The sequence below is a fragment of the Pseudomonas sp. 3A(2025) genome (assembly GCF_054589175.1).
Map to the genome: position 1 here is coordinate 1 of NZ_BAAILM010000002.1, position 57,167 is coordinate 57,167.

Here is a 57,167-nt window from a genome sequence, read left to right on the forward strand (position 1 = left end):
GCCTGGCCCACGGTGACGGACGCTTCGCCAAACTGATGGCCGGTTACGCCAAGACCGACCTGCTGATCCTGGACGACTGGGGCCTGTCACCGTTTACCGCCGCCCAACGCCGCGACATGCTGGAACTGCTGGACGACCGCTACGGCCATCGCTCGACACTGGTGACCAGCCAGATGCCGGTGGATAAATGGCATGCACTGATCGGCGACCCGACCTTGGGCGATGCGATCCTCGACCGGTTGGTGCACAACGCTTACCGCATCGAACTGAAGGGTGAGTCGATGCGCAAGCGCGCAACGAAATTGACGGTGAGCGGTACTTCAGACTAACAATGCAGACCTGCGTCGCTGCGCTCCGACTGCCTGTCCAAATGGACGTGGATCAGGTGTCCAAATGAGCATGGAACGAGTGTCCAAATGGTAGCGGTCTGAGTGTCCAAGTGGCGTGGAATGCGCATTTCAAGCAGAGGGTCAAGACAGCAAGCGCGTTGCAATGCTATTTGAAATACCCATTGCAGTAGTGGATGCAGCAGTCACTTATGAGCATGGAATCGCTGCTTGAAATTTCTGATCGATAACAATCTTCCACCCGCCATCGCCCGAGCTCTGCATGAACTCTGCAAGGCCGGTGGGCATTCGGTTGTTGCGCTGAAAGACAAGTTTGCGGCCAATACGCCAGATGTTGACTGGATTATGGATCTCCCTCAGGAAAGCGGCTGGACAGTCGTCTCGCAAGACCGCTTCACAAAGGGCGATGCAGAGAAACTGGCGTTTCGTGAATCGGGACTGCCCATTTTTTGTTTGGCCAAACAATGGGGACAAATGAACTACTGGCAAAAAGCTGAAAATCTGGTGTGTTGGTGGCCTGCGATCATCCAACAGTCCGAACTGATACGCGGGGGTGCCGCATTTCGAGTGTCCTGGAGATTTTCGGCTCCTGGCAAGTTTGATCAAATAAAGATCTGAGTTTGATGCCCTTATAAAGCCAACGACAACCTGACCCCCTCATAAATCGCCGCATGAATATCCCGGCTCGCCACCGCATCGCCGATCCGAAACAACTGAAAGCGCCCCTCAGGATACGTAGCCAACGTCTGCCCCCGCACCTGAACAAACGCCTCCTGATCCAGCTCCCCGCGATTGCTCGACCTCTCCTTCAACGCAAAATACAGCTCATCCATCGGCAACGTCCCATGCTCGACCACCACATGATCCACCACCCGCTCAAAACAACTGCGCGTCGCCTCACACCACAGCCTGGCCACCCGCTTCAAACCTTCAGCCCGTACCCCGATCAGCCGCTGTGAAAACGTCTGCTGCACGCCCTTCTCGACAAACACCTTCAAATACGCCGGCATATTCAACCCGCCGACATCCGGCCCGAGCATGTTCTCCCCTGTCACCAACTGCACCGTTACCCCCGACATCTGCGCCAGCACTTCGGTGCAGCTCATCGCCTGATGCCCGCCGTTACCATCGAACACCAGCACATCACCGCTCGGTTTGAAGTCGCCGCTCAGCACGTCCCAACTGCTGTGTACCAGTTCGCTGCCCTCTTGCAGAAACTCGCAGTCGGGTATCCCGCCGGTGGCGACGATCACCACGTCCGGTTCCAGCGCCAGTACGTCCTCAGCCTCGGCATAGCAGTTGTAACGGATGTTGACGCCCAGCCGTTCGCACTCGCTCACGCGCCAGTCGATGATGCCGATCAGTTCGCGGCGTCTGAACGGCATGGCGGCGATGCGTACCTGGCCGCCGGCTTTGTCGGCGGCTTCCAGCACGGTGACGCGGTGCCCGCGTTCGGCGGATACGCGGGCAGCTTCGAGGCCTGCGGGGCCGGCGCCAATGATGACAATGTGCCGACCGGGCGCCTCACTTGGCGGGGTGATGTGCGGGATGCTCGCTTCGCGGCCGGTGGCTGGGTTGTGGATGCAGTGCGCTTCGCCGGAGATGTAGATGCGGTCGATGCAGTAGCTGGCGCCGACGCAGGGGCGAATACGTTCTTCCTGGCCGGCGGCGACTTTGGTCAGCAGGTGCGGGTCGGCCATTTGCGGGCGGGTCAGGCCGACCAGGTCGACCAGGCCTTCGCGCAGGGCGTGACGGGCGGTGGCGACATCGCTGATGCGCGCGGCGTGCATCACCGGCACTGGCACTGTGCGGCGCACGGCGCCGGCCAGTTCCAGGTGTGGGCCGGCGGGCGTGCCCATGCCGGGAATGACGCGGGACAAGCCTTCGCTGCTGTCGATGCGGCCTTTGGTGACGCTGATGAAGTCAATACTGTGATCGACCAGCGTGCGGGCGATGGTCAGGCCTTGTGCCTGATCGATGCCGCCGGGCAAGTCTTCGTCGACGGCCATGCGCACGCCGATGATGAAGTCTGGCCCGACCGCCTTGCGCATGGCGTTCAGCACTTCGAGCGGGAAACGCAGACGGCCTTCGAGGTCGCCGCCGTAGCCGTCCTGGCGCTGGTTCGACGGACTCCAGAAGGCGTCGAACAAATGCCCGTAGGCTTCGATTTCAACCCCGTCCAGGCCACCGGCCTTGCAGCGTTCGGCAGCTTCGGCGTACTGGCGCACGATGCGGGTGATGTCGAAGTCTTCCATCTGTTTGGTGAAGCTGCGGTGCGAGTGTTCGCGGCCGCGCTGTGGCCACATCAGCGGCAGCCAGTCGTCGGTGAAGTTGCTGGCGCGCCAGCCCAGGTGCGAGATCTGGCACATGACGGCGCTGCCGTGCCGGTGCACGCCGTCGGCGAGTTCGGCCAGCCATGGCACCACTTCGTCCTTGTACAGATGCAGGTTGCCGAAGGCCGGCGGGCTGTCGGCGGCGATGATCGACGAGCCGCCGATCATGGTCAGGGCCACGCCGCCCCTGGCTTTTTCTTCGTGATACAGCCGGTAGCGCTGGCGCGGCATGCCGCCTTCGGAATACGCCGGCTCATGGGAAGTGCTCACCACGCGATTGCGCAGGTGCAGGTTTTTCAGGACAAAGGGTTGCAACAGCGGGTCATTGGCGCTGGCCATAAGTACATCCTCATCAGCGGCGACAGCAAGTCAGGGCTGGGTGACAGCTGCGGTCTTCGCCGCTTCGAACATCGCCTGGAAGCGCGGTTTGTTGGCGGCGTAATAGCTCGCCACCACGGCATCGACGCTGCTTTCGCGAGCCTTCATCATCAGGTCTTCAAGCTCGGCCAGCGGCATCGAGTAATGGGCGAAGAAGTACGCCACTTGCGGGTGTTGCTGACTGAAGCCCTTGCGCGCCACGGCATGGATCTGCTCGGCGCCGCCAAACAGGCCTTTGGGATCGTCGAGGTAGCGCAGCTTCCACTTGGAGAACATCCAGTGCGGGTTCCAGGCATTGATGACTGTCCACTGATTGCGGCGCAGGCTGCGGTCCATTTCGGTGAGCATGCCGGTTTCGGAGGAGGCAATCAGTTTGTAGCCGGTCAGTTTGTAATCGTCGATGGCCTGCAGCGACAGCTTGTACTGGCCGTTGCCGGCCTCGGAGGTGAGGATGCGGCTGCCGAGCTTTTCACGCACTTCGGGTTTGTTGAGGTCTTCGACCGTCGACACTTCGCTGGCCGGCACGATATCGGGCACTGCCCAACCGATACGGCCCTGATAGAGCACGCCAAGGTCTTCAAGCTGGTCCTTGTATTTATCCCAGTAGCCCTTGTGGGTGTTGGGCAGCCAGACCATGGGGATCAGGTCGATATTGCCGTTGGCCAAGGCCTGAAACAGAATGCCGATGTCGGCCTGGACCATTTTCACCGGCTGCTTGAGCTGATCCTGCAAGGCAGTTTGCGCCAGTTTGGCGGTGATCTCGGTGTCGGACCAGTTCACCCAGCCGATGCGCACCGGCTCCGTTTCGGCCGCATGGCCCAGCAGACTGCTGGTGGCGAGGGCCAGGCCTGCGAGCCAGACATAAGCTTTTGGTCTGATCAGGGGGTAGACGGTCATCGGCTTTTTCCTTCAACGTGGGTGGTGGGCGTTCCTGGCAGTCGAAGTCAGCGCTGTTGCTTTTTTTCAATGACAACAAAGCAAAGCCCGGGCCGCAACCGATTAAAACTGCCGGTTGAGATAAGGAAATGTTATGGAAAGGCTACGTCGACGCTTGCCGCCCCTGACCGCACTGGTGGTGTTTGAAGCCGCTGCTCGCCTGCAGAGTTTCACCCTGGCAGCCCAGGAAATGTGCATCACCCAGGCCGCCGTCAGCCGGCAAATGCGCCTGCTTGAAGAGCACCTGGGCAATCCGCTATTCATCCGCAATCATCGCAACGTGACGCTGACCAGCGCCGGGCAGCGGCTCTTTGAGGCCGTGGACGAAAGCCTGGAGCGCATCGCTCAGGCCAGCACCGAAATCCGCAGCGATGCCAGCGGCGCGATCACCATTGCCGCCACCGTGTGCATGGCCACGTATTGGCTAATGCCACGTCTGGATGCCTTTCAGCAGCAATGTCCCGAGGTGTCGTTGCGCTTGTTCGCACTGGACCGCGAGGTGGATCTACGCGCCGAGAACGTCGACATCGCCATCACCTGCGGCGTCGGCGGCCAGCGTCATGGCGTGCGCATGAGTTACCTCATGGATGAAGAACTGGTGCCGCTGTGCAGCCCGGCGTACCTGCAAGGCCGAACCCTGACCGAGCCGCAGCAATTGCTCGACGAACGCCTGCTCAACCTCGATCGCGAACACTGGCGCGGCTTCAACTGGGCCGTCGCCGACTGGGCCGCCTGGTTCGACCAGATGAACGTACGCGGCACGCTGCCACCGGCACGCATGGCCTTCAACAACCACGCCCAGCAGATCCAGGCAACCCTGGAGGGACGCGGTATTTCGCTGGGCAGCCCGCACATGCTGGTCGACCTGATCGCAGACGGCCGTTTGATCGAAGCCCTGCCCCATCGCTACGCCACACGGCGCGGGTACTACCTGGCCGTGAACGAGCACTCGACCCGACCGCGCGCAGTGGCGGCGTTGCAGGCGTGGTTGGGGAATGCGGGTCAGTCAGCGTCAGACCACGATAAAGATTCCCTGCTGTCCGCCGAAATAGTTCAGACAACCCCATCGCGCTAAACCCGCGTAACCGGGCTGCCTGGTGCCTCATCTCTTCGGACAGTGATCCTCACGATGAAAATAAAAAACAAGCTCGTCCTGGCCTTTGTCCTGGTCGCTTTCATTCCGGTCAGCCTGGTCGCAGTGATCTCGATACTGAACATACGCTCGCAAGCGGTCGATCAGTTTCTGGATGGCAGTACCCGGGAAATACGCCAGATCGACGGCAATATCCGGCAGTTCTTCGACGCCACCAACCAGAACGTCGATCAGATGGCCACCGATTCGCGCTACACCTCGATCGCCAGCCTGAAAAACTATCAGGCCGCCGATGCCGCCAGCCAGCCACTGCCACCGGCAGCCCGACAGGCCATCGATGCGTTTGCCCGTTACGGTGAAACCCACCCGGCAGCCGCCATTCTGTCCATCGGCCTGGAAGACGGCACCTACGCCAAATGGCCGGATGACCCGCAGTTGTCGAAGTACGACCCGCGTGCGCGGCCCTGGTACAAGGCGGCCATGGCCAGCCCCGGTAAAACCGTGCGCACCGCTGCTTACTACTACGACAAAGACGCTGTCGCGCTGGTCGGCAGCGCCCGCGCCATGCTCGATGAAGCCGGCAAGCCCAAGGGTGTGTTCGTCGTCAGCGTGTCGCTGAAAAACCTTACTGAACTGGTCAAAAGCATCAAGCTGGGCGACAGCGGCTACGTGATGCTGATCGAAGACGGCGTTGTATTGGTCGACCCACGCGACGCCGCGCATAACTTCAAGCCGCTCAAGGACCTCGGCGAGCCGTACGCCAAACTGGCGGCCACCCCCCAAGGCTCTACCGAGGTCGAGATCGATGGTGTGCGCTACATGGCCAATGTCTGGACATCGCCGGGCCTGGGCTGGCGTTACGTCGGCTTGATCGAGCACAAGGAGGTCATGGGCGCAGCCACACACATGACCTGGCTGATCGCCGGCATCGTGGCGGTTCTGGTGCTGTTCTTTGCACTGCTGGCTGCGGCGTTTTCCAAAGTCATCGTCAAGCCTATCGGCCAGGTCAGCACCGGTTTGCAGTCGATTGCCGAAGGCGAAGGCGACCTTCGCCACGACCTCAAGGTGCAGGGCAAGGATGAAACCGCCGAGCTGGCCGGCTGGTTCAACAAATTCCTCGCGGCCATACGCCAGTTGATCCAGCACATCGGCGCCGCCTCGACCAACTTGCAAGACGCCTCGCGGGTGAACAGCGAAGTCGCCAGCAATATGAATCAGGCAGCGGCCCGTCAGCGAGAAGCGGTAGAGATGGTGTCGACCGCCTTCAACGAAATGGTTGCGACCGCCAACGAAGTGGCCCGCTCGTGCAGCGCCGCCGCAGGCTCTGCCGAGAGCGGTCATCACCGCGTGGCAGAAGGTAAGCAGCAGATCGAGTTGACCACCCAGAACGTCAATCGCCTGGGCCGCCGCTTGTCCGAGTCGTCGCAGGCCATGGTCGAGCTGGAAGAAGGCAGCCGCAGCATCAACCAGATTCTGGGCACCATCCGCGCCATTGCCGAGCAGACCAACCTGCTGGCACTCAACGCGGCCATCGAAGCGGCACGCGCCGGGGATCAGGGCCGAGGCTTTGCGGTGGTCGCCGATGAAGTCCGGGCACTGGCCAAACGCACCTCCGATTCCACCGGTGAAATCGACCAGTTGCTCAACTCGCTCGGCAGCAAGACGCAGGAAGTCTCGCAGAAGATGGAGAGTTGCCTGGACCTGTCACGCGCCAGCGTGTCGTCGATCGAAAACGCCCGCGACAGCTTTGAAGGCATCCAGCTGTCGGTCAATGAAATCAGGGATCAAAACCTGCAAATCTCGGCGGCCGCCGAAGAGCAGCACAGCGTTGCCGAAGAAATCAACCGGCATATCCAGCAGATCTATGACGAATCGCGGCTGGTCGAAAGCCTGGCCAACTCGGCGCAGGAAGACTCGGGCCGGCTTTCGCATCTCTCCAGTGAGTTGAACGGGTTGGTGGGGCGCTTCAAGTCGTAACGGTCAAATCCACCAGCCGCAACCGGTCACGCCCGCCGCGCTTTGACTCATAAAGCGCGGCGTCGCCCTGCTCGATCAGCCCTGCCAAGGTCGCGGGTGCCTGATCGAACAGGCTGGCGCCAATGCTCAGGGTGACGGCCTTGGGCGTGACAAACGTCTCTGCCGCAACCTTGTGAAACTGTTCGCGCAACATGCTGCCCAGTGCCCCGATCTGTTCGCATGAGGTGTCGCGCAGCAGGATAACGAACTCGTCACCGCCAAGCCGGGCGGCGAGTGAGCCTTTGGGCAGTTCGGCGCGGATCAGTTCGCTGAGGGTGACCAGCAGCCGGTCGCCGGCAGTGTGGCCATGCAGGTCGTTGACCAGTTTGAAGTTGTCGATATCGATCAACAGCAAAGCGCCGGGCGTGTCGGGTGAGACATCTTCAAGCAAGCGCGTGGCGCGGCCCTCGAAGGCGCGGCGGTTGTACAGCGCGGTCAGCGGGTCGCGGGCCGCCAGCCGGGCGATACGCCGCTCGCGACGATGACGCTCGGTGCCGGTCATCGACAGCGCGATCAGCATCACCGCCATGACACCCTCGACCAGCGAAATCTGAATGATCTCGCCGCGCAACGACGCCAGATCGATCAAGGTGCCCGGCACCACCGCCGTCGCCGCCTTGATGATGTAGAACAGCCCATGCAACAGCATGACGTAGCGCAACTGCACCGCGCCGACGCTCAACGACTGGCCATGCGGGCGCAGCAAAAAGCTGGCGCGCAGCGACAGCAGCGCCACCAGCAGGGAGTTGGCCAGCAGCATGACCCTGGACCATGACGGGTCGGTCGGCAGTAATAACAAGGCAAACCAGACCACACCGATCAAATACCAGGCACGCGACAGGCGCACCTCGGTAAAGCGGGCAACGCCCAGTAGAAACAGCCAGTGCGCAACCACCAACAGACCATTGGCGAACCAGATGCCGATCAATAACAGGCCGCTGCTGCGCAGCAACGCCAACATGCAGCCCACGCTGATCGTGGCGAAACCTGCGCTCCAGAACAGCAGCGAAGACTCACGCACACTGCGCCACTCGATGGCCAGATACAGCGCAGCGGAGGCGGCCAGGGCAATGGTGAGCACCAACATGGTGAGAGGGTCGAGCGCCATAGACTGACGGGCCTGAGTGAGTTGCCTTGAAGAAAATGGATTGTAGGCGTTTGAGGGGATTTTTCAGAGTGTTCATCAGAGACATCCTGTGGCCATCACTTGTCTGCCCTGCATCGCCACGCTAGGCTGCGCGCCGTTCGCTGCAAAATCAGCGACCGGATTTAGCGATCCGCACTATCCAGACGTGACAGCGTCACCCTACCTGCGTCAGGCTCACGCTTGAGGTAGGTGTCATGGCGGCTGTGCGTCGGAGATCTTCGGGTCTGCCGGTTTTCTGGGTACCGGTTCGCTAACCTTCGCACAGCTGCCACCCTTAATTGAATGCAGTGGATCGTCATGCGATGAAAATCGTCCATGAACGACTGAAGACTTGAAGCGTGAGTTGGGCTTGGGGTAAAAGCCAACTCAAGCACTCACCGCTTTACTAATCACAATGCCCGCAGCACTGCCATCTGCTCCTGACGACGTAAAGCTGGAACGAAAACCCAGTTTATCGAGCATGTCGATCATCGCGTCGATGGTAAATTTCTCGATTTTTCCTTTAGCCAGATCAGAGATGCGCGACTGGGTCACGCTGAGCCTGTCGGCGACTTCGTTCTGCTTGAGGCTCAAGGTTTTCAGACATTGGGTAATGAAAATGGCAAGGTCCATTTTCAGCGCCATCTTGCTGGCCGCGCCCTCGTCGTAAGTCACGTGAAAAGGGCTATCGTGATACTGAAGAGCCATTGCCATACCCTCGCCAAAATATATCAAAACTGCGATAAAAAGCTTATAGCGTGTCAGCAATGGCTCAAGCGACTTACGAAAAAATCATCATATTCCTACCTGCTACTGTCAGTTTTCCAGGGTCAACTCTTTAGCAGCGAGCTCACCTCTCCGTTGCCGTAACGTCCTACACGATCTGCACTCAATTCCTCGGCCAAGCGCCTGTAGCCATCACCTGTTCCGATTGCCTCAAGGTGGTTAACGTAACCATCGCTCGCTGCAAAATCAGCGACCGGATTTGACGATCCGCTCTATCCAGGCATCATATGCCCCCTGTCACTGCCTCAAGCGTATGCTTGAAGCCTGTGTTATGGCGGCTGTGCGTCGGAGACCTCAGGGTCTGCCGGTTTCCTGGATACCGGTTCGTCAACCTTCGCACAGCTGCCACCCATTCGTTTGACGACGTTGTTTGGCAGCTCCATATCCAGGAGTTATACGAATGTACCCGCTCAACCCCCAAGCCCCCTGTACAAAGCAATTTCAAGCCACCCTCTTCATCCGCCACCACCGCATGCTGCGCGCCATTCTGTGCGATGGGCAGGCGTGGTTCTGCCTGGCAGATCTGGCCCGTCTGATGGGCACCCGACTCGATGAACGCGCCACCCTCAAGCTCGACCCGGACCAACGCCGCACCGCCTGGCTGGAAGCCCACGCAGAGTGGGAAAAATGCCTGCTGGTCAGCGAGTCCGGCATGTTTGCCTTGCTGGTACACCACTACGTGCCCGAAAACCGCACCCTGCGCCAGTGGATGACCCATCAGGTGCTGCCTGAACTCCATCAGCAACAACACGCAGCCCACGATGATCAGCCCAGCCTGAGCCGGTTGAACTGGATGGGCAATTCGCTGCATCTGCTGCACTGGCGAAATGAGTCATGGGTGCGCTGGCAGGACAATGCCGCAGGCGGTGCTGGAGCTTCCGGCCGCACCACAAGGATGGTGGCAGCGAATGGTGGGAAAGGTGCTGAACAAAGGTGAGGCGTTGCGGATCGGTTGATAGGGACATCATCCCCTCTACCAAATCTGACTATCTGATTTAAATAGATATAAAAATCACCACACTCGGAGTGGCTTTAGTCTGGGCGGCAATCCGACGAAGGCCTCAGCGCAATTTTTTGGCGCCTGCTTCCCGGCTAAAGCCAGTCCTACGAGCCTGTGTCTGCCGCGCGACAGCGCTGTATCAGCGACAAAGCGCGGCCTCCCTATCGAATTGTCCAGGTTCAACACGTCAGAAAAACAGGAAGCCAGACACTATGTCGAACACTGACTGGGCACACCTTGCGACACAGCAGGACTCGGACATTGATACGAGCGATATCCCCGAACTGGACGAGGCGTTTTTCAGCAATGCTGAGCGTCGCGCTCCAGTAGAGCCGGCGGTTAACGTACTTCTTGATGCTCACGTCCGAGAATGGTTAAAGCGCTTATTGAAAATCTGCCGTTTTCTGTTGTCTACCCTTCCCAAGCCCCAGCGCCCTGCTGAACACAAGGAGCCCTCTTCATGCACAGCAAACTGGACGACACCACCCGCGACGCCATCGCCTTCATCAACACACTTTACGATCAAGACCTTATCGGCTGGCCCATCGATTTCGAATCTGCGTCTTACAGCGATCAGGAGCTGGCCGAAACCTTTGGCCACTGGTTTGGCGGGCAGCGCTGGGCTGCGGCGGGTGACAGTTTTGTGCAGTTTGGCCAGGACGGCACCGGCTCGATGTTTTTGCTGTGGTATTACCCCGGCCTGAACGCGCAGCCGCCCGTGGTGTTTCTCGGTTCAGAAGGCGAGACGAGTCTGGTGGCGAGCACTATCGAGGATTACATTCGGCAACTGGCCAGCGGCAAGCAGTTCTTTGACGGTGCCTGGCTGGAGCCGGATGAGGATGACGAACGCAAACTGGACTGGCAGGCCCTGGCCCGGGCGGTCGATGCACGCTACGGCCTGGGCGATGCGACGCCTGAGCAACTGGCGGAAAAAGCCCGGCGCGAGCATCCGGACTTTGACCAGTGGGTTAATTCAAACGTTGAGTACGGATAGTCACGGCTTTATACCAACTGCACCGTCACTGCGGGCAGACCTTCGATAACGCCGTGCACCAAACCTGGCCCTTCAGGGGTAAACAGTCCGGTGTACGACCCCGTGGTGATCACCGTATCAGTCGTCAGGGTCAGGCCCTGGCGGCTGTAGTGGTTGACCAGCCACGGCAGCAGCAAACGCGGGTCGCCAGCAGGATTCGCGCCGGGGCCGTTGGTGATTTCCTTGCCGTCGAAGGTCAGTGACAGCGCTGGCTGGTTGAAGACGAAGTCTTCTCGGTATTCGACGAACTTACCGACGATCAACGCGCCGTGGTTAAGCAAGTCGGCGAGCATCGCCAGCGGCGTGACCTTCGGCCAGCCCTGATAACGGCTGGCCACCACCTCGATGGTCGCGGCCACCGAGCCGATGCCGGCGTAAACCTCGGCATCGCTCCACGGCTCGCTGCGTGGGGCAAAGCTGCGCTTGAAGCGAAAGGCGATTTCCAGCTCCAGTGCACCTGGCACATAGCCTGCGCGTGGCAGCGAGATGCCGCTTGGCAACAGGCCATCGGCCGGCAGTGCCGAGCCTTGCACCGGACCATTCGCAGCGGCCAGGCCAATCTTCCAGCCGCCCACGGTGGTGCCGCGCTGGCGCACGATGTGCTGTTGCACGGCGTAGGCCGTTGCCGTGTCCGGCACCTGTTCGGCGGACGGTGGTTCGACCAACCGACCGGTTTGAGTCAGGTGTTCGGCGATAAGGCGGAGTTGATCGGTCATGCAATGGCTCCTTCAAAAGACCCGAGAAGTATAAGCATCAGTTGCCTTCCAGCACGCCCAGTGCCCCGGCCAGCCGGTTGTCCCACAGCGAGCTGACATCAAGGGCCTGCCGCGCCACGCCCTTGGCGTGCAAAAAGTCGGCGGCCTGTTGTTGCTGGCGAATGAAACGCGGGCTGGCCGCGTACAACCGCCGCCCTCGCCCGCCTTCAAGCCCGGCCTGTTCGCGGTAGATGTCCAGGCTGATGCCTGTCAGTTCATGACTGCGCTGCGCCCAGGCCTCCGGGTTGGCGTCGAGCCAGCGCAGCGTGCGGTCGGCGCGTTGCAGGTAATCGGTGATGGCCGCCAGCCGGCGTGGGTCATCCAGTGCCTTCTGGTTGGCGCAGATCAGCGAGTTGCCGACATACCCCTCGGCGGCGCTGGCAAGCTCGCGGCCGCCGTTGGTGCGCTGGGCGATCAGCGTGTCGGAGCCCTGGGTGATCCAGGCGTCCAGTTGCCCGGACAAAAACGCCGGCCGGCCCATGTCCAGGGTCAGCGCAGCCGGCACGATGTCGTCGAACGTCAGGCCGTTCTGCTCCAGCAGCTTGAGCAAAAAGTAATGCTGATTGGAGGCCTTCAGGTAGCCGACACGCTTGCCCTTGAGCTGCGCCACGTTCTCGATCTTCGAACCCGGCGGCACCACCACCGCCAGCAGCTTGTTGACGATCACGTTGTTGGCCACCCCGACCAGGCGAATACCGTCCAGGCTCTGGCCCCAGATGGTCAGCGGAATATCGGTGAAGCTCATGCCGACATCGATGTCACCCGCCGCAATCGAACGCAGCGCCACATCGAACGGCACGAACACGTTATGAACCTTGTACGGCGTGTCGGCCTCGCCGGCCAGGTCCATGAACTGGGTGTAGTTGATCTTATAGGTGGCGACATTCAGGGTGATGTCACCCAGCGCCGAGGTGTCGGCCATGCCGCGCAACGGCCAACTGCCAAGGGCGGCGACCGCACCGGTCGCGCCCATCAGGCCAATGAATTGCCTGCGATTGAAGCTCATCAGAAAGCCACCTCAAGACGCCCGTAATAGAAGCCGCCGTACTGGCCGAACGGGCTGTTCGACGCATACAACTGCGCGCCGCTGCTGTCGGCCACGCTGCTCTTGTCGGGGTAGACGTTGAACAGGTTGTTGGCGCCCAGTGCCACGGTGACCGACTTGGTCAGTGCATAGGCCACGTCGAGGTCGGTGACCCAGTTGGCGCCATAATGCTGGTCGGTGGCCGAATTGGTGGCGCTGGTGATCAGGTCATAACGGCCGTAGCGGGTCAGGTGCAGATTGACGTTCCAGTCGTCGACCTTCCAGTTGCCGCCTAGCACCAACTTGGTCTTGGGGTTGTAGTCGGTGATGTAGCCCTGGGCTACGCGGTTGAACAGGGTCAGGTTGAGTGCCGCCAGTTGCGCCGGTGAGTCGGCGATGTCGGTGATCTTCGTCTCGTTCCAGTTGAACGCCGCATCCCAACGCACGTTGCCCAAGCGGCCGAAGTCCTGCTTGTACGAGCCGACCACATCGACGCCGCTGGTCTTGGTGTCGATGGCGTTGGCGAAATACGACAGCGACTGGCTGCCAGCAAAGCCGTTGGCGATCAGGATCGAATTGACACCGGCGCCGCCCAGAAAGCCGGTCTGGGCGATGCGGTCTTCAAGAATGATGTGATAGGCATCGACCGACACGTTGCTGTTTTCGGTCGGCGTGTAGTTCAGGCCAAGGCTGAAGTTGGTCGACTTCTCCGGGGTCAGGTCCTTGGCGCCCAGCGCCTGGCCCAGCGCCGAGTCCGGGCGCACCAGGCGGGTGGTGCTCAGGCCGGGGCCGAGGCTGGCGTTGTAGCCCATCGACGAGTTGGCATAGCCGGTCTGCGACAGCGACGGCGCGCGGAAGCCGTTGCTCACCGTGCCGCGCAGGTTGAGGTCGTCAGTGAGGATGTAACGGGTCGAGAGCTTGCCGTTGACGGTGTCGCCGGCCGCGTCGTCGTAATGCTCGCCGCGCGCTGCCACGCCGACGAACCAGCGGTCGGTCAGGTCGAAGCCCAGGTCCAGGTAGGTCGCATAGCTGTTGCGCGACAGGTCGGCGGCGTCTTCGGGCAGGATGGTGATCGCGCCCTGCGCACCGACGGCGGCGGCACTGCCGGCCAGTGGCCCGCTGGGGTAGACATAGCCGCCATTGGCGTAGGCCAGCGGGTCGTGAATGATCGTCTGGTAACGCTCGTGACGGTGCTCAAGGCCCCACGACACCTGCACTGGATTACGCAGGCCGACATCGAAAGCGCGGGTCAGGTCGAGGTTGTTGGTCCACTGCGAAAACTCCGACGAATAGGTGTCGAACCCGGTCGGCGTGGTCGGGCCCAGCGACGGGTTGACGGTGTTGACCTGCCGGTGATCGGCGCGGTTGCTGCCGTAGGTGCTCGACACATCCCAGTGCCAGCCGTGAAAGTCCTCGCCCTTGATGCCGCCGGCAAACTGATAGTCCTCCTCGGTCAGTTCCAGGCGCTGCTGCATCACCGAGCTGCCAAACACTTCCGGGATGTAGCTGGTCGAGTTGGGCAAACGAAAGCTCTGCCCGACCACGCCCTCGCGGTGGCTCCAGGTGCTGAACGAGTACAGCGTTACGTCTTCGCTGAGCGGCAGTTCGGCGTTATACGACAGGTTCAGTGCTTCGATCTTCGGCAGGCCGCCCTGGTTGACGCGCTTGTCGACGGTGTTTTCCCGTGCATCGCCCGGGAAGTAGAAATTGCCGCTGGCTTCGCCATTGCGCAACGTCCAGTTCTGTTTTTTCGCATCCAGCGCCAGGTTGAGAAAGCCATCGCCGGGCAAGGCAAAGCCGTGGTTCAGCGTCTGGGTGTAGGTGTCGCCGTCGCTGCGGTCCTTCCAGCGATAGCGCTCGCCCACAGTGGTCACCGCTTTGCCGCCGCTGTCGTTCTGCTTGAGGACAATGTTGATCACGCCGGCAATCGCGTCAGAGCCGTACTGCGCCGCCGCGCCGTCGCGCAGCACTTCGATGTGATCAATGGCGCTGACCGGGATCAGGTCCAGGTCGACCGGGTTGGCGCCGGACGCCTGGCCGCCAGCGGTCAGGTTGGCGGTCGAGGTGTTGTGGCGGCGCTTGCCGTTCACCAGCACCAGCACATGGGCCAGGCTCAGGCCGCGCAATTGCGCCTGGCGCTGAATGGCGTTGCCGCCCTGGTTGTTGGAGGTGTTGACCTGAAACGACGGCAGCAGTTTTGACAGCGCATCGCGCAGGTTGCTGTTGCCGCCGCTGATGGCATTGAGCTGCTCGGCGCCGATCACATCCACCGGCGCCGGGCTGTCGGCGGCGGCGCGCTGATCGCCCCGGTTGCCGATACTGACCACCGTGCCAAGCACCGATTCGCCCGTGCCGTCGACGTCTTGCGCACCGAGCGCCTGGGCTCCATAAACGCTGAGCAATGACAGCGTCAGCAATGAAAGCCGGTGCATCCGGCGCAGTGGAACGTGGCTCATCGTGCATCCCTAAGATAAATAAAACCCGACCTCCCGGCATTCAGCGGCGGGAATCAGGTGGATTGGAAAAGTCGAGGGCGATGCCGAGGGTTCGGTAATCGGGGGACAGGTCAGTCGCGGAAGGAATCTAGCAAGCAGCTAAAAATAAACGAAATACATTATTGAACTATTCTTATATGCATAACTGTAATCATATAAACATCAGACCGGCTCGACGCTGACCCAATAGCGGGTCAGGTAACGCACCTTGACCGGCAGGCTCTGGCTCAGGTTCTCCAGCGCCGTGTCAGTGTCGTCGAGACGGAAGGCGCCAGAAATGCTCAGGCTGCGGATCGACTCACTGCAACGCAGCACGCCTGGGCGATAGCGGCTCAGCTCATCGAGAAAGTCGCCCAGTTGCCAGTCATTGACACTCAAAAGGCCCTGCACCCAGGCCGTCGAACCTTCCGGCAGGCGCTCAGGCTGGCTGACCTGGTTGCGGTCGAAGGTCACCTGCCAGCCGGCAACCAGGCGGTTTACATGATGGATGCTTTGCAGCGGGCGCACCTGCACGGCGGCTTCCAGCACCCCGACGCGGGTCTTGCCGGCCAGTTGCCGCACACTGAATCGAGTGCCCAGCGCCAGAGTGCTGCCTTCTTCGCTCGACACGATAAACGGCCGCTGCGCCGGATCCCTGGCGGTTTGCACCAGAATCTCGCCTTGATGCAGCTGGATCAGCCGTTGCTCGGCATCGAAGCGGATATCCACGGCGGTGTCGGCATTGAGCACCAGCTGCGAACCGTCTTCGAGTTGCAAGGTGCGTCGCTCGTTACCCCGGGTGTGCTGCTGAGCGAGCAACGCCCGATACGGCACATACCCGGCCGCCAGCCAGCCGGCACCGCCGATAGCGAGCAAAATTGAAAGCACCTTGAGCACCTCACGGCGTTGCGCCTGCGCTGCACTCAGGCTGGACAATGCCGCCTGCTGCGGTATGCGCGCCCACTGGCTTTGCAGCAGTTCGACCCGCTCCCAGGCGGCGGCATTCTGCGGGGACTCCCTGAGCCATTGCTGCCAAGCCTGGATACGCACCTCATCGACAGCGCCATCGTTGAGTTGCGCATACCAGGCAGCAGCGGCTTCCAGAGTCTTGAGGTCCGGCACAGCACTCATCGGCTGCGCCCACTGTGGCGTGGGTATGAGGTCAATGGATCACGTCTCTTCATGAGATAGAATTTCAAGGGCTAATAATAATTGATCGCATTATTGACAGCATCATGCATTTACACAAACCCGCGACGAGCACTTGGCGAACGCTCTAGCGTGCGTATTTAAAGAAAATTCACATTTCCTAACATTAGTTCTAAAGCTGAACCGATCAGGGTCGATAGTCAGCTATCTATCACTCAATAAACGGCCTCCCCCATGAATTTGAGAAACCTCAACATCGCTCCGCGATCACTGCTCTGCTTCGGCTTTTTTGCCGCGTTGATCACCGCCCTCGGGCTGTTTTCGCTGTACCAGGCCTCAAAACTCAAAGACTCGCGTGAGATCCTGCAGAACCAGGTCATGCCGGCAGGCCAGGCCATCGCCAACATTGAAAGCGACCTGTTGACCATCCGCCTGGGCAATACCAATTTGCGCATCGCACAAAATCCTCAAGCCCTGGACCTGGCGCGCCAGCGCATCAATCAGGGGCGTACCGACCTGCAAACCGATGTGCGCAAGCTCAAGCCTTTGCTGACCGATGATGCCGGGCAAAAGGCCTATCAACAGATGGAAACCGACCTCAACGCTTACCTTGGCGTGCACACCCGCTATCTGGAAGCAGTAGAGCAAAAGCGCGAGGACCTTATCAGCGCCCTGTCCAGCCCGTCTGGCGAGCAGACCCAAGCGGCTAACCGTCTGACTCAGGATATCCAGACCATCAACCAACTGACCGACGCCATGCAGGCGCGCTCCGATGCCGTGGCCGACCAGACTTACACGCAGGCGCGTTACGTCACCATCGCCGCGATTCTGGTTGCGCTGGTTGCCACGTTGATTCTGGCGGCGCTGTTCACCCGTGGCCTGGTCGCCCCGATTGCCAAGGCGCTGGCGGTGGCCGAGCAGATTGCCGGCAATGACCTGAGCAAGCCGATCGACGTCGATGGCCGCGATGAGCCAGGCCGCCTGCTGGCCGCGTTGTCGGTGATGCAGCAGAACCTGCGGCGCACGCTGGGTGAACTGGGCGACTCGTCCAATCAACTGGCGTCTACATCAGAAGAAATGACCGCCGTGACCGAAGATGCCCTGCGCGGCATTCAGCGCCAGAACGACGAAATCAACCAGGCCGCAACCGCGATCAATCAGATGAGCGCTGCCGTAGAGGAAGTCGCACGCAACGCGGCACTGGCCTCAGACGCCGCGCAGGATTCGAGTGACTCGGCCAGAAATGGTCGCCAGCGCGTTGGCGAGACGGTCACGGTGATCAACGAACTGCACGAAGCGGTCGGCAATACGGCCACCGAAATCGATGGCCTGGCCGTGCAGGTGCAAAGCATCAGCGGCGTGCTGGATGTGATTCGCGGCATCGCTGACCAGACCAACCTGCTGGCCCTCAACGCCGCCATCGAAGCCGCACGGGCCGGTGAAGCAGGTCGCGGCTTTGCCGTGGTGGCCGATGAAGTCCGGGCGCTGGCGCACCGTACCCAACAGTCGACCGCCGAGATCGAAACCATGATCGCCTCGATCCAGAGCGGCGCCAGCAAGGCCGTCACCGCCATGGGCCTGAGCAGCGAACGCGCGCGCACCAGCTTGAGCGTCGCCGAAGCCGCTGGCCAGGCGCTGGCCGACATCACCGCCGCCATTGCGCAGATCAACGAGCGCAACATCAGCATTGCCTCGGCCACCGAAGAACAGGCGCAAGTGGCCCGCGAAGTGGACCGCAACCTGACCAGCATCCGCGACCTTTCGCTGCAAAACTCGGCCGGTGCCGATCAGACCGCCGCCGCCAGCGGCGAACTCTCGCAGTTGGCCGTGGGGCTCAATCAAGTGGTCCTGCGTTTTCGTACATAACCTGCGTTAAACAAGCACTGCGCAGGGAGGCGCAGCGGCTTATTCCATCTCAAGCCTGACCGGCTTGTCCTTGTGCAAGACTTCGAACTTCGCGGCCTTCTCGTTCCAGACCACCACGCCTTTGGTCTCGGTCATTTGCGGGCCTGAACCGACATAGCGGTAGTCACTCATGAAGATCAGATTGCTGGAAGGCTTGTACGCGCCCTCCTCGGTCGAAGCCTCATTCATCGGCGCCTTGTAGATCTTGCCGTTGTTCGTATCGATGAACAGCGTCGCGGTGCAGCCCGATCCACAGCCATAACGGGTCACCACAAAGTGCCCGGCAAAATCAGGCGCTTGCCCGACTACAGCCTCTGCCGCTTCCTTGGACTTCCAGTATTTGGCGGTGTCCGGGCTCGACTTCCAGTCGATCTGACCCAGTGCTTTGCTTGAGACAGTCGAAGCAGGATAAGCCTCGAAACGGTAGCGCGGGTCAGCGTGCACGGCGGCTGCGCTCAGCACACAACCTGACAACAGCAAACCACTCAGAAATCCTTTCATTGACTCGATCCGGCGTATTGAAGAGCTGAGCACGGTATCGCAGGGCGGGTGAGGCTGACAATCGAGGTGGCCACAATGACATCCATGTAGGAAAAACGCCCACTGACTATAGGTATTACGCCCTTACATAAGCAGAACCGTCTCGATTTTCTCTGAGTCAGACAAAGCCTGCTGTCCTGATGATTAATAAGGATATGAAAATTATCGAATTCGTAGGGGGAAGTCGGATCGCCGCCCGGTTGAGCTTGCGAATGCTGACTATATGCTGCCGAATATGTTGAATGTACCGGCCTCTTCGCGAGCTTTACGCTCGCTCCTACTGGTCCATTATTTGCTGCGCGACAGCGCTGTGTCAGCTGCAAGGCATGGGCTCTTACGAATGTGTTGAATCAGATCATGGCATTGTGTTTGCTGCGCTACAGTCTTGCTACTCGTCAGGACGTTGAAAAAGAGGTAATCCGGATGTACCACTATGTGGAATGCGGCCTGACCAATGTCTGGCTATGCAATGGCTTCCTGATGAAAAAAACGGTTCATGGCGAAGCCATCGCGATTACCGATGTCACAGGGCTGCACGATGCCATTGGCAAAGCCACCGCTGAAAAACCGGCGGTATTGAACGGAGCAGAGTTTCGGTTTCTTCGTAAGGAGTTGGGGCTGTCCCAGGAAAGTCTGGGAGAAATCATGGGTGTCTCCGGGCAGGCCGTCGCCATCTGGGAAAAAAGCGGCAAGGTTCCGCTGGTCAACGAGCGTTATCTACGCGGTCTGTATCTTGAAGCCAAGACCGGAGAGGCCGATCTATTGGCAGCTCTGAATACAATCAATCAACTCGATCATGAACGCTATCAACTGAATCTGGCGTTTGAAGGCCAGTGGAACAGTCAGCCCCAAGCGTGTGCATAGCTCTCCAGCATATGAAGCCTGCCTGCTTCAGTTTTTGCCCTCTCCAACCTCCAGCAACGAGTCGTTCTTCAATGAATATCCAATCCAGCAGTCTGGCCGTTTTGATGCTCGGTTTTTGCAGTGTGGTTCAAGCCCAGGAACCGCTTTCCCATCTCGACAGGGTTCAGCAAGCCGGGCAGTTGACGGTGTGCACCACCGGTGATTACAAGCCCTACACGTTTTTGCGTGAGGACGGTGAGTACGAAGGCATCGACATCAGCATGGCGCGCTCGCTGGCGCAAAGCCTGAATGTGTCCGTCAAATGGGTGCCGACCACCTGGAAAACCCTGATGCCCGACATGTTGGCAAACAAGTGCGACATCGGTGTGGGCGGTATTTCGGTCACGCTGGAACGGCAGAAGAAAGCGTTCTTCAGCAGTGTTCTGGATGTGGACGGCAAGATTCCGTTGGTGCGTTGTGAAGACCAGGCGCTGTACCAGACGGTCGAGCAGATCAATCAGCCTGCGGTGCGCCTGATCGAACCGGCCGGCGGCACCAACGAGGCCTTCGCCCGCGCCTGGCTGCCCAAGGCGCAACTGGCTTTTCACGACAACAACACCATCTTCCAGCAACTGCTGAACAAGCAAGCCGATGTGATGATCACCGATGCTTCCGAAGCGCTGTATCAACAGAAGCGTTTGCCGGGGCTGTGTGCCGTCAACCCGTCGCGCTATATGCAATACGGCGAAAAAGCCTATCTGTTGCCGCGCGATGACATCGCCTGGAAAAGCTACGTCGACCAATGGCTGCACTTGAGCAAGGCCACCGGCGCCTATCAGAAGGTTTTGGGCGAATGGCTGGCTTTGCCGAATCAATAAGACAAAGACATCAGACAACTGTAAAAAATACGAAACGATTTTTTATTCAAGCTGTCACCAAAGACAGCGCAATCTCATTCACGACTGCGACAGTAGAGCGCTTGACACTTAGCGGGAAATCATTGGTTACATCTAGAAATGAGTCTGCTAACATCGTACGACCCGTGATGAGCAAGCGATCAAAAAGTATCGCATCTCTGTAAATGGACCGGTCCGCATCATGGGGACCGGCCACCCCGATGCAAACGAATCACAATGAGAGCAGCCCTCAAGGCCTGCCAGCCCCTGTTACGAATGCCCGCGCCTGCGATAACGACCTGCGTCGTCTGTCCGTGGTTCCGTTTGCCCTGAAAAAGGTGGCAGGCCGGCATTCGCAACCTGAAGCCAGCAACGTTTACATCCATAGAGCACTGTGTCGTCCGGGATTTTCTTGTGAGCCGTCATAGGTGGTCCCTGTATGTTGTTGAACAAGCCGACGTCACGAAGGAAGTTTCTGCTTTCTTCCCTGATTGCCTTGCCTGCGCTGGGCGTGACCGTAAAGGGGCTCAGTGCCGCGGTTGCGGCCGACATGGTTGCGCCAAGCCTTGAGTCCTACTCCCCCACGTTTTTCAGCCCGGCCGAATGGGCCTTCATCATGGCTGCGTGCAACCAGCTGATTCCTGCCGGTGGCCGTGGTCCTGGTGCGCTGGAAGCCAACGTGCCGGTGTTCATGGACCAGCAACTGGCCAGTGACCTGGGCAGCGAAATCTATCTGGAAGGTCCATTCGACCTGAATGCGCCCAAGACCCTGGGCTACCAGATTCCGTACCGTCCGCAGGACATCTATCGCAAAGGCATCAAGGCCGTCGAAGCCTGGTGCAACGAGAACCTGAACGGCAACTTCGCCGCTCTTGAAGCCGCTAAGCAGACTGACGTGCTGAAAAAGCTGCAGGCGGGCGACCTCAAGTTCAATGCCTTCGGCGAGGACATTCTCAAGTCACCGATGTTCTTCTCAGAAGTCCTGTCGCTGGCCCAGCAAGGCTATCTCTCCGACCCGATCTACGGCGGTAACAAGGGCATGAAGTCGTGGATCGCCATCGGCTTTCCCGGCGCACGCGCCAGTTACCTGGAGTGGGTTGCGCAGCACAACGTGGCGTACCCGCTGGGCCCTGTAAGCATCAGTGGCGAGCGCGGCTGACCCCTTTCGTAAGCGTTAGAGCGAGCAAGATTTTTATGGCAACTATTACCAATGACGAAGTCGACGTTGTTGTCGTCGGCCTCGGCTGGGCAGGCTCGTTGATGAGCATCGAACTGGCCCAGGCCGGTTTGAAAGTCCGCGCCCTGGAGCGCGGCGAAGACCGCAACAACGCCGACTTCATGTACCCCAAGCCGGCTGACCAGTACGCCTACGGCGTGCGCAACAAGATCATGGTCACCCCGAAAGACGGCGCCCTGACCGTGCGCCACAACATGAGCAGCACCGCGCTGCCGACCCGCAAGTGGGGCGCGTTCGTGCCCGGCACCGGCGTTGGCGGTTCGGGCCTGCACTGGACCGGCGTGCTGATTCGCCCGACGCCCACCGACATCAAGCTCAAGACCTACGCAGACCAGGCCTACAAGAAAGGCATCCTGCAAGAAGACATGCGCATCGGTGACTACCCGTTCACCTGGGACGAGATCGAGCCGTATCTCGACCGGTTCGACAAGATCTGCGGCCTGTCGGGCAACACCGGCAACCTCAACGGCAAAATCATCGAAGGCGGCGACCCGTTCGAAGGCCCGCGCTCCAGCCCCTTCCCGCTGCCGGCACTGGAAGACACGCTGAACTGCTCGATGTTTGCCGAGGCGGCACGCAAGCTGGGCTATCACCCGTTCCCGAACCCGTCGGCCAACGTCTCGCGCGCCTGGACCAACCCGTACGGCAACCAGATCGCACCGTGCAACTACTGCGGCTATTGCAGCAAGTACCCGTGCCTGAACTACTCCAAGGCCTCGCCGCAAACCGCAGTGATGGATGCGCTCAAGCGCATGGACAACTTCGACTACAAGGTCAACGCCAACGTCCTCAAGGTCGAACTGCACCCGGATGGCAAGACCGCGCGCGGCGTGACCTACGCAGACGGCGACGGCAATCTGGTCTTTCAACCGGCCAAAATCGTCGTGCTGGCCGGCTTCCAGTTCGTCAACGTGCGCCTGATGCTGCTGTCCGGCATCGGCAAGCCGTACGACCCGATCACCGAGACCGGCACCATCGGCCGCAACTACGCGTACCTGAGCGTGGGCGCCAGCACGCTGTTCTTCAAGGACAAGAATTTCAACCCGTTCGCCACCGCCGGCGCCACCGGGCAGATGTTCAACGACGTCTCCCCGGGCAACTACGATGGCGCGGCACTGGGCTTCATTGGCGGCGCCAAGATTCACAGCTCGCAAGCCACCGGCACCCCGATCGGCACCTCGCTGCCCGCCGGTACGCCAGAGTGGGGCCAGGGCTGGAAAGACGGCATGGCCGACTGGTACGGGCACTCGATGAAGGTCAGCATCTCGACCGGCTGCATGTCCTATCGCGACCACTACCTGGACCTGGACCCGACCTACAAGGATCCATGGGGCCAGCCGTTGCTGCGCATCACCTTCGACTGGAAACAGAACGAGCTGAAACTGCAGCAGCACCTGCGCGGCATCGTGCAGAACATCACCAAAGAGCTGGGCCCGGACAGCGTCTCGGAAAGCTTCCTGGGGCTGGATTCGCACTGGGACATCACCAAGTACGTATCCACCCACAACGTGGGCGGTGCGGTGATGGGCGAGTCGCCAGAAACCAGCGCCCTGAACCGCTACCTGCAAAGCTGGGACGTGCACAACGTATTCGTGCCGGGCGGTAACGCCTTCCCGCAGAACTTCCAGGCCAACCCGACCGCACTGATCGGCGCGCTGACCCTGTTCGCGGCGCAGGCCATCAAGGATCAGTACCTGAAAAACCCTGGCCCGCTGGTGCAGGCATGAGGAGCGAGAAAGTGAAGTCCAAATCCCGTTCTTTGCTGATCGCCCTGATCGTGATCGGCGTCGTTCTGGCGCTGCTGGGCTGGCTGGTTGCCGGCCTGCTCAACCGCGCAGGCGATGCCAGCGCGAAGCTGTCGCAACCGGTCACCCCCGAGCTGATCGCCAAGGGTGAATACCTGGCCCGCGCCGGTGACTGCGTGGCCTGCCACACCGCACACAACGGCCAGCCGTTTGCCGGCGGCCGTGGAATCGAATCGCCGATCGGCACCATCTACGCCACCAATATCTCGTCCGATAAAGAGACCGGTATCGGCGGCTGGAGCTACGGCGAGTTCGAACGCGCCGTGCGTCGCGGCATCGGTCATGACGGCAGCGCGCTGTACCCGGCAATGCCATTCCCGTCCTATGCCCGCACCAGCGATGAAGACACCCAGGCGCTGTATGCCTACTTCATGAACGGTGTAGCGCCGGTCAAGCAGGCCAACAAGGCTCACGATATTCCGTGGCCGCTGTCGATCCGCTGGCCGCTGGCCTACTGGCGCACGCTGTTTGCGCCGACGCCTGAAAAAGCCGCCGTTTCGCTCAAGGCCTCGACCGAAGGCAGCGATGCTCAGGTCGCGCGCGGCGCGTATCTGGTGCAGGGCCTGGGCCATTGCGGTTCGTGCCACACACCCCGCGCCCTGACCATGCAGGAAAAAGGTCTGGATGAAAAAGACCGCGACTACCTGACCGGCAGCGAACTCAACGGCTGGACCGTCCCTGCCCTTCGCGGCATGCAGCACTGGTCCAAAGAAGAAATCGTCGACTATCTGGGCACCGGCCGTAACGCCAAGGCTTCGGTCGGTGGCGAAATGACCGATGTGGTGGCCAACAGCACCTCGCACATGACCGACGAAGACCTGAGCGCCATCGCGGTGTACCTCAAGTCCCTCGACGGCCATAAAGCGCTATACACGCATAAGCCGGCAGACAGCGAAGCGACCACGGCCAAGCTGACTGCGGCCAAAGACCTGAGCCTTGGTGAGCGTCTGTATCTGGACAACTGTGGCGCCTGTCACTTTGTTGCCGGTAATGGTGCATCGCGGATCTTCCCGCCGCTGGATGGCGCGTCGATCATCAACGCCGACAACCCGACCGCGCTGATCCACGTGATTCTCGCCGGCACCCAGACGCCGTCGACCGAGCGCGCACCGTCGGTGCTGCCAATGCCGGGCTTCGCCTGGCGCCTGGATGACAGCGAGACCGCCGCCCTGGCGACCTTCCTGCGCCAAGGCTGGTCGAACAGCGCCAGCAAGGTGTCTGCCGAGCAGGTCAAAGCCATTCGTGCCAGCCTGAATGCTGGTCACGACACAGCCAAGACCACGCTTGAGCCGTCAAAAGCCCAGCAGTAAACGCTGAATGGATCTGGCCACGCCCGTGGTCAGATCTGCTGGTGTTACACCGCCCTTCCCCGCGCCCACTCCACCAGTCGATCCGCCGCCATGGGCCTTGCCACGTAATAGCCCTGGATCTGATCGCAGCCCCACTCTTTGAGCAACTCGTACAACTCGGCGGTTTCCACCCCTTCTGCCACGACTTGATAACCGATGGTTTGCGCCAGCTGAATGATCGAGGTCACCACGGCCCGATCCTTGGCATCGCGGCATGCATCACGCATGAACGATTGATCGAGCTTGACCGTTGTCGCCGGCAGCATGCGCAAGTACGTCCAGTTGCTGTAGCCGGTGCCGAAGTCGTCGATGGCCAGGCGGATTCCGCAATTGCGGATTCTTTCCAGGTTTCCCTGGGTCAATTCAGGGTTAGTGATCAAGACACTTTCAGTGAACTCCAGCTCAAGCAAATGCGGATCGATGGTCTTTTCGCGCAGCAGGCCGATCAACTGTTCGACGAACATCGAGTCGGCCATGTCCGCTGCCGACACATTGATCGACACCTGCCACTCATAGCCCTGAGCCTTCCACTCGGCGAGCTGTTCCAGCGCATGGCGCGCCACCCACGCACTGATCTTGCGAATCAGCGGGGTCTTTTCTGCCAGTGGAATAAACTCGGCCGGGCTGATCAGCCCCTGCTCCGGGTGCCTCCAACGCAGCAAGGCTTCGACGCCGCATAACTTGCCAGTGAGCGCTGCCACTTTGGGCTGGTACTCCAGATAGAACTGGTCTTCACGTTCTACCGCTTTCGATAGCGAGGTCAGTAACGTGAAGGCACGTACCTGGGCGCGGTCCAGCTCCGGCTCGAAGTACACACACCCCTTGCCCTTGTGCCGTGCGTGATCGGCCGAACTGATCAGGCAACGCAGCCAGTCCTCGTGCCAATCGTTTTGCGAAAGCCGCAAGATCCCCAAGCCTGCTTTCGGCTGCAAGGGAATGCCGGAACACTCGATGGGTTGCTCGATTTCTTCGGATAGCCGACCGATCAACTCATTGATATCGCCCACGCCAGGAACCATGAAACCGAAGCGCGTCGGGCTGATCTTGTACAGATCGCGATCGCCGAGAATGCGCTTGAGCTTGTCCTTGAGCAGCAGCATCACCTGGGCTGAAAACGGATAGCCCAGCGATTTGACGATCTCATTGAGAAACGCCGGTGAGATCATGTCGGCGGCGATTACTGTCACCGGCTCGTCGCGATGCTTGAAGACTTCGACGTCTTTCTCGAACTTGATACGGTTGAACAGACCGATACTGCCATCGACATAGCTGCTCTCTCGCAAGTCGCGGATGCGCAGCATGACGATGCGGGCGAGTTGTTTGAGAGTGTCTTGTTGTTCGGGCGTCAGGCTTGGGCGAGGTTTGGTATCGATGATGCAGAACATGCCCAGCGTCAGGCCCTCGGCGGTGACAAGCGGGTAGCCGGCGTAGAAACGGATGCCTGGGTTACCGAGCACCAGTGGGTTGTCGCGAAAGCGCGTGTCGGAGGTGGCGTCGGTGACCTCGAAGAAATCATCTGCAACGACCGCAGTGGCGCAGAACGAGTCGATCAGCGGGGTCTGAGTGCAATCGATTCCGGCGTGCGCCCAAAACCACTGACGGCTGCTTTCCAGAATCGAGATCAAGGCAATCGGCACTGAGAAATGTGCAGTGGCCATGCTGATCAGTTCGCTGAATACTTCGTCCTTGATGCCTTCGAAGCATGCCAGTGCGTTCAAGGTTTCTTGACGCAACGGCGTGTTCGACAGCGGATGTGTTTCGTCCTGCACGTACAAATTCCTCGTGGCCTGTTGCTATCAGGCTTCTACTCTAATGGATTGCGCAAGGCTTTAGAAAATCCTTCCGGACGCAATGCACCTTTGCGGACCGCCACTCTGCGAATTGACCTTGCGACTTAAAAGGCTTTTCCTGACACAACAAATACTTAACTTCACTTTCACAAACAGCCGTATATAATCGCCGCTTCCGTTGGGGAGTAACCTGCTGGCGAGCAATCGCGAGCGTTCGTGTCAACATTCTCGGCCGTCAGCCGTGGCACGAACACCTTTTTGGTTGGTGAGACCAGCGACATTGCACATGCCTAAGCCGGGCGCGTGTCTTTGTCGTTGACTCATAGCCCGGCGGACGTAAAACCGTGAACCCGATTTCCCTCGTCTTTCTCGCACTCGCGATGTCTACAGATGCCTTTGCAGCCGCTATCGGCAAAGGCTCCGCACTGCATAAACCCCGTCTTTCTGAAGCGTTGCGCACAGGTCTTATCTTTGGCGTGATCGAAGGCATTACTCCGCTTGTCGGGTGGGCCATCGGCCAGGCGGCGACGGCGTGGGTTGCCGATTGGGATCACTGGATCGCGTTTACGCTGTTGATCGTTTTGGGTCTGCACATGATCTATAACGGCGTGAAAGAAGATGACGAGGAAGAGGAAAAAACCGGTAAGCACTCGTTTTTTGTTCTTGCCGTCACGGCCTTCGCTACGAGCATTGATGCCTTGGCCGTTGGCGTCGGGTTGGCGTTTGTCGACGTCAATATTCTTGTGGCGGCAGCAGCTATTGGCTTGGCCACAATGATTATGGTGACTATTGGTGTAATGCTGGGGCGAGTGCTGGGGACTATGGTTGGCAAGCGTGCGGAGATTATCGGCGGAGTCGTACTGATGATCGTCGGCGCGACGATTTTGTTTGAGCATTTGACGGCGTAAACCGCCCCTCGCGTGGTTGCGGCCAAGCGTATATTCGCCTCAGCCGCAACTACCCATCATCACTTACTGAATGATCGATCTGATCACGTCTTTATTCTGCTGCTGTTGGCCTTGCTGCGAACGCTGCTGTTGCTGCTGGCGCTGAAACTGCTGCATCTGTTGTCCCTGCCGAATGATGTCGTCAGTGCTGCTACCCGAGTTGCCTCGATTGAAGGCATTAGGCGGCGCAACATAGTTGCCGGAGTTTTGCGGCTGACGCTGCTGTGCCGTACGCTCCTGAGCCCGCTGCTCACGAGCGCGCTGTTGTTGCTGTTGCTGCAACTGCGCACGCAGTTCTTGCTGACGTTGCTCTTCAGCGCGTTGCTCGCGCAATTGCTGAGCGCGCAGATCCTGCTCTTCGCTTCTGCGTCGGGCTTCCAACTCTTGTTGTTCTGCGCGAACCCGAGCCTGCTCCTCGCGTGCCTGATCAGCGGCAGCCTTGCGCTGTGCGTCAGCCTGCAAGCGTGCCTGCTTGTCATCCTCGGCTTTTTGCAGGCGCGCCAGTTCGGTCTGCGCTTGTTGCTTGAGGCTTAAGGCTCGCGGCTCGTTGCGATCCTTTTGTAGTACCACATCGGCGTTTTCAATTGCGCAGCGGTAATCCCTTTTGCCCAAACACGTCTTGCCAGCCAGCAGGGCTTGTTCGATCTGCTGCTGATCACGCTTGCTGCCCATCTGCTGCAAACCGTAAGCACCCAATGCGAGTAAAGCCACCAGACCAAGACCGATTTTGCTAATCCGCTTTTTAGGCTTGGCAGGCTCCGGTACAGGCGGCGGCATTGGCGCAGGTGCCGCAGCAGGCGCAGCCGGTACCACAACCGGCGCTGGCTGCACTGTAGCAGGCGCGACACTCGGTGCAGCGACTGCAACGACAACCGGCTCTGGTGCAGGCGCCGCCGGTACGACCCTAAGCGCTGGCGCTGCCCGCTGCACAGCCACGCCGCAGAACGGGCAGTGATTGACCGGCCCGCATAACGGCTGCGCACAATTACTGTTGGCACAGGCAACGGGAAATTTGGCGGCTTTTGCAGGCTGCGACATGGCTTTGCGTCCTCGATCAGTTCACTGGCGGCGGTGGTGGCGGCACAGCAGCAGAAGCCGGAGGCCCGCCAACGGGCGGCTGGAACAGGTGGGCAAGCTCAACAATCTGCCCCGCACCCTGCCAGCCTGCCATGCCTTCACGCCACAACTGACTGTCACGCGTCACCTGCCCGCTCTGCACGTATTGCTGCAACTGCGCGACGGTGTAAGGCCCGTAAGTCGTACCCGCCACACTCAAGTGATAGCTGTACTGCGGCGCAGCAACCGGCGGAGGCGGTGCAAAGCCACCGGCCGCAGGTGGCGGCGGTGGCGGCATGCCAGCCGCTGGCGCTGCAACAGGGGCCACAACCGGTGCTGCAGGTTGCAGCAGATTCTCAAGCCAGCCTTCGGTAAAGAATTCAGGCCGCACGGTCAGCTTCTCGCCGTGATCCGGGTGAACCTCGTCTTGATAAACATCAGCACGCGACCCAGCCACAAACTGAATGTACTGCCCCAATCCCGCTTCAGCGCTGGCCAGCAAACTGTCCTCACGCCCCAGCGCCTGACGCTTCAACCGCGCCAGGTATTCTTTCTTGAGCAGCTCGGCAATCTTGTACGGGAACGACTGATACAGCTCGGACACGCCCTTCTCATCGACACGCTTTTGCGCGCGGTACGCCGTGCGGCTCATCTCCTCAAACAAGGCCGCCAGCCCGGCCACCTGCGCATCGCCCAGGCGCAGGGTCTTGGCGCGCACCTGGTTCTCGATATCGCCACGTTGCACCGGCTTGAAGCCGCTCTGGCGAATCGAGAATTCGTCGCCGATGGTGAAGTCTTCCTTGTTGATGAAGAACTCGTACAGGTTGTTGTCCAGACGCTTGAGCACGCCCAGCGCAATCGCGTGCAGGTACAGCTTGAAGTCTTCGGCAAACTGCCGGTATTGCTCTTGGGTGAACTGGATCGGTTGCACGAACTGGCTGGTGCGCTTGTGGCAATGCAGCGGAATCGCGGCGCTTTCTTTGGTGTAGCTGGCCAGGTACGTCGGCAACGGCGTCAGTGCCGGCATCGGGAAGCCGGACAATTCGGTGAAGCAGATCAGCTTGCCGGGCATGCCGGATTCGACGAACTGAATCTGCCCGGCGTTCATGCCGGTGCCTTGCGGCAAGCACTGGCCGAGCATGGCGCCGTACACACGCTTGAACTCGCTGGCGTCCTGCACACCGATCAGGCAGGTGTAGCGGTCTTTGTTGATGTTGAAACCGCCGGTCAGGTTGAGCGGCGTCCACGGCATGGCGCGTTGCAACAGTTGGCGGAATTTCTCGCGCTGCTCATCCGGCGTCAGGGCTGCCAGGGCGATCAGCAACGGGTCGGCGCCGGGGGCCTGCTTGGGTAGTTGCTGTACGGACTTGTTGCGCAGTTTCGACAGCAGTTCTTCCTGGCCCTCTTCGGTTTGCAGCTTGCCGAACAAGACTTTCGAGCCGCCGAAGTCCTTGAACGCATCCTTGGCCCAGGCGCGCACATCGGCGGCTTCGGCACTCGGCTCTTCGCCGGTCTGCACCAGCTTGAGCGGAATCAGGGTCGCGTGTTTTTCCTTGATGCTGGCGTCGATCTTGGCGATATCGGTGTCGATGCGCTTGAGCAACTGGTTGACCGCATTGCGGCCATCCTGCAGACGACCGACGAAACCGTTCCACACCGGCTGGCCGCTGTGATCGACCGATTCCTTGCGGCCCAGCCACTCGGACACTTCGCGCAGCAGCAGCGCGGCTTCGCGGGCGGCGATGTATCGCACATAGAACAACAGGCTTTCGCGCAGGGTGTCCTTGATTTGGCCGAGCACCGTGTCGGCTTGTTTGTCCTTGCCGCTAAGGCGGGCGAACAGGCCTTTGTCGGTGGTTTCCTTGAGGCGTTCGAACTCACGCGCCAGCTCGGCGGATTCCAGCTTCTCGGACAGCTCGCGAAAGCGCGCAGCGTTCTTTTCCAGCGCCGGGATAATGCCGCTGCCTTCGTTTTCGAGGCGGTCCTTGAGCATCTCGACCAGCGCCAGCGTGTAATCCAGGCCGCCGCGCTCGTCGTCGTCCAGACGGCGGAACAGTTTTTCCGGCAAGGCGTCTTCGCGGGTCAGCTCGGCGAGGCGCTTGTGGCGGTTTTCGCGAATGCGCACTTCGTGGTTGCGCTCGGCGCTGTCGACGGAGCTGCCCTTGGTGTCGCGCTCCAGTTGCTGCTGGATTTCACGCACATGGGTCAGCCACTGATCCTTGTCCGCGCCGCCGCTTTGCAGGCGCTCGAACAAGGCTTCGGTCTTCTGCTCGATCTGCCCGGTGATGCTGATATCACCCTCGACCTGCAACAGGTCGTCAGCGATCTGGTAGTGGGTGAATTCGCCGGTGGCCACGGTCAGTTCGACACGCGACAGAAACTCCGGCAGTTCGGTGAACGTGCGCGGAGTGACGTTGAGCTGTTCCTTGAGGAACTCGTCGCGCTCTTTATCGGTAGGACGATTGCCGCCGACTGCCGCATTGGCGATGCCGAAGAAGGCCTTGAGCATCTGCTGCACTTGCCGGCTGAGGCGTACGTTCTGGCGCGCATCGATCTGGGTGTCGAGCACCGCCTGGCCGATCGACGAATAGGCACACGGGAAACGCAGCTCGGTGTTGTCGCCGTAATCCTGCGGCAGGTTCACGGTGTAGGAGCGGATCTTGTGCTGGTTCTGGTTGACCGCAATCGAGCGCTTCTTGTTGGCGAAGTCCTGAGAGGTGAAGTCGGTGAACAGCACGTCCGAGAGCATCTCGTAGATGTCTTCCTGATCGCTGGTCTTGGCCTGGGCGATGTTGCTGTTATCGATGATGTAGACGTCATCGTATGGACGGCTGTCGATGAACAGGTTGTCGCTGGCGTCCCAGTGCTTGAGCAGCGGGTTGCCGCGCATGCAGGTTTCCAGCTCCATAAGCGCGGCGTAGCCGTTGGCCTGGACGCGCTCGGTGTTGTAGGCATGAAAGCCGCCCGGCAGCACGAAGAACAGATCAACCTTGCCAGCGATATTGCTTTCTTTAAGGATCGCCTTGGCCAGATAACCCATGTCCAGGAACGAACCGGAACCGGTGCCGCCGGCCGCAGAGCCAGTGATCACGATGCGGATCTTGCCCGGCTCGATTTCAAGGCCAAGCTTTTTGAGTTTGTCGGCCTGCGCGCCGATGTTGCTCAGCAAGCGACCGATCTTGTCGCGCAGTTTGTCGCGAATGGTCGGGTACTTGTCGTAGAAGTACAGCCGCGACAAGGCACGAATCTGACCGGCGCCCTTGGACGGATCGATCCCCAGGTGCTTGATCTTTTCCGGGGTCAGCGGGAACCACTCGGCCACTTCGCGGTGACGGTTGAGCTCATCGATGGAGTGGGTGTACTTGCTCAGGTTGAGCTGCTCGATAATCTTTTCTTCAGAGGTGAAACTCACCTGCTCGGCCAGCACATCGGTCTTCACCGACTTGCCGTCCTGGGTCACTTCGCCGGAGTCGAGGTCGAAGTTGATGAACTGCACCACCGGAAAATCGGCGACCTGCTGCACCTGGCTGTTGCCACCCCAGATAGCATTGAGGATGCGCCGACGCACACGAATATTGACCTTCATGCCGGTCCCGCCCAAGGCGATGAACAGCGTCGGGTGGATCTTCTCGATGATCGGGTTGGCTGGCGCGCCGGTGGGTTGTGCAGTGTCGCTCATTGAAAACTCCGTGAGCCCTGAGCGGGCTGGCCGAAAGCTCGGCATTGATCCTGGTGCAGTCGCGGCAGCTGCGCCGCGACCCTGAAAGCGCTGGGGCTTAGCGTTTGGCCGAGAAGGTCATCAGCCAGGCGACCAGCGAAATCGCCGCCACGCCGCCCAATGGCGCGAAGTACAGCGGCGCCAGGAACTGACCGGAGTTGATCACCGCCAGCACGGCCATGGCTGCAATCATCAGCAGGCCCAGAAACAGGAACCAGCCCGAGGCATTGGCGCGGCTCGGCGCAACGCGTTCACGGACGCGCCAGTTGGCGTAGGCGTTCTTGATCACGAAAAAGATGATCGCCAGCACCACCAGCACGGCGATGCCGACCAGAGCGTCACGGCTGTCGACCTTTTTCGGTCCCAGGTCCAGCGGCGTCGGAACGCCCAGCGTGCTGGTGGTGGTTGCCGGAGCCGCCGCAGTGGTGCTTTCGATCGGGGCTGGCAATGCGCTGGTCTGGGCCATGTGAAGAGCTTCCTTGGGATACGTGAAAGAGGGTTACTTGAGACGGACGGCGATATCGGGCGCCCGGTCGATCAATTGCGCGCCGAACAGGCCACGCTTGAGGGTTGCGACCTTGTTCTGCCGGGCGTCATAAACGCCGACGCTGCTGAACGGCTTGAGCGGGTATTGCTGGGTAAGACCTTCTACCGCGACGGTGAAGCTCTTCTTGCCGCCCAGCATGGCGAACAGCACCAACAGTCCGATCAACAGCAGCACGAACAGGCCGAGCAGCAATAGCACCGGCATCAGTGGGTAGCTGACTTGCAGCACGATCGGCAAACGGGTAGCTGAACTGCTGGCCTCGCTGGACGGCACGAACACGTCCGGCAAGGCGTCGCCGGGGAACAGTTCGTTCATGCGTTCGATAAAGGCCTGGGAAATGCGCAGTTGCTGCTCGCTTAGGCGCACTTCGATGGCACCGGCGCGCTGGTAGCCGCTGGAGAAAATCACTTCGCTGGACCATTGCGACGGCAACGGCGGCAGTTGCAGGCTGATCGCCAACGGCGCAGAGCGTGCGCCCGGTTCCAGGTCCTTGATGCGCTCGACCGAGATGCTCGATTGCAGGGCTTCGCCGGGCATGTCCAGGCTCATGTCAATTTTTGCGTCATGAATCTGGTAGGGGTTGAACTGGTTTTCGAACTGCCCCAGCAGCACCGCCGTCTTTGGCGAGCTGTCGACCTTGATGTTGAGCACCACGGTTTGCTGGTCCGGCGCCAGCTCGGCACTGACATCGTCGGTGTCCTGAACGCCGGTCGGAATGAAACGCACGGCCGAGCGGGTCAACGGCTTGAGGCGCACATGGTTGTCGTTGAGCAGGCTGGCCAGCGCCGGCTGGGCCAGCACCTGTTCCAGCGCGGCACTGGCGTTGTTGCCATAGGCCAGCGCGTAGATCATCAGCCCGTTGGCCTGATAGTTGGGGCCTTTGACCGGCATTTTCTGCGGGAAGGCGGCAATGCGCGAAATCGATGCTTCGGTGTGCAGCAGGTCATAGAATTCGCGGTTCTTGAGCTGGGTCTCGCTGCTGTTGTTGGGGCTGTTCTTGTTGTTGGTGATGATCCAGACAATCCCCTCGCGGCCTTCAAGGCCGGTGGTAATCGCAGCCAGCAAGGCTTGCTTGAAGTCGGTATCGGCATAGGCGCCACCGGCTTTGCGCGCCAGGCTCAACTGGTTGACGCTGTCGGCGAGCCCTGCGTGGGTGCCGGGGCCACGATAGGTCCACTGCGGCGAAGGGTGCACATTATCGGCCTGATTGAAGCCGCCGATCACCACTTCGCTGTCGCCCGCCGCGGTGGCGGCCAGCTTGATGACCAGCGGTTTGAACGGCGACGCCGGGTCGAGGTAGAACGGCTCCATCCAGCCGGAGTTCTGTACCAGAAACACTTGCCGCAGCGGTTGCGCCGAAGCGTTGGCACTGAAACCCAGTAGGGCAAGCATCAGCAAAGCGGCACGCATTATCGGCCGGTTCAAGCGTTCCATCGATACAGCGCTCCGCAAGAGTCGATATACAGCCACATCGCGTTATCGAAGAAAAACCACTGGGCATTCCACGGCTGGCTGACATGGGCATTGAGGCCAAAGCCGATGCCGCCGACCTGGTCCAGACGGTACTGGACGTCGGCTTTCTGGTCGCTCTGGAAGAAGTCATCCAGGGTACGGGTCTGGTTGGCGCGCATCGACAACAGCAAGCGCTCGCTGCTGAACTCGATAAACGGGTACACCACTTCGCGGGTGGTCGGCTCCAGGTTTTCGTCGTGGGTATCCCACGGTCGCTCCAGGCGGATGTTGTACTTGAAGCTCAAGTGCCCGGTGCTCAGGCGATAGCCCTTGATCGGCTTGGACGGGTCGGTGGCGCCGTCGTCCAGTTGCAGGTAACTCAGGCTGTCATCCGTAGACACCAGCTGCCACAGGCCGCTGCCATCACGAAACGGCGGACCCTGCTCCGGGTGGGCAGTGGCGCCGTCGGGCCAGGGTTGCCATTCGGCCTGCACGGAGGTGCCATGGCGCAGGCTCAGGTAGCCGTGTTCGCCGATCCACAGTAAACGCCGCGAGGACGGATCGCGCACGGGGGCCGACAGGCGGGTCATGCGTTGCGGGTCGGCACCGGTGACCGGGTAGTGCTCCCAGCCGGCGGCAGTGGGGCTGACCAGACGCACGCTGCCGTCGCTCATGTGCAACGGCAGCCAGGCGCGCTCTTCGAGATCGCCAGGGCCGGCCAATGCGCGGCCTTCCTTGCGCTGGGTGCGGTATTTGAGGGTCAGCGGATCGACCTTGACCAGCACCGCCCCCTCCTCGCCCCCGACCAGCAGGGTATGGCCGCGCTCGGCATCGCCCAGACTGACCGACCAGGCCCAGTTTTCCAGGCGGGTACGGCCAATCGGTGTGCCTTCCGGTTGCAGCTCCAGCCATTTGCCAGAACCACGCTGCCAGAGGAACAGGCTGCCTTCGCGCCCCAGCGCGAACAGCGCGTCGCGATAGCCGCCCAGATCGGCGACAAAGAAGTTCAGGCCGTTCTTGCGCGGCAGCTCGATGATTTGCTTGCTGTCGTTCAAGTCACGCACGCCAGCCGCTTGCAGGCGCTGGAACAAGGCCGAAACGGTCTGCTGCGCGGCGCCGAGTTGCCCATTGGCAATCACTCGCGAACCGCTGCCGTCGCCATACGGCGGCAACCAGCGCTTGCCAGACTGCCAGGCGGTTACGGGCAAGGCCGTGCCGTTGTCCGGGCAATGCTTGAAGGTTGACGGCAAATAGTGCGCTCCCGGCTTTTGCCGGGCACCGACCAGGTAGTCGAGGTCGACCAGATCGCTTGCAGGTTTGACCCCCGCTACGCTGTGAAGGGAGAAATGGCCATCAGGGCCCTGATGCCAGAGTTGGTCACCCAACTGCCAGGTGTGCACACCATCCTTTGCGGCTATCTCCATACCTTCCTACTGATTGCTTGCTGCAAGCCGGGGCCATAAGGGCGGGCACAAGGGCTGATACCGAACCGGCTTGCTAAGTGAATGCATTAGGCCATCTAATTTTGGCGCGGGAATAATGGCACAAGGCGATACAATTTGACATCCTTCCAGCCGCTCAAGCGCGCGTTTGAGCCATCGCCGCGTGAAGGGCCAAGTCACTCTATCGTTTGGCCTCAGGCGTCCAGGCCTGACGCCTTATAACCATGCTGCCCTCGCTGGCTTGATGATAAAGGGTATAAGGCAGCCCGAGCGTATCCAGCACACCCGATAGCCCCCCATCCAGCAAAGCGCCAGCCAGCAGTGGGCCAGAAGTGTCTGTTCCGTACTTGTACTCAGCGTTCAGGCTACAGAAGTCATACGCCACGCCACTGTAGACGCGCGGAATGGTTTCACAGCGGGTCTTCATGTCAGTGAGCTTTCGCTGCGCATAGTCATCTTCACGCAACACCGTATTGATGCTCCCACAGCCACTGAGCAGCACCACTGCCAGCAGCAGAAACTCCCTTTTCATCACTGATTTCCTAGCCGATATCGGGCGCATACTTTATCCGACACAAGCGTGTCAGGTTGAACCAATCGCCCGTCCAGGTTGCCAAATCAATCAGCATACGGCCATAACACGACGGCCTCTTATTTCGCCCTACCAACAACAGGATGTGTTGAATGCCTATCAAACACTCTCTCTGGCTCGGCCTGCTCGGCGCCTTTTCCTTCAGTGTCCAAGCAGCATCGCTGGACGTACCGGTCAACCTTGTGAGTGCCGACGGCGCGCCCAAACCCATTGGTAGCGTGCATGTAGAAGAAACCGACTACGGCCTGCTGTTTACTCCAAAACTGACCGACCTGCCGGCCGGCGTGCACGGCTTTCATGTGCATGAAAAAGGCAGTTGCGACGCAGGTGAGAAAGACGGCGTAAAAGTCGCGGCCCTTGCGGCTGGCGGTCACTTCGATCCGGACAAGACCGGCAAGCACCTGGGGCCTTATGACAAGAACGGCCACCTCGGCGACTTGCCTGCGATTTACGTGACTGCTGACGGCAAGGCCGAATATCCAGTGCTGGCACCGCGCCTGAAAAAGCTGTCTGAAATCAAAGGCCATGCCTTGATGGTGCATGCGGGTGGCGACAATCACTCCGACCATCCGAAACCGCTGGGCGGTGGCGGTGATCGCGCGGCCTGTGGCGTGATTTAAAACTGTTTGCGCATAACCGGTCGGGCGGTGAAAATCGCCCGAACGCGCCAAGGCAGGCCCTTTGACATGAAACCCGCAAAACCCATCACCCGCGCATTCTGTGTCGAGTTGCAGCAAGAACTGTCGATCACCGCCGCTCGACGTGAGTATTTCTCTCAGGAACCGCCACGCGCACGCTTTGAATTCCTCTGTTCAAGCGAACCTTGCCGAGCGCAGGGCGTGAAGGTCACTGGCGTCCGTTACGACGTCAAACCGCAAGACAACCCGACGTTTGTGGCAGCGCACTATCGTGCAAACCCGCACTATCAACACCACGCCGATTGCGAGTGGGTTGAAGAAGGCGAGCCCGACAACGAGCAGCCCGAATCAAGTGACCCGCAAAACCGACTGCGTCAGGTCAAGCGCAAGCTCGATGACGCCATCGATGTCTTCGACCCTAACTTGAAACAGCCAGTCAAAGAGGTCGCTATACGCGAGCTGTCCGGCACAGCGCCGTCCAAACCAGCACAACCCGCCCCTGCCCTAGCCGTCAGCGAACCAACAACCCCGCGCTACAGCGAAACCCGCACCAACAACCTGGAACGTCTGGTGGATTTCTATCGACAGGCCAGGGCCGAGTTGTCGCCGGAGGATTTCAAACAACTGACGCTGCGTGTGTCCGGGCAAGGTGAGGTGTCGTTGCGCTCATACTTCCGCCACATCAAATACGCACAAGCCGGCGACAAGGATCGAGTGATGTTCGGCGGCGGGTTGATCGAACGTTACGGCGTCGGCTTCAAGTTTCTGTTCTTCGACCGCATCGAAGGCAAACGGGTGAGCCTCTATGTCTCGCCAGCGCGCATGCAGGCTTATCGCTCCAGCCGCTATATCAGCGAACTGCTCAGCCATGCCGAGGAAGTGAAGTTCTTTACCTTTTTCGCCTTGGGCAGCCTGGTGACGAGTCCGTCGGGCAAAAGCCTGAGCCTTGAGGTCGATGATTTGCGGCATCTGGCAATTGTGTTGGGGCCTGCCAAGGAAGAACCGACACCCGCAGCAGAATGAAAAAAGGGAAGCCAGCGCTTAATGCCGATCAGTTAAGCCGGTTTTCGCCAGTTTTAAGACTGGCGCTGTGTTGCCCTTAACTGATCGGCATTAAGCCAACGCTTCCCTTTTTTGTGTCACCGAACGAGGTGTCAGACCTTGACGATCCAGCCTTCCGGCGCCTCGACGTCGCCCTTCTGCACGCCAGTCAGTTCCTTGTACAGGCGCTGGGTCACAGGACCGACTTCGGTTTCGCTGTAGAACACGTGCAGGTTGTCTTTGTAGGAAATGCCGCCGATTGGCGTAATCACCGCAGCAGTGCCGCAGGCGCCGGCCTCTTTGAAAGTGTCGAGCTGATCGATGAACACATCGCCCTCTTCAACGGTCAGGCCCAGACGGCTGGCAGCCAGTTCGATCAGCGACAGACGGGTGATGCCTGGCAACACCGACGGCGAGCGTGGGGTCAGGAATTTGTCGTCCTTGGTGATGGCGAAGAAGTTGGCCGAGCCGACTTCTTCGATTTTCGAATGGGTCTGCGGGTCGAGGTAGATGCAGTCGGCGAAGCTGTTTTTCTTGGCTTCGGAGCCTGGCAGCAGGCTGGCGGCGTAGTTGCCACCGACCTTGGCGGCGCCGGTGCCGTTGGGGGCGGCGCGGTCGTAGCCGGAGATCACGAAGTTGTTCGGCTTCAGGCCGCCCTTGAAGTAGGCGCCGACCGGAATGCAGAAGATCGAGAAGATGAACTCGGGTGCAGTGCGCACGCCGATGTTGTCACCCACGCCGATCACGAACGGGCGCAGGTACAGCGCGCCGCCGGAGCCATAAGGCGGGATGAAACGTTCGTTGGCCTGGACGACCTGCTTGCAGGCCTCGATGAAGGCATCGGTAGGCACTTGTGGCATCAACAGGCGCGCGCAACTGCGCTGCATGCGTTGAGCATTCTGGTCGGGGCGGAACAGGTTGATCGAACCGTCCTTGCAACGATAGGCCTTGAGCCCTTCGAAGCATTGCTGGCCATAGTGCAAAGCAGTGGAGCCCTCACTGATGTGCAAAACGTTGTCTTCGGTCAGCGTACCCTGTTCCCAGGCGCCGTTGCGCCAGTGGGACAAAAAGCGCTTGTCGGTCTTGATGTAATCGAAACCCAGATTGTCCCAGTTGATGCTTTCTTGACTCATAACGCCCTCTTTCTTTTTAGCAGACTGCCTGGATGAGTCAGGCCAAGGCCGTATTCTGCCAGATGAAAGCACTTCTGAGTCTGAAATCACATCGCCTTCAGCCCACCGGAACCGCTTGAGCGGCCTGGCGCTGGCGCACGTAGGTCAGGAAGGCTTCGGGGTCGGTGGTGCACAGGTCACGGGCGACCGATTTGACTTCATCCATGGGCCAGTCCCACCAGCCCGATTGCAACAGCAACTCGCGCACCGGCTCATCGAAACGCCAGCGAATGAATTTGCACGGGTTACCGCCAACCACCGCATAGGGTTCGACATCGCGGGTGACAACCGATCCTGCGGCGACCACGGCACCATGACCGATGGTCACACCGGAGAGAATCATCACCCCGGTGCAGATCCAGCAGTCGCTGCCGATCACCACATCGCCTTTGCTCGGCGCGTAGCCTTCGATGTCAGCCAGCGTGTCGACCATCGCCGGAAACGGATAAGTGCTCAGCCAGTCGGTCCGATGGCCACCGCCCAGCAGGATTTTCACGCCCTCGGCCATCGAGGTGTAGGCGCCGACCTGCAGGGTGGCGTTCTGGTCGAACTCCAGTATCTGCGGAACACCATAGCTGCCCACGCCGAATTGATGGCGCGGATGCTGCAGGCGGGTCTTTTCAGGCAGCCGTTCCAGCTTGTCCAGGCCCTTGAGGTGCTTGCGGGCCTGTCTTTCTTTGAACCATTGAAAAAACTTCATGACACTCCGTCAGCCTTAACGATGCAGGACCAGGCGTTTGAAGCGCCGCCAGGTGGTGTTGTTCATGCATTTGAAGGGGATCGAGCGCAGGAGTTTCCAGGCATAGGGTTTATCGGCCACCACCGCGTATTTGAGCGCCTTGTGGACGATACGGGTTCGCGCGCTCTGGTAATCGGGATGCCTGTCGTACGGCGCGATGGTTTGCATGTCTGCATCGAGCAGCACCTTGTACTTGCGCGACAGGTTATTGGGGTGACGCCGGTAGCGGGTGATCTTGACCGGCAATACGTCGATGCGATAGCCCTTGGCCGCAATGCGCAGGGTGATCTGGAAGTCCTGGACCTTGATGGCCGGGTCATAGCCTCCCGCCTCTTGCAGGGCCTGCATGCGGTACAGCGCCACCGGCGCGCCGACCACCACCGCGCCGCGCACCACTTCATCGAAGTGCAGGCGCTCGACCGCCTCGCGGCGCTGGCACTTGAGGTCCTTGCCGTCGCAGTCCATGTAGGTGATCAATGCGCCGACAATGCCGACTTCAGGGTGCTGATTCAGGTACTCGGCACGCACGCGCACCGAGAACGGCAGCATGATGTCGTCCAGATCGGGCGTCGCAACATACGCACCCCGGGCATGGCGCAAGCCGTGATTGAGCGCGGCGCTGACGCCTTGATTGCACTGCTGGTAGAGCTGAAAAGGGTATTTGGCCTGCAAGGCCTGGAGCATGGCGTAGCTGTTATCGCTGGAGCCGTCATCGACGATGATGACTTCGAAGTGCTCGTAGTCCTGGGCAAAAATGCTGTCGAGGGCGCTTTCGAGGAATTTTTCGGCGTTATAGCAAGGGGCGATGATCGAGACCAGCGGCGCTTGGGTGGCGGCCTGTTGTTGGGTTGAAATCATGGGAGGTCACGCTTCATGGGAGAGGACTGCAGCCTGTTGATAAAGGCTCAACGTTGAAGCACTCCCTGGCGAAACCAAAACCTGATCCATTACCTGATACTTCAACCGAGCATGGCCATCAGCACGCCTTGCAACACCGGAACCCCCGGATTTTCGGCGCGTGACAGGCAGTGATTATCACTCCGGATTGTTTAACTTTGAAGAGAGTGAATATCAGGTTACATAAAAAAAGCCCTGTTCAAAGAACAGGGCTTTCGGGTACCGCTCAGGCGAGCCTCAGAAGGCGTAGGTTACCAACAGCTCTTTGGTCACCTGAAAGTCCACCGACATCATCACGCTCAGGGCGGTGATGGTGACAATGGAGAACACGAACAGCTTGCGGGCCCAGACAGTATCGTCGGCAGCCTTGTAGCCTTTCCAGGCCATGTACAGCCAGTAAATGCCCATCCCTGCCGCAACGGCCAGATAGTTCAGCCCGGCATAACCGCCGAACGTCAGCATCAGGGTCGCGACCAGAAACGCCAGAATGTACAGCAGGATATGGCGCTTGGTCACCAGAATGCCGCGCTCGACCGGCAGAACCGGAATCTTCGCTGCACGATAGTCGTTGAAGCGAAAGATCGCGATGGCGTACGAATGCGGCATCTGCCACAGGCTGAACATCACCAGCAGGGTCAAGGCCGCAAAGTCGAAGCTGTTGCTCACTGCGCAGTAACCGACCACCGGAGGCATGGCCCCCGACAGGCTACCGATCAGCGTGCCGTGCACCGACTTGCGCTTGAAGTACAGGCTGTAGAAGCCTACGTAGATCACGAAACCGATGACCACCAGCAACGCCGACAGCGGGTTGGCGTAGGTGTACAGCAACCACACGCCTGCCACGCCCAGAATCGTGCCGTAGAGCAAGGCCAGCTTCAGTGAAACCAGGCCCTGCACCAGCACACGGTTGCGCGTACGCTCCATGCGCTGGTCGATATCGCGATCGATGCAGTTGTTGAACACGCAACCGGACGCTACGACAAGGGAAGTACCGATGATCGCTGCCAGAAGCACGATGAAATCGATATCGCCCTTGGAGGCCAGGAAAAAGCCACCTGCCACCGAAAGCACATTACCGAAAATGATCCCCGGTTTGGTGATTTGGATAAAGTGCTTCAGCGACATCAGGGTTTCCTCACTGCGCCATCATTTCACGGTGGACGCTGAAAATGATCCACAGCGACAGGCCGACCAGGAACACGATCACTAACGCGGTGAAGACAAACGCCGTCACGTTGTTGCGCTGCGCACTGGAGAAGTCCAGGTGCAGGAAGTAATGCAGGTGCACCAGGATCTGGATGACCGCGAAGGCCATGATGATCAGGATAGTAATGTCTTTCGGCAGAACCGGGGACATCACCAGCGCGAACGGTATGGCCGTCAGGATGATCGACAGTACGAAACCGATCATGTACGACTTCACGGAGCCATGGCTGTGATCGTCGGCGTGGCCGTGATCGCCTGCGGAGTTATGTGGATTAGCCATTTACAGCGCCCCCAGCAGATAAACAATGGTGAACACGCCAATCCAGACCACGTCCAGGAAGTGCCAGAACAGGCTCAGGCAGCTCAGGCGGGTCTTGTTGGTGTTGGTCAGGCCCTTTTTCTGGACCTGGTACATCATGACAGCCATCCAGATCAGACCACTGGTCACGTGCACACCGTGCAGGCCTACCAGCGAGAAGAAGGCCGACAGGAAGCCGCTGCGGCTAGGACCGTAGCCTTCATGGATCAGGTGATGGAACTCATAGATTTCCATGCCGATAAAGGCCGCGCCGCACAGGAAGGTCACGAACAACCAGCCCAGGACCTTGCTCTTCTCACCCTTGTACAGTGCCAGCATGGCAAAGCCGTAGGTGATCGAGCTGACCAGCAGGAACGCGGTCTCGACGGCCACGAATGGCAGCAGGAAGATGTCCTGACCGGTCGGGCCGCCCGCAACGCTGTTGACCATCACGGCGTAGACCGCGAAGAACGAGGCGAACAGCACGCAGTCGGTCATCAGGTACAGCCAGAAGCCGTAGACCGTCATGCCACCACTGTCGTGGTGATCGTCATGCCCGTGGTCGTCGTGACCATGGGCGTCGGAGTGAATAGCGGTATTTGACATTGTTTAAACCTGTTCCGGCGCAGACTTGACAGGAGTGTAGGCACCGTTGGCCGCCAGGACCTTGTGATGCTCACCTTCGATACGTGCAACCTCTTCGGCCGGCACCATGTAGCCCTGGTCGTCACGAGCAGCGTGAGCAACGAAGACAGCGATGGTTGCGACCAGGCTTGCGCCGACCAGCCACCAGATGTGCCAGATGAACGCGAAGCCGAAGACGGTCAGCAGCAGACCCATGTACATACCGGTCGGCGTGTTGTTCGGCATATGGATCGCCGAATACCTGGCCGGAACCTTGTACGCAGTACCTTCGCGCTTGGCATCGGTGAACGCGTCGATGTCGTTGGCTTTCGGCAGCTCGGCGAAGTTGTAGAACGGTGGTGGCGACGAAGTCGACCATTCCAGGGTGTGGCCATTCCACGGGTCGCCAGTGACGTCCAGGTTTTTGTTGCGGTCGCGGATACTGACGAACAGCTGGATCAGTTGCGAAGCGATACCGGCAGCGATCAGGAATGCACCGAACAGAGCGACGTTCAGGTAGATGTTCCACTCAGGCATGTCGGTAGCGTTCAGGCGACGGGTCATGCCCAGGAAGCCCAGCGCGTACAGCGGCATGAATGCAACGAAGAAGCCGCTGATCCAGAACCAGAATGCAGCCTTGCCCCAGCCTTCGTGCAGCTTGAAGCCGAACGCTTTCGGGAACCAGAACGCGAAACCTGCGATGTAACCGAATACCGCACCGCCAATGATCACGTTATGGAAGTGAGCAATAACGAACAGGCTGTTGTGCAGGACGAAGTCAGCACCCGGAATGGCCAGCAGAACGCCAGTCATGCCGCCGATCGAGAAGGTGATCATGAAGCCCAGGGTCCACATGACCGGCGCGGTGAAGCGCAGACGGCCCTGGTACATGGTGAACAGCCAGTTGAACAGTTTCACACCCGTCGGGATCGCGATGAGCATCGTCGCCAGACCGAAGAAGGCGTTGACGTTGGCGCCGGCACCCATGGTGAAGAAGTGGTGCAGCCAGACCACGAAGCCCAGTACGCAGATACCACCCGACGCGAAGATCATCGACTTGTGGCCGAACAGGCGCTTGCCGGTGAACGTCGAGATGACTTCGGAGAACACACCGAACGCTGGCAGGACGAGGATGTACACCTCAGGGTGACCCCATGCCCAGAACAGGTTCACGTACATCATCGGGTTACCACCCAACTCGTTCGTGAAAATGTGGAAGTCCAGGTAACGGTCAAGCGTCAGCAGACCCAGGCACGCGGTCAGGATCGGGAACGAAGCCACGATCAGGACGTTGGCGAACGTACAGGTCCAGGTGAAGATCGGCATGTCCATCAGTTTCATGCCAGGGGTACGCATTTTCAGCACGGTAACCAGGAAGTTCACGCCCGTTAGCGTCGTCCCCAGCCCTGATAGCTGTAGCGCCCAGATGTAATAGTCGACCCCCACCCCAGGGCTGTATTGCAGGCCCGATAGCGGTGGATAGGCAACCCAGCCAGTCTTGGCGAACTCACCGACACCCAGAGAGATGTTGATCAGCAGCATGCCGGCGACCAGCAGCCAGAAGCTCAGGGAGTTCAGGAACGGGAAGGCAACGTCACGCGCACCGATCTGCAGCGGCAGGACGATGTTCATCAGGCCGGTGAAGAAAGGCATCGCCATGAAGATGATCATGATCACACCGTGCGCGGTGAAGATCTGGTCATAGTGTTCTGGCGGCAGGAAGCCTTCGGCGCCGTTTTGCGCCATGGCCAGCTGGGTACGCATCATGATCGCGTCGGCAAAGCCGCGCAGCAGCATGACCATGGCCACGATGATGTACATCACGCCGATTTTCTTGTGGTCGACCGACGTCAGCCACTCGGTCCACAAATAGTTCCACTTGCGGAAGTAGGTGATAGCACCGACCACCGCCAGACCGCCCAGAGCGATCATGGCAAGGGTCACCATGACTATCGGCTCGTGGAACGGTACGGATTCCAGACTTAATTTGCCTAACATTGTTTACTCCTCTGCCCCGGCAGCTGAATGCTCGCTCTTGACCGCACCTTGGGTGCCGGTGACCTGTTTCTGATCACGGATGCTTTGCTTGCTTGGCCCGTGGTTCATCCCCTCGTACTTGTCGATGATGATCTGGAACAGACCAGGCGTGACAGTGGAGTAGAGTTCTACGGGGTTGCGCTCGCTAGGTTTCAGCAGGGCTGCGTATTCAGCCGAGTCAAGCTGTTTAGGTGAATTCTTGACTTCGCTGACCCAGGCCTCGTAATCAGCCTGGCTGGTTGCGATAGCCTTGAATTTCATGCCGGTGAAACCCGCGCCACTGTAGTTGGCCGAGATACCGTTGAACTCGTGATTTTCGTTGGCGATCAGGTGCAGCTTGGTGTGCATGCCCGCCATCGCGTAGATCTGGCCGCCCAGACCCGGGATGAAGAACGAGTTCATCACGCTGTCGGAGGTAACCTGGAAGTTGATCGGGGTGTTGGCAGGGAAGACGATCTTGTTGACCGTGGCAATGCCCAGATCCGGGTAGACGAACAGCCATTTCCAGTCCAGCGAGATCGCCTGGATGGTCACAGGCTTGACGTCGGAAACCAGAGGACGGTACGGATCGAGCTTGTGGGTCGACACGTAGGTGAAATAGCCCAGGAAGATCAGCAGAATGATCGGCACGCCCCAGACCGCCACTTCGATCTTGGTCGAGTGCGACCAGTCAGGCGTGTACTTCGCGTCCTTGTTGGTGGCGCGATATTTCCAGGCGAAGATGAAGGTCATGAAAATGACCGGGATGACCACGATCAGCATCAGCAACGTGGCGATAACGATCAGGTTGCGTTGCTCGATACCCACCTGCCCTTTCGGATCAAGCAGTGGGAAGCCTTCACAACCAGTGAGTAAAAGCATACTCAACAGGGCCAAGTAGCCAAAAAACCTGGGGTACCTATTTTTACTCATCTCACGACCTCTAAAAGCAGCTTGCGCGGTGCTGTTGGGTTTTGACCGCCAACACTTCACCCTGCCAGTGCCGGCATATTTTTTAAAATTGAACAAGGGCCTGCCAGAACGCGGTAGCGAAACGACAAATCCGGTTTTAGCTTTGGAGTCTCTTATTCTGAATGGCTGGAAACCGCCTGTTGTGCAGGACAGCTCCCTTCAGCGCGGCCATTCGGTGCGCTCGGAGGCCAGCATTGCGCGGCCTGTTAAGGGTACACAGCGGCGCTCCGGGCCTCAAAACAGCTAATCGCCAAGCCGGGCCGGACGATAACTGCGGGCGATTGTAGATATGTAAGTTTTTATTGACTATGCCTTATTTTGTAACAGTTAATCTCAGCTGCGGTAACAATTGCAAGATCTTGTTGTCGCCGAACCTGAAAAAATGCCTCGTCAAACGAGGCATTTTCGGCTAAAGCCCTTGTAAACCATGGGGCTTACGCCGATTACGAATGATCCCCAAAGGAACCAGTACAACAGTGAGGGCGAATGCTACCAGAGCCCACTGCGCCAGGGACAGTCCCAGAACAGGCGGGTAAGGTGTGGAGCAGAAGCCGCTGACCTGGAAACCCAACGGAAACATCGTAGCCAAGGGTAGACCATCGACGATCGGTTGCAGGGTGTCGATGCCGCAACTGACCGCCGGATTGGCCAGCACCCAGACATGCCGGCCAGCGGCCACAATGCCACCGATGGCGCTGAACACCACCAGGGTCTCGAACAGCGTCAGGCTCCGCCGGCCGGGCATTGCCGCGCCGATGAAGGCAAACAGGGCAATGGCCAGCAGGGCGTAGCGCTGCAGGATACACAGTGGGCAAGGCGCCTCACCGAGCACCACTTGCATGTACAGGGCGCCGCCAATCAGCGACAGGCAGATGATTCCCAGCAGAACCAGAAAGCGCTTTTCGCGTCTCAGGTACAACATGTTGTCGCTCATTCACATACCTTTTGAATTGGAGTGCCGTGGTTCAGGGTGCGCAGACGCGCTCAAACGCGGCGATGATCAGCCTCATGTGCCGACAACTCAAGGGGTTGAGTGCCATACGGGCGCATTTACCGGCTGGATGGCTTGCGCGATTCCTCCGCCACAGCGGCACCCACGCCAGCGCATTTCCTTCCTTATATATAGAAGGCTGCGGCCTTTTGTCGCACAAGCCCTGTAAAGGCAACAATGCGCTGATTTGTCGCACGCCTTCTATATAAAGGATGCGGTGATTTGCCGCACGCCTTACCCACTCACAAGGGCGTGGTCATTTGTCGCAGGCCACCCGCTATTTGACGTCAACAAAGCCAAACTGCCAGTATACGACCCTGTTTTTGTCGACTACCTCCACCTCCATGCGTCAAAAGCGTGAACCGGCTCGCGAGCCAATTTACGCCGACCCGCTATTCTCAGTCGATGCCACTCCCATTCAGAAGGTTCTTATGTCCAGGAACGTGCGGGCAGACTCTCTCTCGCTGCTGCTGTTCACCCTGCGTAGCGGCAAGTTGATGGCCATCAACCTGCTCAAGGTCAGCGAGATCATTCCCTGCCCTCCCCTGACCCATCTGCCCGAATCGCACCCTCACGTCAAAGGCATTGCCATCCTGCGTGGCGCCTCGCTGTCGGTCATCGACCTGAGCCGGGCCATCGGCGAACGGCCACTGGCCGACCCCGATGCCGGCTGCCTGATCGTCACCGATGTCAGCCGCAGCAAACAGGGCCTGCATGTGCAGGCGGTAAGCCGCATCGTGCACTGCCTGAGCACCGACATTCGTCCACCGCCCTACGGCGCCAGCAACCGCTCGTTCATTACCGGCGTGACCCAGGTCGACGGCGTGCTGGTCCAGGTGCTGGACATCGAAAAAGTGATCCACGGCATTGCGCCTGCGCAAATCGTTGTCGAGCCGGACCAGTTGAGCAACGAAGAAGTCGACCTGCTGAATACGGCGCGCATTCTGGTCGTCGACGACAGCCAGGTTGCCCTTCAGCAATCGATTATCACCCTGCGCAATCTGGGCATCGAATGCCATACCGCGCGCAGTGCCCGGGAAGCGATGGATGTGTTGCTGGAATTGCAAGGCACGCCGGGGCAGATCAATGTTCTGGTCTCGGACATCGAGATGTCGGAGATGGACGGCTACACCCTGACCCGCACCCTGCGCGAAACTCCGGACTTCCAGGACCTGTACATCCTGCTGCATACCTCGCTGAACAGTGCCATGAACAGTGAAAAGGCCCGGGCCGCCGGTGCCGATGCGGTGCTGACCAAGTTCTCCTCGCCGGAACTGACCCGCTGTCTGGTTGCCGCCGCACGCGCCGTGCAACCTGGCGCATAATGACCGGCCATAGACCGTTCATGGTGATTGCAATGAGAACTGCCCTCGTACTGCTGGTGACCGCCGCCTGCGCCCTGGCTCAGATCCAGGCCCAGGCCGCCAGCCCGCAAGCCTGGAAAGACCTTGACCGCAACGTACTGGCCGGGTGCCTGAAAGCCAGCCAGCTCAAGGATGTCAAGGCCGTCGGCAACACGGCACGCTTCGATGACCGTAACGGCTTCGACGCCGTGCTGTTGCAAGGCCGCTACCCGCAAAAGCACATGAACAACCGCAAGGGCCGCGAACTGTGCCTGTATGAACGCAAGACCGGCAGCGTCAGCGTCACCGAGTGGGACAGCATCCAGCCCCGCTGAGTGGACGCTGGCACATGTCTTGCCTGACTATCGCCCAATAAACGGGCTGGCACCTGCCTGATGCCAGACCCGCCGCAGGCACGGACGAGTCTTGAAAACCATGAATATCCGGTTCAACTGCGTGGGTTGCGGCGGCTGCTGCACCGACCACCATGTCCCCTTGACCCTCAGCGAAGCCGCGCAATGGGCGGCCGATGGCGGCAGTCTGATCGTGCTGACCGAAGCCTTTCTCGACAACGGTTACGGGGTGGCGGCCGACCAATTGCAGCACGCCACGCGCCGCTCGATTCAGGTCGACAGTGGCCAGGCCAAGGCCTGGGTGGCGATCACCTTTGCCGCTTACAACGTTGGCCCCTGCCGGAATCTTGACGCAAAAAACCTGTGCCGCATCTACGAACGCCGGCCGTTGGTCTGCCGCATCTACCCGATGGAAATCAACCCGCACATTCCGCTGCGTCCGCAAGCCAAGGACTGCCCACCAGAATCCTGGGAGCAAGGCCCGTTGCTGATCCTCGGCAACAGCGTGGCTGACCCTGCGTTGCGTGACCTGATCGAGCAGTCGCGCCAGGCCGACCGCGACGACATCGGCGCCAAAGAGTCGATCTGCCAACAACTGGGCATCCACACCACCGCGCTCAAGGGCAACGGTTTTGTCGCTTACCTGCCGGACATGGCGGCGTTCAGTGCTGCGCTTGAAAAGCTTGAACCTGCGCCCGCCCCTGCGCAATGGACGTTTCATGTCGCAGGCGAACAGGTCACCGACACCTTGCAACAGGCCGGCGCGCAACTGGCAGGCAGCGACGCGCCGCCTTACCTGTTCATCCCTCTGCAACAACCAGCCTGAGCGGTCATTTGTAATACAGGTCGATCATGACATCGGCCTCGAATGGCCCGGCAACGGTGCGCGTGGTCTGCCACAACAGCTCGGCATTGAACTCGACACTGGCCGCGTGGGTATCGCCCAACAGATCGGCCAGATGAAAGATCTGGTTGTACCGCACAATCTCGTTATTGGCCGCTCGCACGATGCGGATGCCCAGCGACGGATTGGCCGCCGGCACCAGCAGTTCTTGCACCAGGCTGCCGGTGACCGGACGAAAACGCGCATCCAGGCTGAACGGCGAATCACAGGTGCGCCGCGTCGACAACACAAAAGGCCGCTGCTCGAATACCTTGCCCACCACCACCTGACGAATCGGCACGTTACCAAACGCCAGCGTTTCGGGGCTGACCTGCAACTCGGCATCGCAGGCGACAAACCGCAGCCCGCGCAGGTTATTGATCACATAGCTCAGGCTGTGCCCCGGCAACGGATCGGGTGCACTGCCGCCACCGAGCTGGAACATCCGGTAATCGGGCAACTCCGCAGGCAGGCCGGAAGGCGGCGTTACACCGAACTTCTGGATGAACACCGAAAAGCCCAGCGTGAACCGCACACTCGGGCAGGCGCCGATATTGCTGTCGCCTTCATGGCAGACCGGCAGCACCTGCCCGGTCGCGATACGCCCGGAAAAATGATCGACGCCGTCCAGCGTCAAACCCGCACGAATGCCCTGGCCGATATTCAGGTTGTCCGGGTTGAGGTAGACGAACACCTCCTGAGCAACCGTCTGCTGCCCTTCGCGAACGCACTCGACCTGCACACTCTGGCGCTCGGAACGCCAGACCACTTCACCATTTGCCAAGGACTCAGGAATCGCGACCGTACTGCCCAGATCACCACGCAAGACCCGTTCGCCCGAACCCTGCACCGAACAGACCACGGCGAAACAGCTCACCGGCCCCAGCAATAACAAAATCAGCACGGCCGACAGCCGTTTGAGGATGAGCATCAAGTCGAACATCAGCAGGGTTCCGCCATCGGTAAAGTGTCCAGCAGGCGCGCCGAGAATGGCCCCTGCCCTGTGGCCGGCGCGCAATACGCGCGCTGGCCGCCATAATCGGTCAGTGCCTTGAATAACAAGCGTTCCGGCGATCCTGCATTGACGGGCCATTCGAAGCGTGCGCCCGGCGCCAGCAACTGGTGATCGCTCAAGGCCTGGCCATTCAGGCTCAGCGCCTGCAGCACGACATGAAAAACCGTCGGGTTGCTCACCTGCAAACGCCGTCCGCCGGGATCGGCGCGGTTCAGCGACCAACGTAGCGCAGAGGCCGCATCGGCCGGATCACCGGGCAACCCGACAGGCCGGTAGAACACATTGATGCGCTGGCGCACGGCGATATTCAGTTGCTGCCCGACGGCAACACGCTGCGGTACTTCGAGGACATACAAGTGCAACAGCGACTCACGCTCGGCCGGCATACCTATGCCGTGGTACAGCAAGCGCAACACTTGCCGCCCTTGTGCCGGCAGGTGCACCAGCGCCGGGGTGACCACGAACGGCAGCTCGATGCCCGGTTGTGCCGTGGCCGGATCGTCATCGTCGCCCGGCGTCGCCAGCCAGGCCTGCAACAGCACTTCACGCTCGTCGCGATTGCTGACCTCAATGGCCACCTCATTGAACGCGCCAGGGAACACCAGCCGCGTACCCGCCAATGACACTGTCGCCTCAGCCTGCGCGATACCCAGCATCAGCAACAACCACCCGGATAGCCACCTCATCGACACACCAGCCTTAGCCGTTCATAGGCCCGCGAGGGGTCACGCGGCGGTAACTCGAAAGGTGCAGCGCAGCGTTGATCGGCCCAGCGCACAGACAAGGTGCCGCTGTCCTGCTCAATGAGCACCAGCGCCTGGCTGGTCGGGTCGACGCTGGCCAGGGTCTTGCCCTGCCCGTCTTCGACCGTGGCCCCCAACGGCAACTTGCTGCCATCGCTGCGCACCAGCGCAAACTGCACACGACGCCCGACCGACGCCTTGAAACGCAACAGTGGCATAGCGCCGCGACGTGGCACGACCTGGCCGACGGCGTTATCGAGTTCGACATCGGCGCCCAGTTGCCGGGTGTCGAGGCTGATCCAGTTACTGCGATAGGGCTGGGCAAACGGCAGCACCGCATAGCCATTGCCGGCGGTCTCGACCTGCCGGTAAGTGGCCAGGCTCGCCCCTTGAACCTCGGGCACCTGCACCAGCGCGAAGGTTTCACCCAGCGGCTGGGCAAAGTTGACCCCGCCGGCATGCGCCACGATCGACCCGCTGCCGCCCAGCAACAGGCTGCGGTAATCGCGGCCCTGGCTGTAACCGGCTTCGAAGCGCCCGAACGGGGCCACCGTGCTGAGTTTGCCGGCACCAAAGCTGCCCGACTCACTGTCGTGGCCGGCCTGCACCGAATAGAAACTGTCACGGTTATCCAGCACCTGACCGTTGAGCCCGCTTTGCAGGTTGTAGCCGCCATTGCTGTCACGCACGGCATTGAAGAACAGCCGCGATGAACTGGCCGTACGCCCCAACGGCACGGTCAGGCTCAGTACCATGCGGTTGTCGACGCGGGTTTCGCCATCGCGACTGTAGTTCTGGTTACGCTCGACGGACAAGCTGTAGGTCAGGTCTCGCCACGCCGAACTCCACGACAGGTAGGCCTGTCGGGTCTTGCCCGGCAGGTTCCAGTAGCGCTGCTCGGAAGCGGTCAGGCTCAATGAGGCGGCGTGTTCGGTAAGGGTCTGGGTCACATTGAGCTCCAGACGGTCCCGGGCGCGGCCGATGATGCTCAAGCCGTCGCGCTCGCCTGATTCTTCGACATGCTGGCCCAGCGTGCGGTAGTGCGCGGTGGAATAGCGATAACCCGCCACCGCCAGCGTGGTGCGGGTCATCTCCAGGGTATTGGCATAGCGCAGCCGCAGGCTTTGCCCGTCCTGTTGCCGGCCACGCAATTCACTGCTCGAATGGGTCAGGTCAGCCGACAACGCACCCAGGCCGGTATTGACCCCCGCCCCCAGGTTGGCGGCCTGATAATCCTCGGCCAGTTGCAGCCCGCCAAAATCAGTCAGGTTTTCGCTGAGGCCATGAATCCACGCGCCGCTCAAAAAACTGACCGCGTTGTATTGCCCCTCATTGCTGTCCACCTCACCGCCACTCAGGCTGTAGCGAAAGGCCCCGGCCGGCAACATGATCGGCAGCGACGCATAGGCCTGGGTAAAACTGCGGCGCCGGCCATCCGCCTCGATCACCGTTACCAGCAAATCACCGTTGGAACCGCTGGGGTAAATATCCGTGACCTCGAACGGCCCCGGCGAGACATTGCCGCTGTACAACAGAAAGCCGCTTTGACGCACCTCGACCGTGGCGTTGGTTTCGGCGATGCCGCGGATCACCGGCACATAGTTGCGTTCGCTGTCGGGTAGCATGCCATCGTCGGACACCAGCGCCGCGCCCTTGAAACGCACGCTGTCGAATACCTGCCCGTCACTGAAGGTTTCGCCGACGGTCAACTGGCTCTTGAGCGCCGTGATATCACGCTGGGCGAAGGTGCGATTGCTGCGAAAGCTGGACGGTTGATCATCGCCCTGCACCAGCGAAGACTCGTTACGCAATCGCCAGGCGCCGAGATTGAGACCATTGCGCAGCCCCAGATAATGCTGTTGGTGGCGCCGCCCCAACTGGTTGCGCAGCGCGCTATTGAAGCTGTAGTTGATAAACCCCGCGGTTTCGCCCTGGTCCCACAACGGCGGCGATACATAGCCGCGTGCGCTGCGGGCCATCAGGGCCTGGGGCACGCTGATATTCAGGCGCAAGGCACCGGGCTGGTAGTCGACACGGGCAAATTCGACCTGCCCGACCAGATCGAAACAGCCAGGCGCCTGCGCGGCGGGTTCGATCTGGCCGGGCAGTTTTTGCATATCCAGACCCAGCTCGCGGAGCATGTCGAGGGTCAGGCACGGCTCTACCCGGCCGTTGCGCACATTACGCACAAACTCGACATCGCGCCGCCCACTGAGCGAGCGGTTGACGTGGATATCCACCCGATAGACGCCCGGCAGCACCGAGCTGGCGCGCAGAAACTCCTCCAGATCCGGCGGCTGATCGCTGCCCTGGATAAAGGCGGTATTGAAGCGCGCCGACCCGGTTTCGCTGTTTGCCTGGGCCATCAGTGCACTGAGCGACAGGCTCAAGCCCAGACCAAGGCCGAATCCGAGCGGCAACCTGTGAGGTGAAAATCTGGCCGGGCCGCGCGCGGCCCGGAACCTGAATCCCTGGTTATTTTTTATGAGCCATTCCATTAGCTGTGTTCACTGTGCTGGGTGTACCTGGTGCGCCGCGCAATCCGTTGCGCAGCGCCTGATGTTATCGGGCGTCGACCCGACTGGCCGACACGGCTTGCTCACCTTGCAGCGTGGCCCGGTAGACTTCCTGCCCGCCGAAATCATTGATGCTGATAAAGCCCAGTTCTACCGGCGTGCTGGCTGAACGCAGGCGCGGTGACAGACGCCAGCGCTGTTGTGGTGCGAGCATGCGGCTGTCTTCACTGGCCAGTTCCTGACTGCCGTGGTGGGTACTGATCTTGAGCATCGACACGTGAAAAGGCCCGGGGTTGAATACCTCAAGCTCGCCGCTGCCCAACAGGCGCCATTGCAACTGCTGGGCGGCCTTGGCGGGGTCGCCGCTCAGGCCGACGGGCCTGAAAAACAGCTTGATGCGCTGACGTACGGCGATCTGCAACGTGTTTTCAGCCGCACTGCGCGGGATTTCCTGAATATTGAGCCACAGCACCGACTCTCGATCGGTCGGCATGCCGTAACCGGCATGGATGATGCGCACCAATTGCTTGCCGTCACCGGACAGGTGCGCCAGTGGCGGGGTCACCATGAACGGCAAATCCGTGCCGTCCGTCTGTGCGCTGACGCCCACCGGATCGTAGGGTTCGAGCCAGGACTGCAAGAGGATTTCGCCGGCGCCACTGTTGTGTACGCCCAGGCTGACTTCCTTGTCCTTGCCCTGATAAATGACCCGTGTGGTATTGAGCACGATGCCCGCCTGAGCGCTGAAGACAAACAGCCACCCGGCCGCGAGCACCGCACAGCGAAAAAAATTGAAAAGCATGCTGGCATTGGCCTCGGCTGGAAAAAGGCAGGGCGAGCCGGCTCGCCCTGCCTGAGGTGTTACTCGTAATCCATCACGAAAGGCATGAAGCCATCGGCATTACCGGGATTGGTGGCCGTGCCGTTGAGTACATACACCGCGCCGAAGTCGATTTGCGCCGTCGCGCCGCCCACGCCATCCTTGATCAGCGGTTTGTCGATGGTTTCAGTGCCGGAAAGGTCCATGAGACGGTTGGCTGCGTTGATCAGGCCAATGCCCACACCGTCGGCCGCACCGGTGGTGCGCAGCAGGGTCTGGTCGTTATTGTCCAGGCCGCTGCCGTTACGCGCAGCAAAGCGCATTTTCACAGTGTTGTACTGATCGGCACCGGCACTGCAATTGACCAGCAACTGGATAGGCGTGGCCGATTGCAATTTGCTCTCGCTCGAACGACCGATGTCGGAGAACGACACGTTACCAAGATCGACATTGATCTCACCCGCATTGGTGCCCGGGCTGACCCCTGTGCCGGGCGCCACATCACACGTCATGTTGGTCAGTGTGCCATTGAAGATCAGCTTGCCGTTGTTGGCGGCATTGGCAACACCTGTAAAACTCAGACCCAGTGCACCCAGAACAGCCAGAGTAATAGACAGCTTTTTCATGTTAACAACGTTCCTTGTGTTATTTCGTGTGTGCCCTAGTGGACGGCGAGCACTATAAATCCGGTACGCCTTCACCGATGTCAGGCAGATCCATTTGTCGTGACAGAATAAGAAATATAAATTGCAGGATATTTCTGTAAGAATAAAATGCCCTCCCCCAACCCCCCTGCATTCAGGGGACTTGTTCGAAAGACCGAGTAAAAAGTTCAACTAAAGCGTGCGCCACTGCCGATCTGAAAACGTCGGCAGGCGTATTGAAAACGACCGCGCACTTCAGTCTTGCCCAGAATGAAGTGCACGACCATTGCAGGTTTATTGATACGTGATGGTAACCACACCGCCGGCCTGGATGCCCTGCACTGTCGCTGGCAAGGCCCGGTACTGGCTGGTGAACGGCACCGTTTCACCGGTGCAGGCATTGTGCTGGGTAGTCACATCCATAAAGACGCCCGGTTGTACCTGAACTTTCAAAAACGGCTCTGCTCCTGCACCGCGTCCCGGCTGATTAATGGCACAGGTTGAATTAACCAGTTGCCCGTGAAAAACCAGTACACCTTCTTGAGCCATTGCTTGCAGTGGCGTTATTGCTGTCACCCAGGCTGCCAATACCAGGCCAATCAACGGCCGTGCCGACCGACTGGATAACGTTTCCCACACTGAGGTATCGCTGTTCATCGCCACGCTCCGTTACACCGGAATCACACTGCCAAGTTAAGTCGAGCGTAGGAATAATCGCCAGAATAGCCCTTAAACTTCTGTAGGATATTTCCTCAGAGTTTGCGCTTAGTCCTATTTTTGACCGTCAAATGGCTATCGCCTGAGTCGCCGCTTTCTTGATAGCGGCTCAAGGCCAGACACTGGATTTGCCAACTGGCGCAGGCTTTGCTGACAATTCTGACAGCTGGAAGTCATTTTGCTGACCCGATCAACCGGCTATAAAGACGTCCACGCTTACTGTTGCCCATTTCATCGACCCTTTCGGCGCCTCCTTCGCATGCGTAAATCGACCCGAATCGTTCTGGCCATCCTCTCGATGGCCGTCCTTGGCGCTGGCGCCAGCTGGCTGCTGACCCGCCCCTCCACCAAGGCGCCCATGGCGGCGACCGCCATTCCGGTCAAAGTGGTGACGATCCAGGCAAGCGATGTGCCGCGCTTCGTGACCGGCATCGGCACGGTGCAATCGCTGCAAAGCGTGGTGATCCGTGCACAGGTCGACGGCATTCTGAACCGTGTGCATGTGACCGAAGGTCAGCAGGTCAAGGCCGGCGACCTGCTCGCCACCCTCGATGACCGGGCAATTCGCGCGGCCATGGAGCAGGCCAAAGCGCAACTGGCGCAAAGCCAGGCGCAACTGGACCTGGCCCGTCTGGATCTGGCGCGCTATCAGGAACTGACCCGCGACAATGGCATTTCCCGCCAGACCTTCGATCAGCAAAAAGCCCAGGTTGTGCAACTCGGTGCCACCGTACAGGGCAACAAGGCCACTCTTGAAGCCGCTCAGGTACAACTGTCGTACACCCGTATCCTGTCGCCGGTGACCGGCAGGGTCGGTATTCGCAATGTCGACGAGGGTAACTTTCTGCGCGTCAGCGATGCGGCCGGGTTGTTCAGCGTAACGCGCATCGACCCGGTGGCGGTCGAGTTCTCGTTGCCGCAACAGATGCTGCCACTGCTGCAAAAACTCACCGGGCAAAGCGATCAGGCC

General features: G+C 59.9%; 48 protein-coding genes and 4 pseudogenes (1 of these 52 running past the window's edge). 22 read left to right on the forward strand and 30 right to left on the reverse strand.

Translation table 11 applies throughout. The annotated features are described in order from the left end of the window. Positions 1-329: ATP-binding protein (locus ACYP2A_RS00240; RefSeq protein WP_459741677.1), on the forward strand; the 329-nt coding region annotated here is incomplete at its 5' end. A 228-nt stretch (positions 330-557) separates the two neighbouring features. Next, on the forward strand, positions 558-965 hold the full coding sequence (locus tag ACYP2A_RS00245) for a PIN-like domain-containing protein (RefSeq protein ID WP_459741680.1): 408 nt from the start codon (positions 558-560) through the stop codon (positions 963-965). A gap of 11 nt (positions 966-976) precedes the next feature. Here ACYP2A_RS00245 and ACYP2A_RS00250 read toward each other — a convergent pair whose 3' ends face one another. Together ACYP2A_RS00250 and ACYP2A_RS00255 are read right to left on the reverse strand one after the other, a co-directional pair. Further along, on the reverse strand, positions 977-3,019 hold the full coding sequence (locus ACYP2A_RS00250) for an oxidoreductase (protein WP_459741681.1): 2,043 nt from the start codon (positions 3,017-3,019) through the stop codon (positions 977-979). Positions 3,020-3,049: 30 nt separating this feature from the next. Continuing rightward, positions 3,050-3,955 carry a glycine betaine ABC transporter substrate-binding protein gene (locus ACYP2A_RS00255; protein ID WP_459741683.1) on the reverse strand — a complete coding sequence of 302 codons (906 nt, stop codon included), beginning with the start codon at positions 3,953-3,955 and terminating at the stop codon, positions 3,050-3,052. A gap of 133 nt (positions 3,956-4,088) precedes the next feature. On the opposite strand from ACYP2A_RS00255, the gene ACYP2A_RS00260 reads away from it, so the two are divergent. The 3 genes and pseudogenes from ACYP2A_RS00260 (at position 4,089) to ACYP2A_RS00270 (ending at position 7,064) form a co-directional block, all read left to right on the forward strand. Then, entirely contained in the window at positions 4,089-5,069 is a 981-nt protein-coding gene (locus ACYP2A_RS00260) for a LysR substrate-binding domain-containing protein (protein WP_459741685.1), read from the forward strand. 54 nt (positions 5,070-5,123) lie between these two features. Then, positions 5,124-6,209, forward strand: a pseudogene (locus ACYP2A_RS00265) (cache domain-containing protein); the annotation flags it as partial. A 126-nt stretch (positions 6,210-6,335) separates the two neighbouring features. Further along, on the forward strand, positions 6,336-7,064 hold the full coding sequence (locus tag ACYP2A_RS00270) for a methyl-accepting chemotaxis protein (protein WP_459741900.1): 729 nt from the start codon (positions 6,336-6,338) through the stop codon (positions 7,062-7,064). Here the strand turns inward: ACYP2A_RS00270 and ACYP2A_RS00275 are convergent. Both ACYP2A_RS00275 and ACYP2A_RS00280 read right to left on the reverse strand, forming a co-directional pair. Continuing rightward, positions 7,054-8,211, reverse strand: a complete 1,158-nt coding sequence (locus ACYP2A_RS00275) for a GGDEF domain-containing protein (protein WP_459741687.1) — start codon at positions 8,209-8,211, stop codon at positions 7,054-7,056. The genes ACYP2A_RS00270 and ACYP2A_RS00275 overlap by 11 nt on opposite strands. A gap of 405 nt (positions 8,212-8,616) precedes the next feature. After that, a complete protein-coding gene (locus ACYP2A_RS00280) occupies positions 8,617-8,937 on the reverse strand; it encodes a helix-turn-helix domain-containing protein (RefSeq protein ID WP_459741689.1) in 321 nt (106 codons plus the stop codon). A 478-nt stretch (positions 8,938-9,415) separates the two neighbouring features. Here ACYP2A_RS00280 and ACYP2A_RS00285 point away from each other — a divergent pair. Together ACYP2A_RS00285 and ACYP2A_RS00290 are read left to right on the forward strand one after the other, a co-directional pair. Further along, positions 9,416-9,971: pseudogene (locus ACYP2A_RS00285) on the forward strand (BRO-N domain-containing protein). 504 nt (positions 9,972-10,475) lie between these two features. Beyond that, a complete protein-coding gene (locus ACYP2A_RS00290; protein WP_459741691.1) occupies positions 10,476-11,009 on the forward strand; it encodes a hypothetical protein in 534 nt (177 codons plus the stop codon). An 8-nt stretch (positions 11,010-11,017) separates the two neighbouring features. On the opposite strand, the gene ACYP2A_RS00295 is transcribed toward ACYP2A_RS00290, so the two are convergent. From ACYP2A_RS00295 to ACYP2A_RS00310, 4 genes are all read right to left on the reverse strand, one after another. After that, complete coding sequence (locus ACYP2A_RS00295; RefSeq protein ID WP_459741693.1) at positions 11,018-11,764, reverse strand: 2-keto-4-pentenoate hydratase; 747 nt, start codon at positions 11,762-11,764, stop codon at positions 11,018-11,020. A 37-nt stretch (positions 11,765-11,801) separates the two neighbouring features. Continuing rightward, a complete protein-coding gene (locus ACYP2A_RS00300; RefSeq protein ID WP_459741695.1) occupies positions 11,802-12,809 on the reverse strand; it encodes an ABC transporter substrate-binding protein in 1,008 nt (335 codons plus the stop codon). Then, positions 12,809-15,283, reverse strand: coding sequence for a TonB-dependent receptor plug domain-containing protein (locus tag ACYP2A_RS00305; protein WP_459741697.1), 2,475 nt, complete (start codon positions 15,281-15,283; stop codon positions 12,809-12,811). The genes ACYP2A_RS00300 and ACYP2A_RS00305 overlap by 1 nt, the downstream gene beginning before the upstream one ends. Before the next feature lie 201 nt (positions 15,284-15,484). After that, entirely contained in the window at positions 15,485-16,432 is a 948-nt protein-coding gene (locus ACYP2A_RS00310; RefSeq protein WP_459741698.1) for a FecR domain-containing protein, read from the reverse strand. A gap of 252 nt (positions 16,433-16,684) precedes the next feature. On the opposite strand from ACYP2A_RS00310, the pseudogene ACYP2A_RS00315 reads away from it, so the two are divergent. After that, positions 16,685-17,134 (forward strand): annotated as a pseudogene (locus ACYP2A_RS00315) (MCP four helix bundle domain-containing protein); the annotation flags it as partial. Between the two features lie 81 nt (positions 17,135-17,215). Next, positions 17,216-18,316 (forward strand): annotated as a pseudogene (locus ACYP2A_RS00320) (methyl-accepting chemotaxis protein); the annotation flags it as partial. A gap of 39 nt (positions 18,317-18,355) precedes the next feature. Here the strand turns inward: ACYP2A_RS00320 and ACYP2A_RS00325 are convergent. Next, positions 18,356-18,856, reverse strand: a complete 501-nt coding sequence (locus tag ACYP2A_RS00325; RefSeq protein ID WP_459741700.1) for a hypothetical protein — start codon at positions 18,854-18,856, stop codon at positions 18,356-18,358. A 408-nt stretch (positions 18,857-19,264) separates the two neighbouring features. Here ACYP2A_RS00325 and ACYP2A_RS00330 point away from each other — a divergent pair, with 408 nt between their 5' ends. The 5 genes from ACYP2A_RS00330 (at position 19,265) to ACYP2A_RS00350 (ending at position 24,986) form a co-directional block, all read left to right on the forward strand. After that, positions 19,265-19,759, forward strand: coding sequence for a transcriptional regulator (locus ACYP2A_RS00330; protein WP_459741702.1), 495 nt, complete (start codon positions 19,265-19,267; stop codon positions 19,757-19,759). Positions 19,760-19,830: 71 nt separating this feature from the next. After that, positions 19,831-20,616, forward strand: a complete 786-nt coding sequence (locus tag ACYP2A_RS00335) for a transporter substrate-binding domain-containing protein (RefSeq protein ID WP_459741704.1) — start codon at positions 19,831-19,833, stop codon at positions 20,614-20,616. Between the two features lie 457 nt (positions 20,617-21,073). Then, positions 21,074-21,793: a gluconate 2-dehydrogenase subunit 3 family protein gene (locus ACYP2A_RS00340; protein WP_459741706.1), complete on the forward strand. Its 720-nt coding sequence runs from the start codon at positions 21,074-21,076 to the stop codon at positions 21,791-21,793. A 35-nt stretch (positions 21,794-21,828) separates the two neighbouring features. Then, a complete protein-coding gene (locus ACYP2A_RS00345; RefSeq protein WP_459741708.1) occupies positions 21,829-23,598 on the forward strand; it encodes a GMC family oxidoreductase in 1,770 nt (589 codons plus the stop codon). An 11-nt stretch (positions 23,599-23,609) separates the two neighbouring features. Next, positions 23,610-24,986, forward strand: a complete 1,377-nt coding sequence (locus ACYP2A_RS00350) for a c-type cytochrome (RefSeq protein WP_459741710.1) — start codon at positions 23,610-23,612, stop codon at positions 24,984-24,986. A gap of 44 nt (positions 24,987-25,030) precedes the next feature. Here the strand turns inward: ACYP2A_RS00350 and ACYP2A_RS00355 are convergent, their stop codons facing one another. Next, positions 25,031-26,794, reverse strand: a complete 1,764-nt coding sequence (locus ACYP2A_RS00355) for a sensor domain-containing phosphodiesterase (protein WP_459741712.1) — start codon at positions 26,792-26,794, stop codon at positions 25,031-25,033. Positions 26,795-27,159: 365 nt separating this feature from the next. Here ACYP2A_RS00355 and mntP point away from each other — a divergent pair, with 365 nt between their 5' ends. Both mntP and ACYP2A_RS00365 read left to right on the forward strand, forming a co-directional pair. Next, entirely contained in the window at positions 27,160-27,723 is a 564-nt protein-coding gene (mntP, locus tag ACYP2A_RS00360) for a manganese efflux pump MntP (protein WP_459741714.1), read from the forward strand. Positions 27,724-27,735: 12 nt separating this feature from the next. After that, positions 27,736-28,296, forward strand: coding sequence for a hypothetical protein (locus ACYP2A_RS00365; protein WP_459741717.1), 561 nt, complete (start codon positions 27,736-27,738; stop codon positions 28,294-28,296). 520 nt (positions 28,297-28,816) lie between these two features. Here ACYP2A_RS00365 and ACYP2A_RS00370 read toward each other — a convergent pair. From ACYP2A_RS00370 to ACYP2A_RS00390, 5 genes are all read right to left on the reverse strand, one after another. Then, positions 28,817-32,497, reverse strand: a complete 3,681-nt coding sequence (locus ACYP2A_RS00370) for a tubulin-like doman-containing protein (protein WP_459741718.1) — start codon at positions 32,495-32,497, stop codon at positions 28,817-28,819. 97 nt (positions 32,498-32,594) lie between these two features. Continuing rightward, the gene (locus ACYP2A_RS00375) at positions 32,595-33,002 is read right to left on the reverse strand and encodes a hypothetical protein (protein ID WP_459741720.1); all 408 of its coding nucleotides are present in this window, start codon (positions 33,000-33,002) and stop codon (positions 32,595-32,597) included. A gap of 33 nt (positions 33,003-33,035) precedes the next feature. Further along, positions 33,036-34,517 (reverse strand): hypothetical protein, encoded by a 1,482-nt coding sequence (locus ACYP2A_RS00380; RefSeq protein ID WP_459741722.1) that lies wholly within the window; start codon positions 34,515-34,517, stop codon positions 33,036-33,038. Next, a complete protein-coding gene (locus ACYP2A_RS00385) occupies positions 34,505-35,959 on the reverse strand; it encodes a hypothetical protein (RefSeq protein WP_459741724.1) in 1,455 nt (484 codons plus the stop codon). Before ACYP2A_RS00385 ends, ACYP2A_RS00380 begins: the two co-directional genes overlap by 13 nt. A gap of 199 nt (positions 35,960-36,158) precedes the next feature. Continuing rightward, on the reverse strand, positions 36,159-36,509 hold the full coding sequence (locus ACYP2A_RS00390) for a YceK/YidQ family lipoprotein (protein WP_459741726.1): 351 nt from the start codon (positions 36,507-36,509) through the stop codon (positions 36,159-36,161). A 158-nt stretch (positions 36,510-36,667) separates the two neighbouring features. On the opposite strand from ACYP2A_RS00390, the gene sodC reads away from it, so the two are divergent. Further along, positions 36,668-37,189, forward strand: a complete 522-nt coding sequence (gene sodC, locus ACYP2A_RS00395; RefSeq protein WP_459741901.1) for a superoxide dismutase [Cu-Zn] SodC — start codon at positions 36,668-36,670, stop codon at positions 37,187-37,189. Between the two features lie 66 nt (positions 37,190-37,255). Continuing rightward, positions 37,256-38,230, forward strand: a complete 975-nt coding sequence (locus ACYP2A_RS00400; protein WP_459741728.1) for an ATPase — start codon at positions 37,256-37,258, stop codon at positions 38,228-38,230. Between the two features lie 131 nt (positions 38,231-38,361). Here ACYP2A_RS00400 and ACYP2A_RS00405 read toward each other — a convergent pair whose 3' ends face one another. The 9 genes from ACYP2A_RS00405 to ACYP2A_RS00445 form a co-directional block, all read right to left on the reverse strand. Next, the gene (locus ACYP2A_RS00405; RefSeq protein ID WP_459741903.1) at positions 38,362-39,435 is read right to left on the reverse strand and encodes a branched-chain amino acid aminotransferase; all 1,074 of its coding nucleotides are present in this window, start codon (positions 39,433-39,435) and stop codon (positions 38,362-38,364) included. Positions 39,436-39,478: 43 nt separating this feature from the next. Beyond that, on the reverse strand, positions 39,479-40,120 hold the full coding sequence (locus ACYP2A_RS00410; RefSeq protein WP_459741730.1) for a CatB-related O-acetyltransferase: 642 nt from the start codon (positions 40,118-40,120) through the stop codon (positions 39,479-39,481). Positions 40,121-40,135: 15 nt separating this feature from the next. Then, positions 40,136-41,017: a glycosyltransferase family 2 protein gene (locus ACYP2A_RS00415; RefSeq protein WP_459741732.1), complete on the reverse strand. Its 882-nt coding sequence runs from the start codon at positions 41,015-41,017 to the stop codon at positions 40,136-40,138. Positions 41,018-41,293: 276 nt separating this feature from the next. After that, complete coding sequence (cyoE, locus tag ACYP2A_RS00420; RefSeq protein ID WP_459741733.1) at positions 41,294-42,181, reverse strand: heme o synthase; 888 nt, start codon at positions 42,179-42,181, stop codon at positions 41,294-41,296. 10 nt (positions 42,182-42,191) lie between these two features. Beyond that, complete coding sequence (gene cyoD / locus ACYP2A_RS00425; protein WP_459741735.1) at positions 42,192-42,542, reverse strand: cytochrome o ubiquinol oxidase subunit IV; 351 nt, start codon at positions 42,540-42,542, stop codon at positions 42,192-42,194. Continuing rightward, positions 42,543-43,166 (reverse strand): cytochrome o ubiquinol oxidase subunit III, encoded by a 624-nt coding sequence (cyoC, locus tag ACYP2A_RS00430; RefSeq protein ID WP_459741737.1) that lies wholly within the window; start codon positions 43,164-43,166, stop codon positions 42,543-42,545. A gap of 3 nt (positions 43,167-43,169) precedes the next feature. Beyond that, positions 43,170-45,182, reverse strand: a complete 2,013-nt coding sequence (gene cyoB, locus ACYP2A_RS00435; RefSeq protein WP_459741738.1) for a cytochrome o ubiquinol oxidase subunit I — start codon at positions 45,180-45,182, stop codon at positions 43,170-43,172. 3 nt (positions 45,183-45,185) lie between these two features. Beyond that, the gene (gene cyoA, locus ACYP2A_RS00440) at positions 45,186-46,133 is read right to left on the reverse strand and encodes a ubiquinol oxidase subunit II (protein WP_459741739.1); all 948 of its coding nucleotides are present in this window, start codon (positions 46,131-46,133) and stop codon (positions 45,186-45,188) included. A 448-nt stretch (positions 46,134-46,581) separates the two neighbouring features. Further along, positions 46,582-47,106 (reverse strand): disulfide bond formation protein B, encoded by a 525-nt coding sequence (locus ACYP2A_RS00445; RefSeq protein ID WP_459741742.1) that lies wholly within the window; start codon positions 47,104-47,106, stop codon positions 46,582-46,584. A 488-nt stretch (positions 47,107-47,594) separates the two neighbouring features. On the opposite strand from ACYP2A_RS00445, the gene ACYP2A_RS00450 reads away from it, so the two are divergent. From ACYP2A_RS00450 to ACYP2A_RS00460, 3 genes are all read left to right on the forward strand, one after another. After that, complete coding sequence (locus tag ACYP2A_RS00450; RefSeq protein ID WP_459741744.1) at positions 47,595-48,488, forward strand: chemotaxis protein; 894 nt, start codon at positions 47,595-47,597, stop codon at positions 48,486-48,488. Between the two features lie 32 nt (positions 48,489-48,520). Beyond that, positions 48,521-48,841, forward strand: coding sequence for a hypothetical protein (locus ACYP2A_RS00455; protein WP_459741746.1), 321 nt, complete (start codon positions 48,521-48,523; stop codon positions 48,839-48,841). Positions 48,842-48,941: 100 nt separating this feature from the next. Beyond that, positions 48,942-49,685: a YkgJ family cysteine cluster protein gene (locus ACYP2A_RS00460; protein ID WP_459741748.1), complete on the forward strand. Its 744-nt coding sequence runs from the start codon at positions 48,942-48,944 to the stop codon at positions 49,683-49,685. 4 nt (positions 49,686-49,689) lie between these two features. On the opposite strand, the gene ACYP2A_RS00465 is transcribed toward ACYP2A_RS00460, so the two are convergent. The 6 genes from ACYP2A_RS00465 to ACYP2A_RS00490 form a co-directional block, all read right to left on the reverse strand. Further along, positions 49,690-50,685, reverse strand: coding sequence for a fimbrial protein (locus ACYP2A_RS00465; protein WP_459741750.1), 996 nt, complete (start codon positions 50,683-50,685; stop codon positions 49,690-49,692). Next, a complete protein-coding gene (locus ACYP2A_RS00470; RefSeq protein ID WP_459741751.1) occupies positions 50,685-51,443 on the reverse strand; it encodes a fimbrial biogenesis chaperone in 759 nt (252 codons plus the stop codon). The genes ACYP2A_RS00465 and ACYP2A_RS00470 overlap by 1 nt, the downstream gene beginning before the upstream one ends. Next, positions 51,440-53,998, reverse strand: a complete 2,559-nt coding sequence (locus tag ACYP2A_RS00475) for a fimbria/pilus outer membrane usher protein (protein WP_459741753.1) — start codon at positions 53,996-53,998, stop codon at positions 51,440-51,442. The genes ACYP2A_RS00470 and ACYP2A_RS00475 overlap by 4 nt, the downstream gene beginning before the upstream one ends. 64 nt (positions 53,999-54,062) lie before the next feature. Continuing rightward, positions 54,063-54,818 (reverse strand): fimbrial biogenesis chaperone, encoded by a 756-nt coding sequence (locus tag ACYP2A_RS00480; RefSeq protein ID WP_459741755.1) that lies wholly within the window; start codon positions 54,816-54,818, stop codon positions 54,063-54,065. A gap of 59 nt (positions 54,819-54,877) precedes the next feature. Further along, positions 54,878-55,462: a fimbrial protein gene (locus ACYP2A_RS00485; RefSeq protein WP_459741757.1), complete on the reverse strand. Its 585-nt coding sequence runs from the start codon at positions 55,460-55,462 to the stop codon at positions 54,878-54,880. A gap of 312 nt (positions 55,463-55,774) precedes the next feature. Further along, positions 55,775-56,137: a hypothetical protein gene (locus ACYP2A_RS00490; RefSeq protein ID WP_459741759.1), complete on the reverse strand. Its 363-nt coding sequence runs from the start codon at positions 56,135-56,137 to the stop codon at positions 55,775-55,777. 319 nt (positions 56,138-56,456) lie between these two features. Between ACYP2A_RS00490 and ACYP2A_RS00495 the strand changes: the two genes are divergently transcribed. Next, on the forward strand, positions 56,457-57,167 hold the 5' portion of the coding sequence (locus ACYP2A_RS00495) for an efflux RND transporter periplasmic adaptor subunit (protein ID WP_459741760.1). 450 nt of this gene lie beyond the right edge of the window; the window shows 711 of its 1,161 coding nt (coding positions 1-711); the start codon lies at positions 56,457-56,459; its stop codon lies beyond the right edge, outside the window.

What these genes read in the sequence shown, in the direction of transcription:
- ACYP2A_RS00250 (WP_459741681.1), bottom strand. Translation starts at nt 3,019, where the DNA reads ATGGCCAGCGCCAATGACCCGCTGTTGCAACCCTTTGTCCTGAAAAAC.
- ACYP2A_RS00255 (WP_459741683.1), bottom strand. Translation starts at nt 3,955, where the DNA reads ATGACCGTCTACCCCCTGATCAGACCAAAAGCTTATGTCTGGCTCGCA.
- ACYP2A_RS00260 (WP_459741685.1), top strand. Translation starts at nt 4,089, where the DNA reads ATGGAAAGGCTACGTCGACGCTTGCCGCCCCTGACCGCACTGGTGGTG.
- ACYP2A_RS00270 (WP_459741900.1), top strand. Translation starts at nt 6,336, where the DNA reads ATGGTGTCGACCGCCTTCAACGAAATGGTTGCGACCGCCAACGAAGTG.
- ACYP2A_RS00275 (WP_459741687.1), bottom strand. Translation starts at nt 8,211, where the DNA reads ATGGCGCTCGACCCTCTCACCATGTTGGTGCTCACCATTGCCCTGGCC.
- ACYP2A_RS00280 (WP_459741689.1), bottom strand. Translation starts at nt 8,937, where the DNA reads ATGGCTCTTCAGTATCACGATAGCCCTTTTCACGTGACTTACGACGAG.
- ACYP2A_RS00290 (WP_459741691.1), top strand. Translation starts at nt 10,476, where the DNA reads ATGCACAGCAAACTGGACGACACCACCCGCGACGCCATCGCCTTCATC.
- ACYP2A_RS00295 (WP_459741693.1), bottom strand. Translation starts at nt 11,764, where the DNA reads ATGACCGATCAACTCCGCCTTATCGCCGAACACCTGACTCAAACCGGT.
- ACYP2A_RS00300 (WP_459741695.1), bottom strand. Translation starts at nt 12,809, where the DNA reads ATGAGCTTCAATCGCAGGCAATTCATTGGCCTGATGGGCGCGACCGGT.
- ACYP2A_RS00305 (WP_459741697.1), bottom strand. Translation starts at nt 15,283, where the DNA reads ATGAGCCACGTTCCACTGCGCCGGATGCACCGGCTTTCATTGCTGACG.
- ACYP2A_RS00310 (WP_459741698.1), bottom strand. Translation starts at nt 16,432, where the DNA reads ATGAGTGCTGTGCCGGACCTCAAGACTCTGGAAGCCGCTGCTGCCTGG.
- ACYP2A_RS00325 (WP_459741700.1), bottom strand. Translation starts at nt 18,856, where the DNA reads ATGAAAGGATTTCTGAGTGGTTTGCTGTTGTCAGGTTGTGTGCTGAGC.
- ACYP2A_RS00335 (WP_459741704.1), top strand. Translation starts at nt 19,831, where the DNA reads ATGAATATCCAATCCAGCAGTCTGGCCGTTTTGATGCTCGGTTTTTGC.
- ACYP2A_RS00340 (WP_459741706.1), top strand. Translation starts at nt 21,074, where the DNA reads ATGTTGTTGAACAAGCCGACGTCACGAAGGAAGTTTCTGCTTTCTTCC.
- ACYP2A_RS00345 (WP_459741708.1), top strand. Translation starts at nt 21,829, where the DNA reads ATGGCAACTATTACCAATGACGAAGTCGACGTTGTTGTCGTCGGCCTC.
- ACYP2A_RS00370 (WP_459741718.1), bottom strand. Translation starts at nt 32,497, where the DNA reads ATGAGCGACACTGCACAACCCACCGGCGCGCCAGCCAACCCGATCATC.
- ACYP2A_RS00375 (WP_459741720.1), bottom strand. Translation starts at nt 33,002, where the DNA reads ATGGCCCAGACCAGCGCATTGCCAGCCCCGATCGAAAGCACCACTGCG.
- ACYP2A_RS00380 (WP_459741722.1), bottom strand. Translation starts at nt 34,517, where the DNA reads ATGGAACGCTTGAACCGGCCGATAATGCGTGCCGCTTTGCTGATGCTT.
- ACYP2A_RS00385 (WP_459741724.1), bottom strand. Translation starts at nt 35,959, where the DNA reads ATGGAGATAGCCGCAAAGGATGGTGTGCACACCTGGCAGTTGGGTGAC.
- ACYP2A_RS00390 (WP_459741726.1), bottom strand. Translation starts at nt 36,509, where the DNA reads ATGAAAAGGGAGTTTCTGCTGCTGGCAGTGGTGCTGCTCAGTGGCTGT.
- ACYP2A_RS00400 (WP_459741728.1), top strand. Translation starts at nt 37,256, where the DNA reads ATGAAACCCGCAAAACCCATCACCCGCGCATTCTGTGTCGAGTTGCAG.
- ACYP2A_RS00410 (WP_459741730.1), bottom strand. Translation starts at nt 40,120, where the DNA reads ATGAAGTTTTTTCAATGGTTCAAAGAAAGACAGGCCCGCAAGCACCTC.
- ACYP2A_RS00415 (WP_459741732.1), bottom strand. Translation starts at nt 41,017, where the DNA reads ATGATTTCAACCCAACAACAGGCCGCCACCCAAGCGCCGCTGGTCTCG.
- cyoE (WP_459741733.1), bottom strand. Translation starts at nt 42,181, where the DNA reads ATGTCGCTGAAGCACTTTATCCAAATCACCAAACCGGGGATCATTTTC.
- cyoD (WP_459741735.1), bottom strand. Translation starts at nt 42,542, where the DNA reads ATGGCTAATCCACATAACTCCGCAGGCGATCACGGCCACGCCGACGAT.
- cyoC (WP_459741737.1), bottom strand. Translation starts at nt 43,166, where the DNA reads ATGTCAAATACCGCTATTCACTCCGACGCCCATGGTCACGACGACCAC.
- cyoB (WP_459741738.1), bottom strand. Translation starts at nt 45,182, where the DNA reads ATGTTAGGCAAATTAAGTCTGGAATCCGTACCGTTCCACGAGCCGATA.
- cyoA (WP_459741739.1), bottom strand. Translation starts at nt 46,133, where the DNA reads ATGAGTAAAAATAGGTACCCCAGGTTTTTTGGCTACTTGGCCCTGTTG.
- ACYP2A_RS00445 (WP_459741742.1), bottom strand. Translation starts at nt 47,106, where the DNA reads ATGAGCGACAACATGTTGTACCTGAGACGCGAAAAGCGCTTTCTGGTT.
- ACYP2A_RS00450 (WP_459741744.1), top strand. Translation starts at nt 47,595, where the DNA reads ATGTCCAGGAACGTGCGGGCAGACTCTCTCTCGCTGCTGCTGTTCACC.
- ACYP2A_RS00455 (WP_459741746.1), top strand. Translation starts at nt 48,521, where the DNA reads ATGAGAACTGCCCTCGTACTGCTGGTGACCGCCGCCTGCGCCCTGGCT.
- ACYP2A_RS00460 (WP_459741748.1), top strand. Translation starts at nt 48,942, where the DNA reads ATGAATATCCGGTTCAACTGCGTGGGTTGCGGCGGCTGCTGCACCGAC.
- ACYP2A_RS00465 (WP_459741750.1), bottom strand. Translation starts at nt 50,685, where the DNA reads ATGTTCGACTTGATGCTCATCCTCAAACGGCTGTCGGCCGTGCTGATT.
- ACYP2A_RS00470 (WP_459741751.1), bottom strand. Translation starts at nt 51,443, where the DNA reads ATGAGGTGGCTATCCGGGTGGTTGTTGCTGATGCTGGGTATCGCGCAG.
- ACYP2A_RS00475 (WP_459741753.1), bottom strand. Translation starts at nt 53,998, where the DNA reads ATGGAATGGCTCATAAAAAATAACCAGGGATTCAGGTTCCGGGCCGCG.
- ACYP2A_RS00480 (WP_459741755.1), bottom strand. Translation starts at nt 54,818, where the DNA reads ATGCTTTTCAATTTTTTTCGCTGTGCGGTGCTCGCGGCCGGGTGGCTG.
- ACYP2A_RS00485 (WP_459741757.1), bottom strand. Translation starts at nt 55,462, where the DNA reads ATGAAAAAGCTGTCTATTACTCTGGCTGTTCTGGGTGCACTGGGTCTG.
- ACYP2A_RS00490 (WP_459741759.1), bottom strand. Translation starts at nt 56,137, where the DNA reads ATGAACAGCGATACCTCAGTGTGGGAAACGTTATCCAGTCGGTCGGCA.